50 protein-coding genes and 1 pseudogene (1 of these 51 cut by a window edge) are annotated in these 57671 nt (G+C 61.6%); 38 read left to right on the forward strand and 13 right to left on the reverse strand.

Annotation, left to right across the window (positions count from 1 at the left end; all coding sequences use genetic code 11):
- Window positions 1-796: the 5' portion of a 2,3,4,5-tetrahydropyridine-2,6-dicarboxylate N-succinyltransferase gene (locus N008_RS18210; RefSeq protein ID WP_044017762.1), read on the reverse strand. The gene continues 29 nt to the left of window position 1, outside the view; only the first 796 of its 825 coding nucleotides appear in the window; the start codon lies at window positions 794-796; its stop codon lies off the left edge, out of view.
- Window positions 797-937: 141 nt separating this feature from the next.
- Here N008_RS18210 and N008_RS18215 point away from each other — a divergent pair, with 141 nt between their 5' ends.
- The 6 genes and pseudogenes from N008_RS18215 to N008_RS22475 all read left to right on the forward strand — a co-directional run bounded on the left by N008_RS18215 (window position 938) and on the right by N008_RS22475 (window position 7903).
- Complete coding sequence (locus N008_RS18215; RefSeq protein WP_044017763.1) at window positions 938-2083, forward strand: hypothetical protein; 1146 nt, start codon at window positions 938-940, stop codon at window positions 2081-2083.
- Between the two features lie 94 nt (window positions 2084-2177).
- Window positions 2178-3188, forward strand: a complete 1011-nt coding sequence (locus N008_RS18220) for a 3-oxoacyl-ACP synthase III family protein (RefSeq protein WP_044017764.1) — start codon at window positions 2178-2180, stop codon at window positions 3186-3188.
- Between the two features lie 121 nt (window positions 3189-3309).
- Window positions 3310-3969: a metal-dependent transcriptional regulator gene (locus N008_RS18225; protein ID WP_044017765.1), complete on the forward strand. Its 660-nt coding sequence runs from the start codon at window positions 3310-3312 to the stop codon at window positions 3967-3969.
- A 92-nt stretch (window positions 3970-4061) separates the two neighbouring features.
- The gene (gene mnmE, locus N008_RS18230; protein ID WP_044017766.1) at window positions 4062-5453 is read left to right on the forward strand and encodes a tRNA uridine-5-carboxymethylaminomethyl(34) synthesis GTPase MnmE; all 1392 of its coding nucleotides are present in this window, start codon (window positions 4062-4064) and stop codon (window positions 5451-5453) included.
- Window positions 5454-5685: 232 nt separating this feature from the next.
- A complete protein-coding gene (locus N008_RS18235) occupies window positions 5686-6975 on the forward strand; it encodes a citrate synthase (protein ID WP_044017767.1) in 1290 nt (429 codons plus the stop codon).
- A gap of 176 nt (window positions 6976-7151) precedes the next feature.
- Window positions 7152-7903: pseudogene (locus N008_RS22475) on the forward strand (IS5 family transposase).
- Window positions 7904-7916: 13 nt separating this feature from the next.
- Here the strand turns inward: N008_RS22475 and N008_RS18245 are convergent.
- From N008_RS18245 to lepA, 7 genes are all read right to left on the reverse strand, one after another.
- Window positions 7917-8276, reverse strand: coding sequence for a hypothetical protein (locus tag N008_RS18245; protein WP_044017768.1), 360 nt, complete (start codon window positions 8274-8276; stop codon window positions 7917-7919).
- A gap of 304 nt (window positions 8277-8580) precedes the next feature.
- Window positions 8581-8943: a hypothetical protein gene (locus N008_RS18250; RefSeq protein ID WP_156109396.1), complete on the reverse strand. Its 363-nt coding sequence runs from the start codon at window positions 8941-8943 to the stop codon at window positions 8581-8583.
- 303 nt (window positions 8944-9246) lie between these two features.
- Window positions 9247-11187 carry an OmpA family protein gene (locus tag N008_RS18255; protein ID WP_044017770.1) on the reverse strand — a complete coding sequence of 647 codons (1941 nt, stop codon included), beginning with the start codon at window positions 11185-11187 and terminating at the stop codon, window positions 9247-9249.
- A gap of 11 nt (window positions 11188-11198) precedes the next feature.
- Window positions 11199-11780 carry a 7-carboxy-7-deazaguanine synthase QueE gene (locus tag N008_RS18260; protein WP_081910963.1) on the reverse strand — a complete coding sequence of 194 codons (582 nt, stop codon included), beginning with the start codon at window positions 11778-11780 and terminating at the stop codon, window positions 11199-11201.
- Between the two features lie 313 nt (window positions 11781-12093).
- Window positions 12094-13005: a bifunctional 5,10-methylenetetrahydrofolate dehydrogenase/5,10-methenyltetrahydrofolate cyclohydrolase gene (locus N008_RS18265; protein WP_044017773.1), complete on the reverse strand. Its 912-nt coding sequence runs from the start codon at window positions 13003-13005 to the stop codon at window positions 12094-12096.
- A 13-nt stretch (window positions 13006-13018) separates the two neighbouring features.
- Window positions 13019-13210 carry a hypothetical protein gene (locus N008_RS18270; protein ID WP_044017775.1) on the reverse strand — a complete coding sequence of 64 codons (192 nt, stop codon included), beginning with the start codon at window positions 13208-13210 and terminating at the stop codon, window positions 13019-13021.
- 112 nt (window positions 13211-13322) lie between these two features.
- Window positions 13323-15110 (reverse strand): translation elongation factor 4, encoded by a 1788-nt coding sequence (gene lepA / locus N008_RS18275; RefSeq protein ID WP_044017776.1) that lies wholly within the window; start codon window positions 15108-15110, stop codon window positions 13323-13325.
- 278 nt (window positions 15111-15388) lie between these two features.
- On the opposite strand from lepA, the gene N008_RS18280 reads away from it, so the two are divergent.
- The 9 genes from N008_RS18280 to N008_RS23330 all read left to right on the forward strand — a co-directional run bounded on the left by N008_RS18280 (window position 15389) and on the right by N008_RS23330 (window position 24938).
- Window positions 15389-15796: a GlcG/HbpS family heme-binding protein gene (locus N008_RS18280; RefSeq protein ID WP_044017777.1), complete on the forward strand. Its 408-nt coding sequence runs from the start codon at window positions 15389-15391 to the stop codon at window positions 15794-15796.
- A gap of 69 nt (window positions 15797-15865) precedes the next feature.
- Entirely contained in the window at window positions 15866-17098 is a 1233-nt protein-coding gene (gene fdhA, locus N008_RS18285) for a formaldehyde dehydrogenase, glutathione-independent (protein ID WP_044017778.1), read from the forward strand.
- Window positions 17099-17228: 130 nt separating this feature from the next.
- On the forward strand, window positions 17229-18080 hold the full coding sequence (locus N008_RS18290) for a hypothetical protein (protein ID WP_044017779.1): 852 nt from the start codon (window positions 17229-17231) through the stop codon (window positions 18078-18080).
- Between the two features lie 142 nt (window positions 18081-18222).
- Window positions 18223-19032, forward strand: coding sequence for a carboxypeptidase-like regulatory domain-containing protein (locus N008_RS18295; protein WP_197062895.1), 810 nt, complete (start codon window positions 18223-18225; stop codon window positions 19030-19032).
- 52 nt (window positions 19033-19084) lie between these two features.
- The gene (locus N008_RS18300; RefSeq protein ID WP_197062896.1) at window positions 19085-19687 is read left to right on the forward strand and encodes a Uma2 family endonuclease; all 603 of its coding nucleotides are present in this window, start codon (window positions 19085-19087) and stop codon (window positions 19685-19687) included.
- Between the two features lie 428 nt (window positions 19688-20115).
- A complete protein-coding gene (locus N008_RS23320; RefSeq protein WP_156109397.1) occupies window positions 20116-20379 on the forward strand; it encodes a hypothetical protein in 264 nt (87 codons plus the stop codon).
- Between the two features lie 92 nt (window positions 20380-20471).
- On the forward strand, window positions 20472-23945 hold the full coding sequence (locus N008_RS18305) for a methylmalonyl-CoA mutase family protein (RefSeq protein ID WP_044017781.1): 3474 nt from the start codon (window positions 20472-20474) through the stop codon (window positions 23943-23945).
- Between the two features lie 32 nt (window positions 23946-23977).
- Complete coding sequence (locus N008_RS23325; protein WP_156109398.1) at window positions 23978-24571, forward strand: hypothetical protein; 594 nt, start codon at window positions 23978-23980, stop codon at window positions 24569-24571.
- Window positions 24561-24938 carry a hypothetical protein gene (locus N008_RS23330; protein ID WP_156109399.1) on the forward strand — a complete coding sequence of 126 codons (378 nt, stop codon included), beginning with the start codon at window positions 24561-24563 and terminating at the stop codon, window positions 24936-24938. Before N008_RS23325 ends, N008_RS23330 begins: the two co-directional genes overlap by 11 nt.
- Window positions 24939-25147: 209 nt before the next feature.
- Here the strand turns inward: N008_RS23330 and N008_RS18310 are convergent, their stop codons facing one another.
- Window positions 25148-25822 carry a hypothetical protein gene (locus tag N008_RS18310; protein ID WP_156109400.1) on the reverse strand — a complete coding sequence of 225 codons (675 nt, stop codon included), beginning with the start codon at window positions 25820-25822 and terminating at the stop codon, window positions 25148-25150.
- Window positions 25823-26321: 499 nt separating this feature from the next.
- On the opposite strand from N008_RS18310, the gene N008_RS18315 reads away from it, so the two are divergent.
- From N008_RS18315 to N008_RS21910, 7 genes are all read left to right on the forward strand, one after another.
- Entirely contained in the window at window positions 26322-26507 is a 186-nt protein-coding gene (locus tag N008_RS18315; protein ID WP_044017783.1) for a hypothetical protein, read from the forward strand.
- Between the two features lie 99 nt (window positions 26508-26606).
- A complete protein-coding gene (locus N008_RS18320) occupies window positions 26607-27386 on the forward strand; it encodes an MBL fold metallo-hydrolase (protein ID WP_044017784.1) in 780 nt (259 codons plus the stop codon).
- Between the two features lie 353 nt (window positions 27387-27739).
- Entirely contained in the window at window positions 27740-28375 is a 636-nt protein-coding gene (locus tag N008_RS18325; protein WP_044017785.1) for an ATP-binding cassette domain-containing protein, read from the forward strand.
- On the forward strand, window positions 28372-29493 hold the full coding sequence (locus tag N008_RS18330; RefSeq protein ID WP_044017786.1) for a hypothetical protein: 1122 nt from the start codon (window positions 28372-28374) through the stop codon (window positions 29491-29493). Before N008_RS18325 ends, N008_RS18330 begins: the two co-directional genes overlap by 4 nt.
- A gap of 125 nt (window positions 29494-29618) precedes the next feature.
- Entirely contained in the window at window positions 29619-31442 is a 1824-nt protein-coding gene (locus N008_RS18335; protein WP_052381718.1) for a peptidoglycan D,D-transpeptidase FtsI family protein, read from the forward strand.
- Between the two features lie 68 nt (window positions 31443-31510).
- Entirely contained in the window at window positions 31511-32098 is a 588-nt protein-coding gene (locus N008_RS18340; protein ID WP_156109401.1) for a hypothetical protein, read from the forward strand.
- Between the two features lie 141 nt (window positions 32099-32239).
- Complete coding sequence (locus N008_RS21910; protein ID WP_052381719.1) at window positions 32240-34579, forward strand: amylo-alpha-1,6-glucosidase; 2340 nt, start codon at window positions 32240-32242, stop codon at window positions 34577-34579.
- 233 nt (window positions 34580-34812) lie between these two features.
- On the opposite strand, the gene N008_RS23335 is transcribed toward N008_RS21910, so the two are convergent.
- Window positions 34813-35691 (reverse strand): DoxX family protein, encoded by an 879-nt coding sequence (locus N008_RS23335; RefSeq protein ID WP_071884567.1) that lies wholly within the window; start codon window positions 35689-35691, stop codon window positions 34813-34815.
- 246 nt (window positions 35692-35937) lie between these two features.
- Between N008_RS23335 and N008_RS18355 the strand changes: the two genes are divergently transcribed.
- The 5 genes from N008_RS18355 (at window position 35938) to N008_RS21920 (ending at window position 41121) form a co-directional block, all read left to right on the forward strand.
- Entirely contained in the window at window positions 35938-37008 is a 1071-nt protein-coding gene (locus N008_RS18355) for a serine hydrolase domain-containing protein (RefSeq protein WP_081910881.1), read from the forward strand.
- A 105-nt stretch (window positions 37009-37113) separates the two neighbouring features.
- Window positions 37114-37896, forward strand: coding sequence for an isocitrate lyase/phosphoenolpyruvate mutase family protein (locus tag N008_RS18360; protein WP_052381720.1), 783 nt, complete (start codon window positions 37114-37116; stop codon window positions 37894-37896).
- On the forward strand, window positions 37896-38969 hold the full coding sequence (locus N008_RS18365; RefSeq protein ID WP_052381721.1) for a bifunctional transcriptional activator/DNA repair enzyme AdaA: 1074 nt from the start codon (window positions 37896-37898) through the stop codon (window positions 38967-38969). Before N008_RS18360 ends, N008_RS18365 begins: the two co-directional genes overlap by 1 nt.
- A gap of 145 nt (window positions 38970-39114) precedes the next feature.
- Window positions 39115-39984, forward strand: a complete 870-nt coding sequence (locus N008_RS18370; protein WP_044017789.1) for an aldo/keto reductase — start codon at window positions 39115-39117, stop codon at window positions 39982-39984.
- Window positions 39985-40059: 75 nt separating this feature from the next.
- A complete protein-coding gene (locus tag N008_RS21920; protein ID WP_052381722.1) occupies window positions 40060-41121 on the forward strand; it encodes an OmpA family protein in 1062 nt (353 codons plus the stop codon).
- A gap of 115 nt (window positions 41122-41236) precedes the next feature.
- Here the strand turns inward: N008_RS21920 and N008_RS18380 are convergent, their stop codons facing one another.
- Window positions 41237-41734, reverse strand: coding sequence for a hypothetical protein (locus tag N008_RS18380; RefSeq protein ID WP_044017790.1), 498 nt, complete (start codon window positions 41732-41734; stop codon window positions 41237-41239).
- Window positions 41735-42560: 826 nt separating this feature from the next.
- Here N008_RS18380 and N008_RS24080 point away from each other — a divergent pair.
- The 6 genes from N008_RS24080 to N008_RS18400 all read left to right on the forward strand — a co-directional run bounded on the left by N008_RS24080 (window position 42561) and on the right by N008_RS18400 (window position 48045).
- A complete protein-coding gene (locus tag N008_RS24080; RefSeq protein ID WP_262489697.1) occupies window positions 42561-42695 on the forward strand; it encodes a hypothetical protein in 135 nt (44 codons plus the stop codon).
- 255 nt (window positions 42696-42950) lie between these two features.
- Window positions 42951-43583 (forward strand): FKBP-type peptidyl-prolyl cis-trans isomerase, encoded by a 633-nt coding sequence (locus N008_RS18385; protein WP_044017791.1) that lies wholly within the window; start codon window positions 42951-42953, stop codon window positions 43581-43583.
- 96 nt (window positions 43584-43679) lie between these two features.
- Window positions 43680-44234 (forward strand): hypothetical protein, encoded by a 555-nt coding sequence (locus N008_RS18390; protein WP_052381723.1) that lies wholly within the window; start codon window positions 43680-43682, stop codon window positions 44232-44234.
- 122 nt (window positions 44235-44356) lie between these two features.
- Complete coding sequence (locus N008_RS18395; protein ID WP_044017793.1) at window positions 44357-46291, forward strand: KUP/HAK/KT family potassium transporter; 1935 nt, start codon at window positions 44357-44359, stop codon at window positions 46289-46291.
- A 188-nt stretch (window positions 46292-46479) separates the two neighbouring features.
- Window positions 46480-46788, forward strand: a complete 309-nt coding sequence (locus N008_RS23340; protein ID WP_156109402.1) for a hypothetical protein — start codon at window positions 46480-46482, stop codon at window positions 46786-46788.
- Window positions 46789-46803: 15 nt separating this feature from the next.
- Window positions 46804-48045 carry a S8 family peptidase gene (locus N008_RS18400; protein WP_156109403.1) on the forward strand — a complete coding sequence of 414 codons (1242 nt, stop codon included), beginning with the start codon at window positions 46804-46806 and terminating at the stop codon, window positions 48043-48045.
- Window positions 48046-48197: 152 nt separating this feature from the next.
- Here N008_RS18400 and N008_RS18405 read toward each other — a convergent pair whose 3' ends face one another.
- Complete coding sequence (locus N008_RS18405) at window positions 48198-50000, reverse strand: M61 family metallopeptidase (protein WP_231569745.1); 1803 nt, start codon at window positions 49998-50000, stop codon at window positions 48198-48200.
- 139 nt (window positions 50001-50139) lie between these two features.
- Between N008_RS18405 and N008_RS18410 the strand changes: the two genes are divergently transcribed.
- From N008_RS18410 to N008_RS18430, 4 genes are all read left to right on the forward strand, one after another.
- Entirely contained in the window at window positions 50140-50691 is a 552-nt protein-coding gene (locus N008_RS18410) for a C40 family peptidase (protein WP_052381724.1), read from the forward strand.
- Window positions 50692-51367: 676 nt separating this feature from the next.
- Window positions 51368-51808 (forward strand): DUF2147 domain-containing protein, encoded by a 441-nt coding sequence (locus N008_RS18420; protein ID WP_044017795.1) that lies wholly within the window; start codon window positions 51368-51370, stop codon window positions 51806-51808.
- 135 nt (window positions 51809-51943) lie between these two features.
- Window positions 51944-52378, forward strand: coding sequence for a DUF2147 domain-containing protein (locus N008_RS18425; RefSeq protein ID WP_044017796.1), 435 nt, complete (start codon window positions 51944-51946; stop codon window positions 52376-52378).
- A gap of 156 nt (window positions 52379-52534) precedes the next feature.
- Window positions 52535-53167, forward strand: coding sequence for a hypothetical protein (locus N008_RS18430; protein ID WP_156109404.1), 633 nt, complete (start codon window positions 52535-52537; stop codon window positions 53165-53167).
- 81 nt (window positions 53168-53248) lie between these two features.
- Here the strand turns inward: N008_RS18430 and N008_RS21925 are convergent, their stop codons facing one another.
- Window positions 53249-55246, reverse strand: a complete 1998-nt coding sequence (locus N008_RS21925) for a M1 family aminopeptidase (protein ID WP_052381725.1) — start codon at window positions 55244-55246, stop codon at window positions 53249-53251.
- 150 nt (window positions 55247-55396) lie between these two features.
- On the opposite strand from N008_RS21925, the gene N008_RS21930 reads away from it, so the two are divergent.
- Entirely contained in the window at window positions 55397-57664 is a 2268-nt protein-coding gene (locus tag N008_RS21930) for a gliding motility-associated C-terminal domain-containing protein (RefSeq protein ID WP_052381726.1), read from the forward strand.
- The last annotated feature ends 7 nt before the right edge of the window (window positions 57665-57671 follow it).

Here is a 57671-nt window from a genome sequence, read left to right on the forward strand (position 1 = left end):
CGTCGTTAAGGCTGGTTTTGAGGTCGGTGCTGGGCTTGCGCTGCCCGATGATGAGGGCGCAGGGCACCTGGTAGTCGCCGGCGGCGAAGTGCTTGGTGTAGGAGCCGGGGATAACTACCGAGCGGGCCGGCACCGTGCCTTTGTACTCAACCGGCTCCGGGCCCGTCACGTCGATGATTTTGGTGCTGCCCGTGATAGTCACGCCGGCCCCGATAACGGCCTCGCGGCCCACAAAGCAGCCTTCCACCAGAATGCTGCGCGAGCCCACGAAGGCGCCGTCCTCGATGATAACCGGCGCCGCCTGCACCGGCTCCAGCACCCCACCAATGCCCACACCCCCGCTCAGGTGCACGCCGGCCCCAATCTGGGCGCAGGAGCCCACCGTGGCCCAGGTATCCACCATGGTGCCCTCGCCTACCCAGGCGCCAATGTTCACGTAGCTCGGCATCATGATAACGCCGGGGGCCAGGTAGGCGCCGTAGCGGGCTACGGCCGGCGGCACTACGCGCACGCCCTGCTGCTCGTAGTTGGTTTTGAGGCGCATCTTGTCGCGGAACTCAAACGGGCCCACCTCGATGGTTTCCATCTGGCGGATGGGGAAGTACAGGATGACGGCTTTCTTCACCCAGTCGTTTACCAGCCAGCCGCCTTCCTGGTCGGCGGCGGGCTGCGCTACGCGCAGGCGGCCCTTGTCGAGCTCCTCGATTACGTGCTGGATGGCCTCGGTGGTAGTGGCATTCGTGAGCAGGCTGCGGTCGTTCCAGGCTGCTTCGATGGTTTGCTGCAGGTCGGTCATTCTTACTGAATGGTTGAATGGGTTAATGGTCGAATGGCTGTTTGTTCAGGAAGTGTGTAGCGCGCCCAACAGAACGACCAGCCAGTTACCCATCAAACAATTCAACCACTCAGCCGCAAACTTACCATCTTCGCTGCCACAATGCCGCATCTGCCGCCCCCAACCGTCATATTACTGGCCTCGGTGCTCAAGCCCCTGGACGATACCCGCATGTTCGGGAAGTTCGGACGCACCCTGGCTAGGCGGCCGGACACGGTGGTGCACGTAGCCGGGCGGGCGGCGCCCCACCCGGCCGATGCTCCGGCCAACCTGCACACGCACACGCTGCTACGCGGCACCCGCCTGAGCCTGGACCGGCTGCGGGCCCAGCTCCGCTACGGGCAGCTGCTGCGGCAGCTGCAGCCCGGGCTGGTGGTGGTGCACGCCCCAGAGCTGCTGCCGCTCACGCTGCTGTGGAAGGCGCTGGGCCGCGGCCGCCACTTCCTCTACGATGTGCGCGAAAACTACGCCCTCAACATCCGGACGCAGCGTGTGTACCCGGAGTGGCTGCGCGGGCTGCTGGCCGGCGCGGTGCGGGCCCTGGAAACCCTGGCCGCCCGCCGCGCCGCCCGCGTGCTGCTGGCCGAACGCAGCTATGCGGCCGAGCTGCCCTTTGCCCAGCCCGAAAACACCGTAGTGCTGGAAAACAAGTACCAACCCCAACCCGGCGAGACACTGCCAGCCCAGACTGGCCCGATGCCGGCACCAGGCCAGCCCTTGCGGCTGCTGTATTCGGGCACCATTTCCGAGCTGAACGGCGTGTTTGAAGCCGTGGCGTTTGCGCAGAACCTGCGGCAGTATTGGCCTGAGGCGCAGCTTACCATTATCGGGTTCTGCCAGCAGCCGGCGGTCCTGGCCCGGTTGCGGCAGCTGGTAGCCGCAGAGCCGGGCGTTGTGCTCATCGGCGGCGACGTGCCGGTGCCGCACGCCCGCATCGTGGCCGAAATCCAACGTAGCCACCTGGGCCTGCTGCCCTATCGGCCGCATCCCAGCTCGGCGCAGTGCGTGCCCACCAAGCTCTATGAGTACCTAGCCCATGCCTTGCCCCTGCTGCTGCCGCCCAATCCGCTGTGGCAGCAGGTGGCCGCGCCCTACGCAGCGGCCGTAACCGTCAATTTCCCTCACGTTTCCAGCGAGTTTGTGGCGGAACTGATCAGCCACCGGTTTTACCCGGAAGGCCCGCCGGCCGCGGCCCTGTGGGCTGCCGAAGCCATAAAATTAGGCGCCGTGGTGGATTCTATCCGGTAACTGCCGACCTTTGCCGGCCGTTAGAGAGCGGATAGCCTGTTTTTTCTTACTTTCGGCACCTCCTGCCCCGTTTCTCTGCCTAATTCCCTTCCTCATGTCTACTCTCCGACATTCTGAAATTGCCGGCGTTGGCCACTACGTTCCCGAGCGGGTCGTAACCAACGCCGACCTCACCGAACTCATGGAAACCACCGACGAGTGGATTCAGGAACGCACCGGCATTCGGGAGCGACGCTGGTTTGAGGAGGGCAAAGACACCACGGCCAACATGGGCGCCAACGCGGCCCGCAAGGCCCTGGAAATGGCGGGCCTCACGCCCGACGACGTGCAGATGATTGTGTTTGCCACCCTGTCGCCCGACTATTTCTTCCCGGGCTCGGGCGTGCTGCTACAGCGCGAGCTGGGCATCGTGGCCCCCATTCCGGCCTTCGACGTGCGCAACCAGTGCTCCGGCTTCGTGTACGCGCTGAGCATGGCCGACCAGTTCATCAAAACCGGCATGTACGATACGGTGCTGGTAGTCGGCTCTGAGATTCATTCGTCAGGCCTCGACATCAGCACCCGCGGCCGGGGCGTGTCGGTTATCTTCGGGGACGGCGCCGGCGCGGTGGTCCTGCGGCCCAGCACCCGCGAAGGCCACGGCATCCTCAGCACCCACCTGCACTCCCAGGGCGAGCACGCCGAGGAGCTGATTGTGAAAGAGCCCGGCTCCAATCGCAACAACCGGGTGGACTACGTCATGGCCAACGAGCTCGACATGTACCCCTACATGAACGGCCAGAACGTGTTCAAGCACGCCGTGGTGCGCTTCCCGCAGGTCATCAAGGAAGCCCTCGACCAGAACGGCTACGAGTCCAAGGACATCGACATGCTGATTCCGCACCAGGCCAACCTGCGCATCACGCAGTTCGTGCAGCAGAAGATGGGCCTCACCGACGACAAGATTTTCAGCAACATCCAGCGCTACGGCAACACCACCGCCGCCAGCGTGCCCATCGCACTGAGCGAAGCCGTGCAGGAAGGCCGCATCAAGCGCGGCGACCTGGTGTGCCTGGCCGCCTTTGGCTCCGGTTTCACCTGGGCCTCGGCGCTCATCAAATGGTAAAGAAGACGATTGAAAATTGAGAGTTAAGAATTGAAAAATGGCCGCTTCCTGACGCTACCACAGCTCAGAAGCGGCCGTTCTTACTTCCTGATTCTCAATTTTTAATTTTTAATTCAGACAGATGCCCAGCTTCACCGAGGAGAACTACCTGAAAGCCGTGTACAAGCTGGCCGAAGCGGCGCCGGGCTCGGACGTGAGCACCAACAGCATTGCCGAGGTGCTGCAGACCCGCCCGGCCTCCGTCACGGACATGCTGCGCCGCCTCGGCGAAAAAGGCCTGCTGCACTACCAGCGCTACCGCGGCGTGTCGCTCACGGCCGAGGGCCGGCAGCTGGCGCTGCTCACCATCCGAAAGCACCGCCTATGGGAAGTGTTTCTGGTGCAGAAGCTGGGCTTCAACTGGGATGAGGTGCACGAAGTGGCCGAGCAGATGGAGCACATCGACTCGCCGCTGCTCGTGCGCCGCCTCGACGAGTTCCTGGGCTTCCCGCGCCTCGACCCGCACGGCGACCCTATCCCGAACGAGGACGGCGCCATGCTGCGCCCCAGCCACCGCCTCGTAGCCGACCTGCTGCCCGGCGAGCAGGGCCCGGTGGTAGCCGTCAAGAACACGTCGGTGGCCTTCCTGCAGTACCTCGATAAAGCCGGCCTCAAGCTGGGTTCCTATATTGAAGTGTTGGACAAAGTGGAGTTTGATAACTCTCTGGAAGTCAGAATAAACAACTCCGTCACCACCATGCTTTCGGCGGAAGTAAGCCGCAACCTGTTCGTGGCCGGCTAGGAGTCCGGGCTGCTGGTAGCGGGCTGGTTTGCCGGAGGATTTATGCCCGGCCAGGGTTGCGTACCTTTGCGCCCGAACCAGCTGTTTTGCCTGTGGCCCTAGCCCATCCTCCCGCGCTTTCCGACACCATCATTGCCCTGTCTACCCCGCCCGGCGCGGGGGCTATTGCGGTGCTGCGCCTTTCCGGCCCCGAGGCCATTGCCCTCACCGACGGCGCCTTTGCCGGCAAGCGCCTGCGCGACCAGCCGGGCCACACCCTGCACTACGGCACCATCCGCGACGCCGACCGGATTCTGGACGAGGTAGTAGTGTCGCTGTTCCGGGCCCCGCACTCCTACACCCGCGAGGACGTGGTGGAAATCAGCTGCCACGGCTCCGACTACATCGTGCAGGAGGTGCTGCGCCTCTTCACGCGGCGCGGCGCCCGGCTGGCCGAGGCCGGCGAGTTCACCAAGCGCGCCTTCCTGCACGGCGCCTTCGACCTGGCCCAGGCCGAGGCCGTAGCCGACCTGATTGCCGCCGACTCGCAGCTTTCGCACCAGGTAGCCATGCAGCAGATGCGCGGCGGCTTCTCGCGCGAGCTGAAAGACCTGCGGGGCCGCCTCGTGCAGTTCGCCGCTTTGCTGGAGCTGGAGTTGGACTTCGGCGAGGAAGACGTAGAGTTTGCCGACCGCACCGGGCTGGTGACGCTGCTGCAGGAAGTGCAGGCGCTGGTTCGCCGGCTGCTCCGCTCCTTTGAGCTCGGCAACGTCATCAAGAACGGCGTCACCACCGTCATTGCCGGGCGGCCCAACGCCGGCAAAAGCACCCTGCTCAACGCCCTGCTCCACGAAGAGCGCGCCATCGTCTCGGCCATTGCCGGCACCACCCGCGACCTGATCGAAGACGAGGTCAGCATCGACGGCATCCGGTTCCGGTTTGTGGACACGGCCGGCCTGCGCGATACCACCGACGTGGTGGAGTCTATGGGCGTGGAGCGTACCATGAAGCGGGTATTGCAAGCTGCTTTGGTGGTATATCTGTTTGATATTACGACCACTACCCCCACCGAGCTTCAAGCGGAGATTCAGGCCCTGGGACTGGCCCCCGGCGTACCGGTGCTGGCCGTCGGCAACAAGCTCGACACCGCCTCCGACCCCGAGCTGGACGCCTTCCGCAGCCGCCCCGGCACCGTGCTCATTGCCGCCAGCCGCGGCGACGGCCTCGACGAGCTGCAGCAGGCGCTGCTGCAGCTGGTGCGCGGCGAAGGCCTCGACCGGCTGGGCAGCAGCACCATCGTCACGAACCTGCGCCACGCCCGCAGCCTGGAAGCCGCCGCGCTGGCGCTTAACGCCGTGCTGACGGGCCTGGCGACGGGTGCCGGCACCGAGTTGCTGGCCGCCGACCTGCGCCACGCCCTGGCGGCGCTGGGCGAAATCACCGGCGAAATTTCTTCCGACGATTTGCTGACCAGTATTTTCACCCAGTTCTGCATCGGTAAATAAGGCGGAGCCAGTATCTTGCAGGCGAATTTTCGCTGGTAGCCACATTTAATCTGCATTAAATTGCCGCTTAGCGTACTACCCGTACGGCCGGACTGCTTTTCTTTGCGGATACATTCATTCTCAAACAACCCAGGGGCACGGTTTGTAGTAGCAGTACTCAAACAAGCTCAGGCTTTCCGGCTACCCGGTAATTCTTTAGCTTCGCCCCCGAACCACCCTCTAATCCTCCTTTATGGCAGAGTCTGCTGAATTGATCCTCGACGGGAAATCCTATTCCCTTCCCGTCATCGAAGGCACCGAACACGAAAAGGCATTCGACATTGGTAAGCTGCGCGACCAGACCGGCTACGTAACCCTCGACTCGGGCTACAAGAACACCGGAGCCACCAAAAGCGCCATCACGTTTCTGGATGGTGAGGAAGGCATTCTGCGCTACCGGGGCTATCCGATTGAGCAGCTCGCCGAGAAGTCCAGCTTTCTGGAAGTAGCCTACCTGCTGATCTACGGCGCGCTGCCCACCCAGGCCCAGCTCGACGACTTCCAGCACCAGATTACCAAGCACACGCTCGTGCACGAAGACGTGCGCAAGATTTTCGACGGCTTCCCGTCGGCGGCCCACCCGATGGCCATTCTGAGCAGCCTGATCTGCTCGCTCACAGCGTTCTACCCCGAGAGCGTGTCGCCGGACCTGAGCAAAGAAGAAATCGACCTCAACGTCATCCGTTTGATGGCCAAGATTTCGACCATTGCGGCCTGGACGTACAAAAACAACATGGGTCACCCGCTGAACTATCCGCGCAACGACCTCGACTACTGCTCGAACTTCCTGTACATGATGTTCAGCTTCCCTACGGAGAAGTATGAAATCAACCCTGTGGTAGTTAGCGCCCTCAACAAGCTGCTCATCCTGCACGCCGACCACGAGCAGAACTGCTCTACTTCGACGGTACGCCTAGTAGGCTCGGCCAACGCTAGCCTGTACGGCTCGGTTTCGGCCGGTATCAACGCACTGTGGGGCCCGCTGCACGGCGGTGCCAACCAGGAAGTGCTGGAGATGCTGCAGGCCATCCAGAAGGACGGCGGCGACACCAGCAAGTTCATTGCTAAGGCCAAAGACAAGAACGACTCGTTCCGCCTGATGGGCTTCGGCCACCGCGTGTACAAGAACTTCGACCCGCGCGCCAAGATTATCAAGAAGGCCGCCGACGAAGTGCTGACCGCCCTGGGCATCGACGACCCACTGCTGAAGATTGCGCAGGAACTGGAGCAAGCCGCCCTCACCGATCCATATTTCGTTGAGCGTAAGCTGTATCCGAACGTTGACTTCTACTCCGGCATTATCTACCGCGCTATCGGTATTCCTACCGAGATGTTCACGGTGATGTTTGCCCTGGGCCGCCTGCCCGGCTGGATTGCCCAGTGGAAAGAGATGCGCGAAAACAAGGAGCCTATCGGCCGCCCACGCCAGATCTATACCGGCGAGCTGGAGCGCGACTATCAGCCCATCGCGCAGCGTAGCTAGCAGCAAACTGCACTAGAACAAGAAGAAGGCCCACTCTCGGTTGAGAGTGGGCCTTCTTCTTGTTCTACTAGACTGTGTCTGAAAAGGGGTGTTATGTATCTTAGGGTATGGCAGCACGGTATGAGTTAACAGATGCCCAATGGGCCGCGGTGGAAAGCGAATTGCCCCCACAACGTCTGGGGCGCCCCCGGCGCGATGACCGCCAGCAATGGAATGCCTTACTCTGGATCCTATGCACCGGAGCGCCCTGGCGGGATTTACCAGCACGCTACGGCCCCTGGCAAACGGCGTACGAACGATTTCGCCGGTGGGCCGCTGATGGCACCTTCGAGCGGGTGTTGCACCGCTTACGCCTGCGCCTGGATGCGGCCGGCTTGTTAGACCTGGACACGTGGCTGGTGGATTCGACCACGGTGCGGGCCACCAAAAGTGCGGCGGGCGGCACGAAAAAAAAGCCCAGTGCCTCGGGCGCAGCCGCGGCGGGCTGACCAGCAAGCTGCATGTAGTCTGTGATGGCGCGGGTACGCCGCTGGCCCTGCATCTGTCGGCCGGCCAGCGGCATGATGGGCCCCAGTTTGAACCGCTTTGTGAACAGGTGCGGGTGCGTCGACGCCCACGTCAACTCCTGGCCGACCGCGGCTACGACGCGGTCCACATTCGCCACTGGCTCCGTCGTCGTCGCATCCGGGCCGTCATTCCACGTCGGCAACCAGCCGCAGGCCGTCGCTGTCGGCGGCGAGGACGGCCACCCCGAATCGAGCCAACTCGCTATGCGCGGCGCAATGTGGTGGAACGCTTCTTTGGCTCGCTCAAAGAACATCGCCGCGTGGCCACGCGCTATGAGAAACACGACGCCCATTTCCTCAGCATGGCCTCGCTGGCCTGTATCCGCCGTATTTTGCAGCATCACTTTTCAGACACAGCCTAATCCGGAAAGCAGTTTAGCGGCTACCAAAGGCCATGAGGTCGGCTTTGGCCTGGGTGTAGGCCACCATCTGGCGGGGCCACAGAATCGTGGCGAGGTCCCACTCGTAGCGGGCCTGCACTTCGGCCATCTGCTGGTCGAGGGTGGCGGCGTCGTTGGCAAAGCGGGTCTGCAGGGCCTGCACTTCGCCAAGTAGGCGCAGGTTCAACTGCCGGACTTTCACGTACTGGCCTTCGTTGAGGGGCGTTACGCGGGCCATTTGCCGGGTAAGCGCGGTAGCCCGCGAAGTGAGCTTCTGCTGATCACCAGGGCCAGCTTTTGCTAAGCCAACAGTCATCAGGAGCACAAGCAGGAGAAATGCGGAGAGGTTTTTCATGATGGTTGGGATTTTGGTGGAGGTTGAACGGTAACAATCAGGGATGCTGCCACCCCACGCACCCAAGGCGGCTGGCTGCGGTAAGGCACTATTGAATATACAACTTATTAAATGAATATCCACATATTTTAACGATTTATTTACAAAAACGCCTTTATAGCACTATCCCGGCTTGCCCGCTGTGCCTAAACAACAAGGCTACCCGCCAAACGATCCAACTAACAGGCTCTATGGCCGACAGCCTCTTTCCAATAGAAAAGCCCGCATATACGGGCTTTTCTATGTGGGGAAAACTACCAGCGGGCTAGCGCGGGGCCGGCGTGCTTAGCGCCGTCATGGTGGTGCGTGACTGCTGGAATACGGCCAGCTGCGCCGGGCGCATCAGGGCGGTCAGCGCCATTTCGTAGCGGGCCTGGGCTACGGCCAGCCGCTCGTCCATAATGGCCGGGTCGGCAGCGAAGCGGGTTTTCAGGTCCTCCATTTCCGAGAACATACGGATGTTGAGCTGCTTCACCCGCAGGTACTGTCCTTCATCGAGATGGGCCTTTTCAGCCTGGATGCGGGTCAGCGCCGTGGCGCGGGCCACCAGGGCGGCGTCGCCATTCGATTTGGCCTGTGCTACGAAGAACAGGGCCACTGCCACACCAGTGAGAAAAACGTGTTTCATACTACTAGGGGTTTGGAAGGTGAAAGATGTGAATGCTGATTTTGATACCCGGGGCCCGGCAGTAGGGGGGAGGAGCTAGGCCCTCAGGATAACCAAATGTACAATCAAAATTTAATAATACAAATTATTTTTATAACTATTCTAATTTTTAGCTTTTTCAGGCCCCTCTCCTGCTTCTGATTATCAGCCACTTAAAGTCCTAGCAGAAAGAGATAATACAAACAAAAAAGTCCGACAGCCTAGGCTGTCGGACTTTTACCGGGCCGTTTTAGGGCCGGCCCCTCTCCTGTTTTTGGCCTGCTGCTACAGGATTTTAAGCTCGATACGACGGTTTTGCTGGCGGTGGCTTTCTGTGTCGTTCGCTACCAACGGCTTGCTCTCGCCATAGCCTTTAAAGCGCAGGCGGTTCACCTTCACTCCCTGGCTGATGAGGTAGCTGTACACCGACTTGGCGCGGTTCTGCGAAAGCACCAGATTGTCGTCGTCGGAGCCCACGTCGTCGGTGTGGCCGATGATTTCCACCTGCACTTCCGGGTATTGCTTCATGAAGCCCACCAGCCGGTTCAGCTCGGTGCGCGACTTCGGCTTGAGGGCGTACTCGCGGGTGTCGAAGAATAGGTTGTTGAGCACGATGCTGCGGCCGGAGCGCACCGGCTCCAGGTAGATGTCCAGCACCAGCGGATCGAAGCTGCGCTTGTCGCTGTAGTCGAAGCTGAGGCTGCTCATCAGGTATTTGTCGGCGGCCGCGTACATGGCGTACTGGCGGCCTTCGTTTAGCACCACCGTGTAGTCGCCGTTTTCGGAGTCGGACGTGACGTACTGGGTCAGCTCGTCGGTGTTCAGGTCGTAGAGCTGCACGTCGGCCTTAATGGGCTTTTTGGTGACGGCATCGAAGACGCGGCCCTGAGTGTAGGTGCTGGTTTCGCGGGCCCGCACCTGCTGGGGCACCTCAAAGCTGAACAGCTCTACCGGGCGGTCCTGCTCTTTGCGCACGCCCGGCTCAGCAGCGCGGGAGCGGGAACAGAAGCCCCGACGGTTATCGGAGGAGATGAACAGAGAGGCCTCATTCTCGTGTGTATTAAGCGGATATCCCAGATTCATGGGCTCACTCCAGGTGGTGGAGCTCTGCTGCTCGCAGCGGTACACGTCCAGCCCGCCCATGCCTACCAGCCCGTCCGTCACGTAGTAGAGCGTGCTGCTGCTGGCGTGGATGAAGGGGGCCATGTCTTTGCCGGGCGTATTCACGGGGCGGCCCAGGTTGCGGGCCGGCGTCCAGTTGCCGTTGGCGTCGAGGGTAGTCACGTAGATATCCTCCTGCCCCTGGCCGCCCCGCCGCGTGGAGGTGAAGTACAGCGTGCGCCCATCGGCCGACAGCGTGGGCTGCGAGTCCCACTCCACCGAGTTGACGGTGCGACCTAGGTTCTGCGGCTTGCTCCAGTTGTTGCCGGTGCGGCGCGAGATATACAGGTCGCAGTTGCCAACTGAGTTGGGCCGGTCGCAGGAGGCAAACACCAGCGTCTTGCCGTCGCCGGAAATCGTGCCGGCGCCTTCGTTGTAGGGTGTGTTGATGAAGGGCGAGATGGAAGCCGGGTCGCCGATGCTGCCATCCTTGTTCATCTTCGATACGAACAGGTCCTCGCCGCTTTCGGAAGTAGGCCGGCCCGTATAGAGCAGAAACCGGCTGTCGGCGGTGAGGGCCGGGAAGTACTGAAACCGGAACGTGTTGAGCGGGGCCCCGAGGCGCTCGGGCTGCACGCCAACGGGGCTGGCCATGGCCTTAACTGCGAATTCGCAGTTGAGCAGCTGGCGCTGGGCCCGCGGGGCGAAGCGCTGGGCCTTGGGCCCCGACTTCAGCAGGCGGCGGTAGCTTTCGGCGGCCGTCTGGTACTCACCGAAGCTCATGGCCAGCTCGCCCAGCGTGTAGTAGTCGTTGGCGCGGTTGGCGTCGGCGGGCAGCTTGGCCAGCCCGTCGCGGTAGGCCTCGAAGGCTGGACGATTTTCGCCCATGGCCTTCAGCAGCGAGCCCCGCAGCACGTAGGGCTCGCCCAGCGACGGAAACTTCTGGTTGAGCACCGTCAGGGTTTCGATGGCCTTGGCGAAGTTGCGCTCCTTGGCCTGGGTCTGCGCCTTGTCCCAGAGGCTGCGGGCTTTGGTATTGGCGGTAGCCAGGGTGGCTTGCGCCGCCGCCCCCAGCGGGAGCAGCATACAGGCCAGCAGCGGCACAGCAGACAGGGATAGGCGCATAGAGCGGGATACTACGGGATATCGAGGAATTTATGGGTCTGCAACGACACCTGCCACCGCGGATTGTCTTTCACATAGTCCACAATCAGCGGCATCATCTGCGAGGCCTTGCTCCACTCCGGCTGCAGGTACAGCCGGCAGTCGGGGCCTACCTGCGCGGCGTGCTCTTCGGCCCAGGCAAAGTCCGACTTATTGAAAATGATAATCTTAAGCTCGTGCGCTTCCCGCAGAGTTTCGGGTAGCGGGGCCTTGAATTTCTTGGGCGACACGCAGATCCAGTCCCACTCGCCGCTGAGCGGGTAGGCGCCGGAGGTTTCAATCCAGTTCTGGCAGCCGGCGGCGTGCAGGGCCTGCGTCAGCGGCCCCAGTTCGTACATGAGCGGCTCGCCACCGGTAATCACGACGTTGCGGCCAGCGTGGGCGGTGGCAGCAGCCACCATATCCGCAATGGCAACGCGCGGGTGCTTGTCGGCATCCCACGACTCTTTCACGTCGCACCAGACGCAGCCCACGTCGCAGCCGCCCAGACGCAGGAAATAGGCGGCGCGGCCCGTGTTGTAGCCCTCGCCCTGAATGGTATAAAACTGCTCCATGAGGGGCAGCGCAGCGGCCGGAACCTCAGAGTTGCTTGAGGCCGCCGACACAAGAGGAAGTTCGTGCAGCAAAATGGGTAGAAAACAGGTAAAGCCGGGCCACCGGCAGGCACGCCGAATCTCAACCGATTCGGCCCCTTCTCCGTCGGCCCGACTTTAAAAGTAGTACAACGCCCCGAAATTCAAAAGCCCGGGGCAGGTTTTATTGGATTTTACAGTTGAGTGCTGGGAGTGAGTTGTCGGTTGGTAGTTGTCCGTTGTCAGTATCTGATGAGGTGCTCTTGCAACCAAACCAGCAACGGACAACTATCAACTATTTCGGGTACACCTCCCCTTTGGCGGCTTTCAGCGTGTTGAGCAGTAGCATGGCAATGGTCATCGGCCCCACGCCACCCGGTACGGGTGTGATGTAGGACGTGAGCGGCGCCACCTCGGCGAAGTTCACGTCGCCCTTCAGCGCCCAGCCCGACTTCTTGTCGGCGTCCTCCACGCGGGTGGTGCCCACGTCGATGACCACCGCGCCGGGCTTCACCATATCGGCCGTCACGAACTCCGGGCGGCCCAAAGCGGCTACCAGGATGTCGGCAGTGCGGGTGATGTCGGCCAGGTTCTGGGTGCGTGAGTGGCATAAAGTCACGGTGCAGTTACCGGGCTCTAAGTTCTTGGCCAGCAGTATGCTAACCGGTGTGCCCACAATGTTACTGCGCCCGATTACCACGCAGTGCTTGCCGTCCGTCGGCAGCTCGTAGCGGCGCAGCAGCTCCACGATGCCCGAGGGCGTGGCGGGCAGCAGCGCCTGCAGGCCGGCCACCATCCGCCCGATGTTCATCGGGTGAAAACCATCCACGTCCTTCTCCGGCCGCACCGCCTCAATCACCTTGTTGGTGTCGATGTGGCGCGGCAGCGGCAACTGCACAATGAATCCGTCGATGCTGTCGTCCTCGTTCAGCTCCTGCACCTTGGCCAGCAGCTCAGCCTCCGTGATGGTGTCTTCGTAGCGCAGCAGCGTGCTCTCGAAGCCGACCCGCTCGCAGGCCAGCACTTTGTTGCGCACGTAAGTTTCCGAGCCGCCGTCGTGGCCCACCAGAATGGCGGCCAGGTGCGGCGTCTTCTGGCCGGCGGCTTTGCGCTGGGCTACTTCGGCAGCAATTTCTTCCTTGATGGCCTCGGCGGTTTGCTTGCCGTCGATGAGGCGGTAGGTGGTGGCGTCGGGGGCAGTGGTCATGAGGTAGTTGGTATTAAGCAGGGTCCTGGGGTTGGTCGGAGGTTTTCTTGCTTTCGTGGGCGGCAATGGCGGCGGTGCCGGCGGCTTGCAGGGCGGCTTCCATCGTGGGCCAGTCATCTCTCCACCGGAACTTGCGCTCCTGGCCTTTGATGATCTTTTCCAGCTGTTCCTGGCTCGTACAGTTCTTGAGAAGGGTTGAGGACATGTCTTAGAATGAGTAAATCATAGCACGCCGTGTCAAGAAGTGTATGAGGTGGAAAATGCGTTTTCGGTGTGAGCACAAAAAAACGCGCCCCGATGGGGCGCGTTCCACTTCGTTAGTCGATTTTGAGGACGGCCAGGAAGGCCTCCTGCGGAATTTCTACGGAACCGACCTGACGCATCCGCTTCTTGCCTTCTTTCTGCTTTTCGAGCAGCTTGCGCTTGCGGCTGATGTCGCCGCCGTAGCACTTGGCAATTACGTTTTTGCGCAGGGCCTTCACAGTTTCCCGCGAAATGATTTTCTGCCCGATGCTGGCCTGGATGGCAATTTCGAACTGCTGGCGAGGGAGCAGCTCACGGAGCTTTTCGCAGAGGCGGCGGCCCCACTCGTAGCTCTTGGAGCGGTGCACGATGGCCGACAGCGCATCGACCTTCTCCCCGTTCAGCATAATATCGAGCTTCACCATGTCCGACTCGCGGAAGCCGATCAGCTCGTAGTCGAGCGAGGCATAGCCGCGCGAAATGGTTTTGAGCTTGTCGAAGAAGTCGAACACGATTTCCGACAGCGGCAGCTCGAAGCTCAGTTCCACCCGCTCGGAAGTCAGGTAGCTCTGGCCTTTGATGATGCCGCGCTTCTCCATGCACAGCGTGATGATGGGCCCCACGTAATCGGAAGCCGTGATGATCTGGGCCTTGATGTAAGGTTCCTCAATCAGCTTGATCATGTTCGGCTCGGGCATTTCGCTCGGCGCGTTGATGGTCAGGCGCTGGTCTTTGGTGCCGGTGGCGTGAAACTGCACCGAAGGCACGGTGGTAATCACCGTCATATTGAACTCACGCTCCAGACGCTCCTGCACGATTTCCATATGCAGCATGCCCAGGAAGCCGCAGCGGAAGCCGAAGCCCAGGGCCACCGAGGTTTCGGGCTCCCACACCAACGAGGCGTCGTTGAGCTGAAGCTTCTCCATGCACGAGCGCAGCTCCTCATACTCGGTAGTATCCACGGGGTAGATACCGGCGAATACCATCGGCTTCACGTCGGCAAAGCCCTGGATGGCTTCGGAAGTGGGCCGGGCCACGTGCGTGATGGTGTCGCCGACTTTCACTTCGCGGGCTTCCTTGATGCCCGAAATGAGGTAGCCCACGTTACCGGCCCCGATTTCAAGGCGTGGCTCCTGGTTGAGGCCCAGGATACCGATTTCGTCGGCACCGTATTCCTTGCCGGTAGCCATGAAGCGGAGCTTGTCGCCCTTTTTCATGGTGCCGTTCTTGATGCGGAACAGAACCTCGATGCCGCGGTAAGAGTTGAAAACGGAGTCGAAAATCAGGGCCTGCAGCGGCGCGTCCGGGTCGCCTTTGGGGGCGGGCACCCGCTCGCAGATGGCGTTCAGGATGGCTTCAATGCCAATGCCCGACTTGCCCGAGGCGGGGATAATTTCGTCCCGGTCGCAGCCGATGAGGTCCACGATTTCGTCGGACACCTCCTCCGGCATGGAGTGGGGCAGGTCGATTTTATTGAGGACCGGGATGATGGTCAGGTCGGAGCCGATGGCCAGGTATAGGTTGGAAATCGTCTGAGCCTCGATGCCCTGCGACGAGTCCACGATCAGCAAAGCGCCTTCGCAGGCGGCAATGGAGCGGGATACTTCGTAGCTGAAATCGACGTGACCGGGGGTGTCAATCAGGTTGAGCGTGTACATTTCCCCTTTGTAGGGGTACTGCATCTGGATGGCGTGGCTCTTGATGGTGATGCCCCGCTCCCGCTCCAGGTCCATGTTGTCGAGCAGCTGCGCTTGCATATCGCGCTTGGAGACGGTGCTGGTAAATTCCAGCAGGCGGTCGGCCAGGGTGCTCTTGCCGTGGTCGATGTGGGCGATGATGCAGAAATTGCGGATGTTCTTCACTAGAGGCGGTTTTTTGCAGTGGCGAAGATACGGGAAAGGCCCGGGAAAAGCTAAAATGGCCAACCCTCTATGCATGCCGGCCGCCCTCCCCGGCCCGGTTCCGGTTGGATTGCGCCCAGCCCGGCAGCTAACAGCAGTGGCAAACTTGGCGAAACGGTACAATATCGTCGCAAAAAGCACATGGATCGTCGCAACCGCGGGGATAGGGCCGAACAAGGCGGCCAAATCCACGTTGTAACGAGAACTGTTCTTTCACCTAACCCTCCCAACCAAGCATTATGGGTATCACCCTCGAACAAGCCCAGGCCGCCGTGAAGGCCGCTCACGAAAAGTCCCTGGAAATGGGCGTGAAGATGAACATTGCCGTGGTAGATGCCGGCGCCAACCTGACGGCCTTCGCCCGCATGGACGACGCCTGGCTCGGCTCGCTGGACATTTCCATCAAGAAAGCCAAAACGGCCCGCTACTTCGATATGCCCACCGGTACCATCGGGGGCCTCTCCCAGCCCGGCGGCTCGCTCTTCGGCATCGAGCACTCCAACCTGGGCCTCATCACCTTCCCCGGCGGCATTCCGATTAAGAACGCCGAGGGCAAAGTCATCGGCGCCATCGGCGTGTCAGGCGACTCGGTAGAGAACGACCACACCGTAGCCGAAGCCGGCGTACAGGCCGTGGAAGGCCGCTAACGCCTACCCGCCCGCTCCCAGCTCTGGGGGCGGGCTTTTTTTATCTCTCCACCTAAAATTCCTACTCAGATGGCTGATAACAGAGGTGTAGTTTATACCGGCCCCGGCAAAGTAGAAGTGCAGAACATTGCATTTCCGGAGCTGAAGAACCCAAAAGGCAAGAAAATCACGCACGGCGTGGTACTGAAGGTGGTTTCCACCAACATCTGCGGCTCCGACCAGCACATGGTGCGCGGCCGGACCACGGCCCCGTCGGGCCTGGTGCTGGGCCACGAAATCACGGGTGAGGTGATTGAAATGGGGGCCGACGTGGAGTTCCTTAAGAAGGGCGACCTAGTGTCGGTGCCGTTCAATGTGGCCTGTGGCCGCTGCCGCACCTGCCGCGAGATGAAAACCGGCATCTGCCTGACCGTGAACGAAGGCCGCGCCGGTGGTGCCTACGGCTACGTAGACATGGGCGGCTGGATTGGCGGCCAGGCCGAGTACGTGATGGTACCTTACGCTGACTTCAACCTGCTGCGCTTCCCCGATAAAGACCAGGCGATGGAGAAAATCCGGGACCTGACCATGCTCAGCGACATTTTCCCGACTGGTTTCCACGGGGCTGTGAAGGCCGGCGTGGGCCCGGGCGCGACGGTGTACGTGGCCGGCGCCGGCCCCGTAGGCCTGGCCGCTGCCGCTTCGGCGCAGCTGCTGGGTGCCGCCGTGGTGATTGTGGGCGACATGAACAAGGCCCGTCTGGCCCATGCCCGTTCCTTCGGCTGCGAAACCGTGGACCTGACGCTAGACGCGACCCTCACCGAGCAGATCACCCAGATTCTGGGCGTACCGGAAATCGACTGCGCCATCGACTGTGTGGGCTTTGAGGCCAGCGGCCACGGCACCGATTCCAAGACGGAAGTGCCGGCCGCCGTGCTCAACTCGCTCATGGAAATCACTCGCGCAGGCGGTTCCATCGGCATCCCCGGCCTGTACGTGACAGAGGACCCGGGCTCCAAGGATGAAGCCGCGCAGAAAGGCAGCCTGTCCATCCGCTTCGGTCTGGGCTGGGCCAAAAGCCACTCGCTGCACACCGGCCAGACACCGGTGCTCAGCTACAACCGCCAGTTGATGCAGGCCATTCTCTACGACAAGGTACAGATTGCCAAAGCCGTAAACGTGGAAGTCATCAGCCTCGACGACGCTCCGAAAGGCTACGCCGAGTTCGACAGCGGGGTGGCCAAGAAGTTCGTCATCAACCCCCACAACCTTATTCCGGACGTGAAGCCCAAGGCCAAGAAGAAAGAGAAGGAAAAGGCATAACGCCGGGTTCCTTCTAACTACCAGAAACAGCCGAGCAGCCTGATGGCAGTTCGGCTGTTTCTGTTTTAGGGGCTTTCCAACGCACTGCATCTGGCGGCAAGTTTCTACTTTTAGTGCTTGCTGCTGCCATATGGATATCCAGTCTTCTACCCATCAACCCCTCGCCCAGTCGGATACCGGCAAGGCTACGCTGGCGGCGGCCAACGCCACTATTCTTTACCTGCTGGCCTATCTGCTGATGCAGGGCCTGTACCAGCTGGCCACCATTGGCATGGCGGCGCGGCTGGGTATCCGGGGCGTGTGGCAGCTGGGCCGGGTGCAGTTTCAGCTGTCCGATGCGGAATGGTGGCAGTCGGCCGTGCTGGCGGTGTACGGCATCGGGCCGGTGGTGTGCGGCGGGGTGGTGCTGGCGGCACTGGCGTGGTTCTGGAAACGGGCGCGGCTGCGGCGGGGCCTGCTCAAGCAGTTTCTGCTGTGGGTGATGCTGCACGGCTGCAACCTCTCGCTGGGTGTGCTGGCCGCTGATACGCTTACGCAGTCGGGGGCGTGGTACGTGCCGAGCTGGCTGTTCCGGGCCGGCAACGGCCTGAACGTAGTGGTAGCCATCCTGGCCGCCGCGGCGCAGATTGGCCTGGGGTTTCTGGCGGCGCGGGTGTTTCTGCAAAGCCACGACTCCATCACGCTGATGCAGCACCACAACCGCCGACGCCTGCTGCTGGCTACCGTGGTGGCGCCGTGGGTGGTGGGCTCCCTCCTGCTGGCCGCCTTCTACTTCCCCGCCCAAACCCTCACCGAGCAGCTCCACGCCGTGCTGCTGCTCCTGCTGCTGGGCCCGATGGGTATGGCCAGCAGCACCGAATTTTTCGAGGGCACCATTGCGCAGCCCAGCCGGCCTCGGCTGGCGCTGGGGCTGCTGCTGCTGCTGGCCGGGGCGCTGGTAGTGGGCCGGCTGGTGCTGACCCGCGGCGTACCTTTCGGCTGAAACGCGGCAGGCCGTTACCAGCGGCACTTTCTTTTACTTCATTGCTTACCGGAGCCTGCCAGCGGCGGGCCCATTTCGTATGATTAGGTTATTACTAGCTATAGTGTGCTCGGCAGTGCTGGGCATGGCCCCTTATTTCGCGATGGCACAGACTACTCCGGTGCAGGTGGTGGAAGGCCAGGTGCTGAACGCCCGCACCAATGAGCCGGTACCCTTCGCCACGCTGGGCTTTCCGGGCCGCGGCCTCGGCACCGTGGCCGATGAGCAGGGCCGCTACCTGCTCCGCCTCCCTCCCAACCTCTCCGATACGCTGGTGGTAACCAGCGTGGGCTTTGCACGCACCGCCGTGGCGCCGGCCGCTTTGGCCCGTGGGCAGCGGGTGTTTCAGGTGGCCCCGCTGGCGGTGGCGCTGGCCGGCGCCGTGGCCGAGCACGCCCGGATGCACCCGGCGCAGCTGGGCCGCAGCACCGCCACCGGCGACCTGCCCTGGACCGGCGGCTCCAGCGGCAAGGAAACCGTAGACGATGAGTGGGGCTGGGAGCTGGGCGCCATCCTGCGGCCCGCGCACCGCACCTACCTGGAGGAATTCCACGTGTTCCTGTCGGCCAACACCTACGAGCAGCTGCGCTTTCGCCTGAACCTGTATGCCCTGGAAAACGGCCGGCCGGGCCGGCCGCTGCTCACCAAAGACATCCAGCTTACCTGCGCGAACAAGGCCCGCGGCTGGCACACCATCGACCTGCGCCCTTATGCCCTGGAACTGGCCGCCCAGCCGGTAGTGGCCACCATCCAGTGGCTGCAAAGCGAAAAGACCGCTCCGGAGGACAAGTACTTTTCCATCCCGGTCACGCGCCAGCGCCAGCCAGTAATGGTGGAGCGCGAGAACAGCGAGGCTGCCTGGACGCTACACCCGCTGCAGCCCAGCCTGTATTTTACGGTGCTGGAGGAGTAGGCTACCGGCAGGTCATTTTACGTATCTTCGGAAAGACAACTGCTCTATGAATATGCGCCCCACCATCACCGAAGACGTTATTACGCTCCGTAGCCCGGTGCTGGCGAATATGTCGGATGACGAGTTCTTCGACTTCTGCCAGCTGAATGCCGACCTGCGCATTGAGCGGACAGCGCACCATGAAATCCTGCTTATGTCGCCCACCGGCAGCCGCTCCGGTAAACGCAACGCCCGCCTGACCGGGCAGCTTTACGCCTGGTTTTCCACTCATGGAGAGTTGGGCGAAGTAATCAATTCCAACACGGGCTTCACTCTCCTCGACGGCTCCGTACTGTCGCCGGATGCGTCCTGGGTTTCGGCCGCCAAGTGGAACGCCCTGACGCCCGCGCAGCAGGACAAGTTTGCGCCCGTCTGCCCCGAATTTGTGGTGGAGCTGAAATCAGATACCGACTCGCTGCGCACCCTGCAGGCCAAAATGCTGGAATACCTGCGCAACGGCGTGCAACTGGCTTGGCTACTCAACCCCGAAACCGAAACCGCCTACCTCTACCGCCCCAACCAGCCCGAGCCCGAAACCGTGCAGGGCTTCGACAACGAGTTGTCTGGCGAAGCAGTGCTGCCGGGTCTTCGGCTGCGGCTGTCGGAACTGCGGTAATTGACGCCGTACAGGAACGCCACTTGTCAACTGGTCAGCGGCTGTTGCGCGCAAGTCACTATGCCTTGTCGCTCCTTTAGTGGCTCTTGCCACAAGGCCAGCACGCATTGCCACGCGGGCAGCGGCCATTGTCACCCCCTCACTGCTCAACGTCGCCAGGTCAGGGGCTCTTGCCACCCCGTCAATCCCCCTTGTCACCAGGTCAGCACGCATTGTCACCCCGTCAAGGCGCAATGTCACGCGCTCATACCGCATTGCCACCCGGTCACCAGCCCTTGCCACCCCGGTAGCAGCTGATGACACTTGTGCAGCCAGTCCCAGCGGGACGACACTACCGTAGCAAGGATTCGTTTTGCTCTGCTGAGGTATTACACATTCCCCTCATTATTAGCTGCCCTTCTTAGGCTGACCCATACACACAAGCATTCGTGAGACAGCAACAGCAACAATACTGGGCACTATTATCCGCCGCTATGGCCTTGGGTTTACCGCCACGAGATGGTGCAAATGCAAAGGATATGTTCGACCATGCCGAGTGGGAAGTCGGATTTGACATCATCGTAGTGCAGCTTTACGAGTTTGATATCAAGATTACCGAAAGCTTTTTTCAGCAGGCAGAAGCAGTAGCCAGTGGAATCAATCTCCCCCCTGAGAGCTACAATTTTCTGAAGGTCCTTATTCAGCCGTTCTGATATGTGTAACCAACAAGAAGCCCCCGACGCTACCGCGCCGGGGCTTTTTGCGTACCTTCGCTACCCCAAATTCCACCCAACATCTCCGCGCTATGCAAGCTGCTCCTGCTGCTCCTTATAAGCCCCAGAACCACATCCGCATCGTCACGGCCGCCGCGCTGTTCGACGGGCACGACGCTGCTATCAACATCATGCGCCGCATCATCCAGAGCAGCGGCGCCGAAGTGATTCACTTGGGCCACAACCGCTCGGTGCAGGAAATCGTGGACTGCGCCATTCAGGAAGATGCCCAGGCCATTGCCATTACCAGCTACCAGGGCGGCCACAACGAGTACTTCAAGTACATGCACGACCTGCTCAAGGAGCGGGGTGCGGGCCACATCCGCCTGTTTGGCGGCGGTGGCGGCGTGATTCTGCCCACCGAAATCGAGGACCTGCACGCCTACGGCATCGAACAGATCTACTCCCCCGACGCCGGCCGCGCCATGGGCCTGCAGGGCATGATCAACGACTTGCTCCAGCGCTGCGACTTCCCCACCGGCCAGAACCTGAACGGCGAAGTAAAGCACCTCAAGGAGAAAGACGCCCGCAGCATCGGCCGCCTGATCTCCGCCGCCGAAAACTTCCCCGAGGAGTTCGAGAAGGTGCGTCAGCAGCTTGTTGCTGACTTCCAGAAGACGGACAGCAGCCAGAACGACATAAGCACGAAGCCCCAGGCCCCAGGCACTAAACCAACCCCCATTCTCGGCATCACCGGCACCGGCGGCGCTGGTAAATCTTCCCTTGTGGATGAGCTGGTGCGGCGCTTCCTGATGGACTTCCCCGAGAAGACCATTGCCATCATCTCCGTCGACCCCAGCAAGCGCAAGACTGGCGGGGCCCTCCTGGGTGACCGGATCCGGATGAACTCCATCAACTCGCCGCGCGTGTACATGCGCAGCCTGGCCACGCGCCAGAGCAACCTGGCCCTGAGCAAGTACGTGCAGGACGCCGTGGACGTGGTGCGCGCCGCCGAGTTCGACCTCATCATCCTCGAAACCTCCGGCATCGGGCAGTCTGACACCGAAATCATCGAGCACTCCGACGCCAGCCTCTATGTGATGACGCCCGAGTACGGCGCTGCCACCCAGCTGGAGAAGATCGACATGCTCGACTTCGCCGACGTCATTGCCCTCAACAAGTTCGACAAGCGCGGCGCCCTCGACGCCCTGCGCGACGTGCGCAAGCAGTACCAGCGCAACCACGGCCACTGGGACAAACCGCTCGACGATATGCCGGTGTTCGGCACCATCGCCTCGCAGTTCAACGACCCGGGCATGAACCGCCTGTACCGCGCCATCCTGAGCACCGTAGAAGCCAAGACAGGCGTGCCCTTCGCCTCGCAGCTGGCCACCAGCAAGGAGGACTCCGAGAAGATTTACATCATCCCGCCGCACCGCACGCGTTACCTTTCTGAAATCGCCGAAACCAACCGCCAATATGACCAGTGGGTTCAAAAACAAGCTGACGTTGCTCAACAGCTCTATGGCATCCGACAAGCCGTCGGAGCCGTCCAAAGTCTCGCAGGAAACCCCGCTGGCGGACCTGGCAGCGGGAACGGCAGCCACCAACCCGAGCCCGGAACACTCGTGGCCGGCCTGGAGAGCACCTTCGAGGAGGTCAAACTCCGGCTGGACGGGCAGAACTGGAAACTCCTGGAAACCTGGCCGGCAAAAGTAGCCGCCTACAAGGCCCCGGAGTTCGTGTTCAAGGTGCGCGATAAGGAAATCCGCATCCAGACCCACACCACCAGCCTCTCCAACCAGCAGATTCCCAAAGTCAGCCTGCCGCGCTACACCGCCTGGGGCGACTTGCTGCGCTGGCAGCTGCAGGAAAACGTGCCCGGCGAGTTCCCGTACACCGCCGGCGTGTTTCCGTTTAAGCGCGAGGGCGAAGACCCGACGCGTATGTTTGCCGGCGAAGGCGGCCCCGAGCGCACCAACCGCCGCTTCCACTACGTGAGCATGGGCCTGCCTGCCAAGCGCCTGAGCACGGCCTTCGACTCGGTGACGCTCTACGGCGAAGACCCCGACGTGCGGCCCGACATCTACGGCAAAATCGGCAACGCCGGCGTGAGCATCGCCTGCCTCGACGACGCCAAGAAGCTCTACTCGGGCTTCAACCTGGCCAACCCCAGCACCTCGGTGTCGATGACCATCAACGGCCCCGCCGCCACGCTGGCCGCCTTCTTCATGAACGCCGCCATCGACCAGCAGTGCGAGCTGTACATCAAGGAGCAGGGCCTGGAAGACGAGGTAAACCAGAAAATCGACGCTCTCTACCAGGGCCAGACCCGCCCCCGCTACCAGGGCGAGCTGCCCGCCGGCAACGACGGCCTGGGCCTCATGCTGCTCGGCGTCACCGGCGACCAGGTGCTGCCCGCCGACGTGTACGAAACCATCAAGAAGCGCACCCTGAGCCAGGTGCGCGGCACCGTGCAGGCCGACATCCTCAAGGAAGACCAGGCCCAGAACACCTGCATCTTCAGCACCGAGTTTGCCCTGCGCCTGATGGGCGACGTGCAGGAATACTTCATCAAGGAGAAGGTTCGCAACTTCTACTCGGTGTCGATTTCCGGCTACCACATTGCTGAGGCCGGCGCCAACCCGCTCACCCAGCTGGCCCTCACCCTCAGTAACGGCTTCACCTTCGTGGAATACTATGTGAGCCGGGGCATGAGCGTGAACGACTTCGCTCCCAACCTCTCGTTCTTCTTCTCCAACGGCATCGACCCCGAGTACGCCGTGATTGGCCGCGTGGCGCGCCGCATCTGGGCCAAGGCCATGAAGCTGAAGTACGGTGCCGACGCCCGGAGCCAGATGCTCAAGTATCACATCCAGACCAGCGGCCGCAGCCTGCACGCCCAGGAAATCGACTTCAACGATATCCGCACCACCCTGCAGGCCCTCTACGCCATCTACGACAACTGCAACTCCCTGCACACCAACGCCTACGACGAGGCCATCACGACGCCCACCGAGGAATCGGTGCGCCGGGCCATGGCCATCCAGCTCATCATCAACCGGGAGCTGGGCTTAGCCAAAAACGAAAACCCGCTGCAAGGCTCCTTCATCATCGAGGAGCTCACCGACCTGGTGGAAGAGGCCGTATTGCTGGAGTTTGACCGCATCACGGAGCGCGGCGGCGTGCTGGGCGCCATGGAAACCATGTACCAGCGCGGCAAGATTCAGGAGGAAAGCATGCACTACGAGATGCTCAAGCACACGGGCGAGTACCCCATCATCGGCGTGAACACCTTCCTCTCCTCCAAAGGCTCGCCCACGGTGGTGCCCGCGGAGGTCATCCGCGCCACCGACGAGGAAAAGCAGTACCAGATTGAGATGCTCAACCTCCTGCACACCCGCAACGCCGACCAGACCGAAGCGCGCCTCAAGCAGCTTCAGCAAGTTGCCATTGCCAACGGTAACCTCTTCGCCGAACTGATGGAAACGGTGAAGTTCTGCTCACTCGGGCAGATTACGAATGCCCTGTTCGAGGTTGGCGGGCAGTATCGTCGAAATATGTAAATACTATCCACTTTCTACTCGATTACTTTTCAATGAAAATTAGCCTCAAATCATTGTCAACATTAAGTTTCGTAATTGGGTTTTTCATTCACATAGCTTATTTCTTTTTCATTGAACAAACAATTAATAGAACTCTATATAATTTTTATACTTTTATTGGTGGATATATATCAGTAGTCGGTATAATTTTCGCACTTGTACAAATAAAATCCGTTAGAGAAGAGGCTGAGTCTATTAGAAATTCAGTTTCTAAATACAATAATATTTTGACACTAGTAGAGATTACAAATTTGTCAAATTACTTATTAGAAGCGCGTAATTATATTCTAATGAAAGATTTTAAGACAGTACATCAAAAGCTTACATATGTAAAACCAGGTGTAAACACTTTATTAAACAGGGTTAATAAACAGAAAATCATTATTGAACAGGAGGAAGACGCACCTGAATTAAAAGATTTGATTTTTAATTTTAAACAGGATCTACAGAACATAGAAGTAAGTATCTTAAACAATGACAACTTTGAAAGTATAGATTTTGGCATTGTCTTACGTCATACAGACGAAATGGCAACTTACTTTTCCAACTTAACAGAACATCTAAAGTCTTTTGAGCATGAATCTTGACAATGTGATTACGATTCTGGATCAACTCGTCCGGAAAACTAGGGAAGAGAAAATAACTTGGGAGAAAACTAGTAAGGCAAAATCGTATAAAGCTTCATTATTAAAGGGGATTTTTATAGTTGAACGAAATCCTCTGCCTCTGCCCACAATGTCTAGTGTAGGAATGCCGGTTAAAGTTTCATACACTTTTCAGATTTTTGACACCAATGGCGAGAAAATATATAGCAAATCCACAGGCAATAATGGACTAGCTCCTTCACCATCTTCGTTAAATATAAATAAAATGGTATTAAGTTTATTCGATGCTATCGAAGATGCGAATGGCAACAGTTTAAAAGACATCATGAATGAATTAATTAATTTATAACCCTTATCTGGCGCGGGTTTAGGCGTAGCCGTAACTCGTGACCAACCTTGAGGTAGAGGTTATGCCTCCACTGCCGCAATGCGGCAAATACGAACCGCGCCGCTTGGAGAAATTCGGGCGGCGCGGTGCATTTGTATCGAATCATATCAGCACCCACAAAAAAACCGGCCCGCTCTTACGAGTGGGCCGGTTTTCATTTCAATCAACCTCTACGCCTCCGTGGCTTTGTCTTTTCCGCCCGTCGTTACCAGCTTGCGGGCCTGGGTGTAGCCTTTATACAGCTCCCGGTCCAGCAGTTTAAAGGCTTTCATGTCGGCGTCCAGCTGGCGCACCTCGTCCATCAGGGCATCCACCAGCTCTTCCAGCGCGGCCCCGGCCACCACCCGCTCGTTGATGGTTTTGCGCGTGGCAGGCTGGGCCGTTTTGAAGGTGGCCAGCGCGTCGCGCAGCGGCTGCAGGGCTTTGGCCGTAAGGCCCTGTTTGGCTAGCTCCGGCACCACGTCGGGGCGGGCGGCACTGGCCAGCACTGCCTCTGCCACCGCCGCGAAGGCCAGGGGCCGCAACTTCCGCAGCTGCTTGCTGCTAAGCGTGGCCGAGGCCAACAGGTCATTGTCCTGGAGGCGGGTGGCAATGCGGCTGAGCGGGCCCAGCAGAGCCGGCAGCAGTTCCAGCAGCGTCTTTTTGGCTGTTTTGGCGTCCTCCGTCAGATTTTTTGTGCGCTTGGTGGTACCGGCCCGGGCGCCATCCACCTGCGCGTAGTGCTCGGCTACCTCGTCGGCCTGCTCGGCTGCCACCTCGCTGGCCGCCAGCGCTTCCTTGTTTTCCGTTACAAAATCCACCACCTGCCCACACATCACTAACTGGTCTTCTCTTGCCTTATCCATAGAACTATATACATAGCAGAACCGCTCTGCCTGGCGTGATAAGCCCTTGCTTACCGAAACCAATGTATCCGAATTACCCAACAATACCAACCACCCAAAACCACTCCTATCCTTCCGAAAACACCTTCTAAGCAAAGCAAAACACCCTCTGACTAAGACGAAACACCTCCCGACCAAAGCGAAACACTCTCTGCCTAATCGAAAACACCTCCCGAGCGATACAAAACACCTCCTGACTAGAGCGCAACACCCTCTGAGTGAAGCAAAACACGTCCTGACTACCCGTAAACACCTCCCATCAAACGCGTAACACGTCCCAACTAAAGCAAAACACCTCCTGCCTAAGGCGCAACACCCTGTCTTCCTCTTGAACCTGCCCATAGGCAAGCAATGGCTTCCTACCATCTGATTACACGGTGTAGTAAGAAACTGAGGCCCGCCCGCCCGAACTTTCACCCCGGCCCCGGGTTAGCAGCCTGAAACTTCTCCTTGCTGCTTCATGGCCCGGCGCAACTCTCCCAACGATATCCGGCAGTTCGCCGACCTGAACCAACTCAGCGAAATTGTGGTGGATAAGCGGCTGGGCAAGCGGGCCGAGGCCAAAAAGAGCCGACGCAACCGGCACTACGAAAAGCAGTTCATCAAAAATGCGCTTACGGCCCGCCTCAGCAGCGACGAAAGCTGAGCCGTCGACGTACTGACCAGCAATGAGTCTGGCTCGAATCCGCTGGTCTTCCCCACTTACGTACCCTCTCCTGTTCCCTTTCACCCAACAACAAACCCGATGAAATCCACCCTTATCCTTGCGGCTGCTCTGGCGGCGGTTACTACGCTGGCGCAGGCCCAAACCGCCCCCGCGCCGCGGGCGGCCGCCGACCAGATTGCCACCAAGAAAGGCCCGCTCACGGTGCAGCCTATCACCCACGGCAGCGTGGTATTTACCTGGAACGGCAAGACCATTTACGTGGACCCCTACGGCGGAGCCGCCGCCTACGCCGGCCTGGCCGCCCCCGATGTTATCCTCATCACCGACATTCACGGCGACCACCTCGACCCCAAGACGCTGGCGGGTCTCTCCGTGGGCAAGGCCCTGATGATCGTGCCCCAGGCCGTGGCCGATAAGCTGCCCGCCGAGTACAAAGCCCAGGTCCGCGTGCTGGGCAATGGGCAGCGGCTCGATACGCTGGGCATGAGTGTTTCGGCCATTCCGATGTACAACCTGCCCGAAGCAGCCGACGCGCCGCACACCAAAGGCCGGGGCAACGGCTACGTGCTGAACCTGGGCGGCAAGAACGTGTACCTGTCCGGCGACACCGAAGACATTGCCGAAATGCGCGCCCTCAAGAGCATCGACGTGGCTTTTGTGTGCATGAACCTGCCCTATACGATGGATGTACAGCAGGCTGCGCAGGGGGTATTAGCCTTCAAGCCCGGCATTGTGTATCCGTATCACTACCGGGGCCAAAACGGCCTGAGCGACGTGGCCGGGTTCAAGAAAACCGTAAATACGGCCAACAAAAAAATTGACGTCCGGCTGCGCAACTGGTATCCGGCGGCCCAGTAAATCAACTCCGAACTGGCGCGCGCTTAAGTGCAGCCATAACTCGTGCCGACCATAACGTGTAGGCTGCGCCTCCACTGCCGCGCCAGCGGCAAACCCGGAACCGCGCCATCTGGAGAAGTCCGGGTGGCGCGGTTCTGGTTTTCAGCGGATTCGAATAGCGGTTGGGAGCAGTTGTTCGAGCGGAGCAGGCGCAGTCTTCCGGCAGGGCTGGTCAGGAGGTACTGCTGCGCCTAAATGCGCGCCAGTACGCAACCGGTTGGACACAACAAGTAAGCAGTAGCGGCGTTGCTGGCGGAAAAAGCGCAACCAATACTTTAGTAGTACCCTGCATCCTGCGTTTTTCCAGCCTGCTCATGCTCACTATCCGCAACTACCACAAAGCCTATAATGGCCACACTATTCTGGATATTCCTGCTTTCACCATCGACTCCGATATTCACTGGCTACGCGGCCACAACGGTTCCGGCAAAAGCACCTTCCTGAAAACGATAGCCGGCATTATTTCCTTCGAGGGAGATATCAGCCTACACAACACGCTATCCATCAAAAAGCACCCAACGGACTACCGCAGCGCGGTGAATTTCGCCGAGGCCGAACCCGTATTTCCCGATTTCCTGACCGGCACCGAGCTGATCCAGCTGTTCAAGTCGGCCAAGAAGGGGCCGCTGCGGCAGGAGGAACAGTACGTGGAAAGCATGGGCATGAGCGCCTACCTCTCCGACCGGATCAGCACCTATTCCAGCGGGATGCTCAAGAAACTGTCGCTGGTGCTGGCCTTCCTGGGGCGGCCGGCCTGCATCCTGCTCGACGAGCCCCTCACCACCCTGGACGTGGAGTCGCTGCCGGTGCTCTACGCCTGGATTGCCAACCAGCACCGGCAGGCAGGCACCACGTTTGTGCTGTCGTCGCACCAGGCGTTTGAGGGGGAGCTGCTGCCCGATGTGCGGGAAATTGTGGTGGACCGCCAGACGCTGCGGCACGCCCTATGAACAGTGCCCACACCCGCGTGCTGACCAGGCTTCTGGCCAAAGGATTTTACCAGGCGCACACCGGCCTGCTGCTCTCGCTGTTCATCCTTGTCTTTAGCAACTTCTTCTACACCAACGTCCTCAACCAAAGCCATCTGACGCCCGCGCAACTCCTCGAAACGGCGCTGAAACTGGTCCTATCTACTGTCAGTGAGCCGCTGGGCGTTTTGCTGTTTGCTGCTGTGCTGTTCCTCTACAGCGTCAAAACCTGGCAGTATGTTGGCGCGCGCCTCCAGGCCCCGGACACTACGTTTCTGTACTACAGCCTCAATGCCCTGAGCCGGGCCCGGCAGTTGCGGGCGTGGGCGGTGGTGCAGCTTGCTATGTCGCTGCCGCTAGTGGTGCTGGGCGGATATGCCATGGTGGTGGGTTTGGCCTACGGGTATTGGCTGGTGCCGCTGCTCATTCCGGGGTATCTGCTGGCCCTCACCGCGTACAGCGCCTCGCGCTACGTAGGCCTGACCAACGACCTGACCACCACTCCCGCCGGGGCGGCCAGGTTTACGTGGCTGAGTACCTGGCCTAAGCCGCTATTCAGCGTTTTTCTGTATGAAGTGCTTCTGCGCAAACGGATTCCCTACGCCGTTACCAAAGCCGCTTCGTTCATCAGTATTGCACTTATTCTCACCGTATTTCCCGCTTCCCACGCCGACCAGCGGCTCATCGGGCTGCTGGGCTTGTGCGTGGCGCTAAGTCACGCGGTGCTGGTGTATCAGGCCAGCGAGTTCGAGCTGACGTACCTGCGCTTTGCCCGCAACTTTCCCTACGGCAAAATGCGGCAATATGGCCAGCAGGTCGCTTTGTACGGCATCCTGCTGCTGCCTGAGGCGCTGTGCTTTTTCTGCGTTACCACCGCGTCCAAGGCGCTTATCGGCACCCTGCTGATGCTCGGCGTTACGCTGCTGTTCCGGGCCGTGCTATATGGGCTGGGGCTGCGCATGAAGCCGTATTTACGGATGGTATTCGGCGTGTTTATCGGGTTTCTGCTGCTTGATTTGTTTGGCCTGACCGGGCTGCTGGCCGCCGGCAGCTTCCTGGCCGCCTGGGGTATGCTGTACTTACACCGCTACGCCGAGTAGGCTCTGCTGAGGCGGTCACGGCTTTCGCGTGGGCTGTTCCGGCCCATGGCCCTGTTCGGGTGGCCCCAGCCCCCGTTCACCGAAAGCCACGCCGCCAAAGCCCGACAATTGGCTAGCTTTACCGCATGCGCACTGCCCTTATCAGCTGGCGGATAAGCCTGCTGGCACTGCTGGCCAGCCTGGCCGCCTGCTCCTCTCCCGACCAGCCAAACCACCCTCCCACCGCCCCCGACGTGCGCGTGCGCTACACAGCCCGCCGCGTGGTGCTGCCCCAGGTGCCGGAGCGCGGCCGCATCCTCGACCGCCACGACTCGGTGCTGGTGGCTACCCGCCCGCAGTTTCTGCTGCAACTGCCGCGCCGCTACCCGCTCGATACCCTGGCCCTGGGTGAGCTGCTGGGCTGGGACTCCACCACCGTACGGCGGCGCATCCAAGACGCCCTGCCCTACCCGGGCGCCGGCCCCGCCAGCTACCCCGGCCTGCTGCGCCTGACCGCCGCCGAAGTGGCGCGCGTGCGCCAGGACAGCGCTGCCTGGCCCCAGCTGAAGCTGGTGGAGCAGCGCCGCCGGGTGTACACCTCCCCGGCCGCCGCCCATGCCTTGGGCTACCTCAGCGCCGAGGCCCAGAGCTTTTACCGCCAGGCCCGCCGCACCGGGCGGGGCCGCTTCTACCGCCTGCGCAACGGCGGGGTGGAAAGCTACTACAACGGCCTGCTGCGCGGGCACCGCGGCTACCAGCACCCGCTGCTCGATAAGCAGGGCCGGCAGCACGGCAGTTGGGCCCCCGACACGGCCTTCCAGCAGGGCCAGGATCTGCACCTCACCCTGGATGTGAAGCTTCAGACCTACGCCGAGAAGCTGCTGGGCGGCCGCAAGGGCTACCTCGTGGCCCTCGACCCGCGCACCGGCGAAATCCTGGCCTATGTTTCGGGGCCGGTGTACCCAGCCAGCGCCCTCACGGCCCCCGACCAGGCTGGGGTGCGGGCCGAGTTGCTGACCCACGAGGACATGCCCCTGCTGAACCGACCCGCCATGCTGGCCAACCCGCCCGGCTCGGTGTTCAAGCTGGTGAATGCAGCCGTGGCTCTGCAGCTGGGCGCCATCAGCCCCGGCACCGCCTTTCGCTGCGACCAGAGCCTGGTGAGCTGCGTGCACCACCACCGACCGGCCACCAGCCTCACGCTGGGCCTCAAGTACAGCTGCAACCCCTACTTCTACCAGGTGATGCAGGGCGTCATCAACCATGTGCCCGACTCGCTGGTGCAGGACACCGTAGCGGCCCGCCACGTCAACCTGACGCAGTGGCGGCGCTACGTGCGCTCCTTCGGTCTCGATTCGGTGCTGGGCGTGGATTTGCCCCGCGAGGCCCCCGGCTTCCTGCCCACGGCCGCCTACTACGACAAAACCCGGGGCAGCCGCCGCTGGACCTACCGCTCCATCTACTCGCTCAGCATCGGCCAGGGCGAAATCAACCTGACAGGCCTTCAGATGGCCAACATGGCGGCCATTGTGGCCAACCGGGGCTGGTACTACCCGCCCCACCTGGTGCGCGGCGTGGGCGCGGGCGGCCCGCTGCCCCGCTTCCGCCAGAAGCGCCACACCCTCATCGACAGCGCCCACTTTGCGGCCCTGGTGCCCGGCATGGTGGCCGTAATGGAGCGCGGCGGCACCGCCGACGCCTCCAGCCTCGCCGACGTGGGCATCACAGTAGCGGGCAAGACCGGAACCGTCGAGAACGACGAGGGCGACGACCACGCCGCCTTCGTCGGCTTCGCCCCGGCCGATAACCCCAAAATTGCGGTGGCCGTGTACCTGGAAAACGGCGGTTTCGGGGCCACCGCCGCCGCGCCCTGTGCCGTGATGGTGATGGAAAAATACCTACGCGGCTCCATTGCGGCCAAGCGCAAGAACTGGGAACGGCGCATCATGAGCCGGGCGAGGCGGGAGTAGTGGATGTGATATGCTCTCAGATCTGATATGGCCTTATTTCAACCTCGCCTGAATTCAAAACCAGCTTTATGGCAATCTGGCAATATCGTTTGACAGCCGTTCCGGAAGACGCCGTGCGCCGCCGCTACGACCACCTCCCCACCCAGCTTTTCATCGACCACGAAGGCCGACGCAAGGCGTGGCAGCACCGGAGCTTCACGGATGAGGACGATGAGCCCACGTTCAACGATGCGTACTCGACAGCCTGGTGGGACGGGCTGCATATTCCTGCCACTCCGGTGGCTACCCAACTCGATGCGCTGTTACCCCGCACGACCTGGGGTAAGCCCAGCCCAGATTATTACAGCTGGAAAAGTGACAACGAGAACGGGCCCGACCACGACTGCTATCTGCACCGCAACGAAACGACCGACGCGCTGGAGTGGCTGGAATTTCGAACCGACCTGCGCCCGCATCCGCAAAATACCGGCTTTCTGGCGGCCATGCTCACCCTCTGCCGGGAGCAGCACCTGCTGGTATTTGATGACAAAGGCTGGTTGATGAAGCCCGAAGTGCCGGCCGTTTGGGCGGCCATTGAGCAATCCAGCGCCGTGCGCTTTCTAACCAAACCGCAGGAGTTTTTGGATGAAATACGCCGTAAGCTGGCGGAGGAATAGCCCGGGCTACTGATCAACAGCTTCGGAACAACAGCTAGTAGTGGACCGCTGCTGTCTGTGCGTTACAGGCCGGGGCGAGTAAGCTCAGCCGTTACCCGCTCGTGGTCGGCTGACTACCTTTACCGCCCCAGTCTATTGCCTATGTCTTCCTCCCTGGTTCGCCGGGCCGCGCCGCTGCTGCTGCTGGCCGTGGCCGCCTGCACCGCTGGCCGCCCTGGCCGCCCCACTGCCATGTCCCATCCCTCCGCCCCCGATTTGCTGGCGCAGATGCGCATGGTGGTGCCCCGCGCGGCCAACCGCCCGGTGTCGTTTACCAACAAAGCCGCCGCCTACTACTTCACCCAGACGCACCGCACCGACCACCCCGAGTGGAGCTGGTTTGAGGGTCTGAACGTGGCCAAAAACCGCGTATTCGGCGGCTACAAGCTGTGGGTGAACGGCCAGCCCCTCGACAACGCCGCCGCCACCGAAGTGGCCGTGTACCCGCACCAGCTGCAGCGCCGGCACGCCGGCGGCGCGGTGGAAACGCTGTGGCTGCTGGATGAGCGCAACGTGCTGGCCGTGGACCTCGACCAGACCCACAACACACCCCTGGCCCTGCACCTGAAGGGCGAAAAAGTAAATTTCCTGCGCCAGCAGGCCGACGTGGCGTTCTTCTCGGCGCGTGAGGGCAACTTCCTGATAGCCGTGGCCCCGCGCCAGGCCGAGCAGGCGCTGACGGTTGAAAACCAACGCGCCCAGACTACCGGCGGCACCGGCTTTCTGGTGGCGGTGGGCAAGGATGAGGCGGAGGCCACGGCCCTGATTCGGGAGGCGCAGCAGCGGGGCGAGGAGCTGAAGCAGGCCCGCCGCACGCGCATGGGCGAGTACCTGCGCGGCCCCGTGTACCTGCACAGCCCTCACGACTCGCTGACCCAGGCCCTGCGCTGGCTGCACGCCACCACCGACCAGCTTATCACCCACCAGCAGGGCGAGGGCATTTACGCCGGGCTGCCGTGGTTCAACGAGTACTGGGGCCGCGACGAGTTTATCTCCCTGCCCGGCACGGCCCTGGTGACGGGGCAGTTTGGCCCCGCCCGGCGCATTCTGCTGTCGTTTGCCCAGTACCAGCAGCTCGACCCCACCTCGCGCTACTATGGGCGGGTGCCCAACATCGTCAACCCCAGCAACATCGACTACCACACCACCGACGGTACCCCGCGCTTCGTGCTGGGGCTGCAGGACTACGTGCGCTACTCCGGCGACACGTCGCTGGTGCGGCAGCTCTATCCCAACGTGCGGGCCAGCATTGAGGGGGCACTGAAGTACTGGACCGACGACAAAGGCTACCTACTGCACGAGGACAACGAAACCTGGATGGACGCCCGCGACCAGAACCTGGTGGCCTACACGCCCCGCGGCACCCGCGCCAACGACATTCAGGCCCTGTGGGTGGAGCAGCTGCGGGCCGGCGCGGCCTTCGCCGCGTTGCTGCACGACGCCGGCCGCCAGCAGCAGTGGCAGCAGCTGGCCGACCGGGTGCAGGCCCACTTTGCCCGCGACTTCGCCCCCGACGCCCGACACCCCTATCTGGCCGACCGCCTCGACGCCCAGAACCGCCCCGACTTCACCCTGCGCCCCAACCAGCTCTACGCCCTCGACATGGTACCCGATGCTGCCCTGCGCCGCCAGGTGGTGCGCCAGTGCTGGCAGGAGCTGGTGTACCCCTGGGGCGTAGCCTCGCTCAACCGCCAGGACCCGGCCTTTCACCCCTACCACCTCGCCCCCGGCGTGTACCATAAGGATGCGGCCTACCACCGCGGGGCCGTGTGGCTCTGGAACAACGGCATTGCCATGCAGCGCATGCTGGAGGCCGGGCAGTCGGCCACGGCCTGGCAGCTGTTCGAGAACATGAACCGCCAAGCCCTGACCCGCGGCGTGGTGGGCGGCCTGAGCGAGAATATGGACGCTTACCCGCACCCCGGCCAAGCCTGGCCCCGCCTCACCGGCACTTATCTGCAGGCCTGGTCCAACGCCGAGCAGCTGCGCGTGTGGTACCAGTACTTTCTCGGCATCCGCCCCGACCTGGGCACCGGCCGCCTCACGCTGGCCCCGCGCCTGCCCCAGGCCTGCCCGGCCCTCAGCTACACCGTGCGCCTCGGCGCGGGCCAGCTCGATGCCCAGTACCAACCCGGCCCCACCGCCACCCACAGTTACACCCTGCACGGCCTCAGCACCACCGCCGTGGTGGACGTTGCGCCCTTCCCCACCCAGCAAGTGCAATTACCCGACGGGGCCACGCTGCACCTGCGCCAGTCGGCCCAGGAGCTACGGGTGCAGGTGCTGGATGCCCGGGGTCTCACCCTCGCCACCCACACCCTGCTGCCCGATGCGGCCCGCCAGGCTCAGCAGCAGCAGGACGATGCGGCCCTGGCCGGCGTACCCTTCGCCCAGCCCCTCGACCTCAGCCGCCACCCGGTGATGCAAGCCGGGAAGAAGTAATTAGAAACGGACTTCGTATGTACTACGTTTCCGTGCTGATAGATACCTCCCCGCGTCTCTCTGGTGGATAGTAGTGCGTTGTGGATGAAGTGGTCAGATGCCGGGGATTGAAGCGTCATGCCTAGATGCGTTGACGAGGGCGACGCCACGCGGGCAGCTGCCAGCTACTGAGAATAGCGTTGCTTGTAGCTTACGGCTCGTAGCTTGAGGCTTGCAGCTTTCTTCACAGCCTCCTATTGCGCCACGCCCAGCCGCGCCCGATACGTCACCGTGTCGCCGGGGCCGAACTCGATGCGGCGGTTATTGGCCCCAACCTGCTCAAACTCGCCGTTGAGGGTGAACTTGACTTCCGTGGCGCGGTAGCCGGTGTGGGTGGTTACGATGGCGCGGTAGAGACTGTCGGGTACCACGGGCGTGAGGGTCAGGTCCTGCTCCCAGCTCAGAGGTTTGTCGCGGCCGCGCAGGCCTACCTGCTGCACCGGGCCGTGGCCGCTCACGTCGAGCAGGTACACCACGGTTTTATCGTGGGCGGGCTGCACGCAGCCGGGGAGCAGCAGCGCCAGCATGGGCAGCAGCACCAGGGCCGCGGCGGGGCGCCCCGGGGCCGCAGCCTGGGCGGCCGGCTGGCGGCGGAGCCAGCGGGCCAGCAGGTAATCGAGCCCGAAGCGGCCCGAGCCGAGCACCAGCGCCATCAGGCTCACCCACAAAAAGCCGGCGGCGGGCAGCATGTTCCACATGCCCTGCGGCAGCTGCTGCATAAAAATAGCCACCAGCATGGTGCAGGCAATCAGGAAGGCCGACACCCGGGTGCCCAGGCCCAGTAGCAGCAGCAGTCCGCCCACGGCCTCGCTGGCGGCGCCCATCCAGGCGAAGAAAGCCGGAAACAGCGCGAAGATGCCGCCGTACTCGGCCACGTCGCCGGGGAACCAGAAGGCCACTTCGAACAGCCCCAGGTTGTTGTCGGCCGGCGACCAGGGCAACCCGAATTTGTCAGACCCGAACTCGGCGGTCAGCAGGTAGCCGCACACCACGCGGGGCAGCAGCAGCAGGGCATCCTGCCACCAATGCGGCAGCACAAGGGGTTCGAGAAGGGGGCGTAGAATGCGGAGCATGTCAGTGGGGGTTGGGAGTGAATGGAAAAACGCGTCGGAGTTTCCCGGACCAAATCAGCCGGGAAGTGAGACAAAGCACGGCAACTCCCCGGTGCCCGGTGCCCCAATTCATATATTGACACCCCAACCGGGCCGATATAGGACCTTTTTCGTGGATTTGCGCCAGTTGGGGCCAATTCTACCCCGGCATTGGGCATCGTCAGCCACCCGAAATTCGGGCTATACTTATCGTATCTACTCCTGATTATGACTGTTGTATTCTGGTATCGGGTGCTGATGGTGAGGTTGCTGCTGCTGCCTGTCGGGGGCTACGCCCAACGCTCCATCACGCGGCTGCTGCGGGCCGAATACGAGGCCGGCCACTTCAGCGGGACGGTATTGGTGGCCCACGAAGGCCGGCCCGTCACCCGCCTCAGCTACGGCCTAGCCAACCGACAGTTCGCCGTTCCCATCGGCCCCGACACCCGCTTTCCTATTGCGTCGCTGTCGAAGACGTTCACGGCCATTCTGGTGCTGCAGCTGGTCGAGCAGAACCGGCTCCGCCTCACCGATAAGGTGGCCGCGTACCTGCCGGAGCTGCCGGCCAGCTGCCGGGATATCACCCTGCTGGACCTGCTCACCCACCACTCGAGCCTGCAGAATGAACCCAAGAATGCCTACGCGGCCCCGTACTCACCGGCCCAGTACGTCAGCCGCTTTGTGCGCCGCGACGAAGCCCGCCGGCCCGGTACGTTCCATTACAACAACGTGGATTACGTGGTGCTGACGCGGGTGCTGGAGGTAGTGACGCAGCTGCCGTTTGCCCGCCTGCTGCAGGCCCGCATCCTCACGCCGCTTGGGATGCACGACTCGGGCGTAGTGCAGGAGGAGCGGGTGAACCCGCGCCTGGCCTACGGCTATCACAACTACACCTTCGGGGCCGGCACCGCCCGCGACACGCTCCGCAACGACGCGCCCCGCTACCTCTCCAACTACGCCGGAGCCGGGGCCCTCTACTCCACCGCCGCCGACCTGCTGCGCCTGACGGAAGCCCTGCGCCACCACACACTGCTGTCTGCCGCTACCACGGCCGCGCTGGTGCGGCAGCCGCAGCAGTCGGCCTTCATCGACTACGCCCGGGGCTACCCCACCATCGGCTTTTACTACAACGACAAAACCCTGCCCCAGCCCGTGCTGGAACGGCGCGGCAGCATCGAGGGCTTCAACTCCGTCCTGCTCGCCGACCCGGAATTCCGCCACGTCGTACTTGTACTGACCAACACCGATGCCGCCGACCTGGAAGTATTGGCCGACAAGATCTATAAGGCAGCTCAGTAGCACCAGACGCCAAGCTGAGTTTTAAGGGTACGGAGCACAAAAAAATGCCTGTCGATTTAGCGGTTGCGGGCCCTGCTAGCGGCAGCGTCCTTTGCTGAAAAAACAATGGATCGTTCCTTATACACCCGCTTCCACCAGCTGCATTACCACGACACACCCCTGCTGCTTGCCACCATCTGGGACGCCCGGAGCGCCGCTGCCAGCCAGGCGCTGGGCTTTGCGGCGGTGGGCACCTCCAGCGCGGCCATAGCCAGCATGCTGGGCTACCCCGACGGCGAGCAGCTGCCCTTCGCCGAGCTGCAGTACATCGTGGAGCGGATCTGCGCCAGCACGACGCTACCTGTTTCCGTGGATCTGGAAGGCGGCTACAGTCGGCAGCCAGTCCAGATTGCCCAGCACATGGCGCAACTGGCGGCGTTGGGCGTGGTGGGCTTCAACCTAGAAGACTCGGTGCCAACCGCCGACGGCACCCGGCGCCTGCTGCCGGCCGCCGAATTTGCCGCCACGCTGCAAGCCGTGCGCGCCGCTCTGGCCGGGCAGCAGGTACGCGCCTTTCTCAACATCCGCACCGATACCTACCTATTGAGCCACCCCACGCCGCTGGCTGAGACACTACACCGCACGCACCTCTACGCCGCCGCCGGAGCCGATGGTATCTTCGTGCCGGGCCTCACCAACTTGGCGGCCATCCGCGAACTTTGCCAGGCGACGCCGCTTCCGGTGAACGTTATGGCCCTGCCTGACCTGCCGGATTTTGCGGCGCTGGCTGCGGCCGGGGTGCGGCGTATCAGTATGGGCAACTTCCTGTTCGATGCCCTCACGGCGCGGCAGCAGCAGCTTAGCCGGCAGATTGTTCAGGAGCAGGCCTTCACTACTTTATTTGTCTGATGCCGAACCCAGAATCGTTGGTACCCACGGCGGCCGAGTGCTACCAGGCGCTGGTGGCTAAAGATGGCACCTATGAAGGACGCTTTATTGCTGCCGTGAAAACCACCGGCATCTTTTGCCGCCCTACGTGTTCGGCCCGCAAGCCCAAGCCGCAGAACGTCGAGTTTTTTGCCACCACTAAAGAAGCGCTGCTGCATGGCTACCGGGCCTGCAAGGTGTGCACGCCCCTGGCCGCCCCGGACGCTGCGCCAGACTTTATCCAAACGTTGCTGCACCAGTTGAGCCAGCAACCATCTGTGAAGATAACCGACGCCGACCTGCGCCAGTTGGGGCTGGAGCCGGCCACGGTGCGGCGTTGGTTTCAGCGGCAGCATGGCATCACGTTTCAGGCCTACCAGCGCCTCAACCGAATCAATATGGCTTTCCAGAAACTACAGCGCGGCGAAACCGTCACGGCCGCCGCCTTCGACAGCGGCTACGAGTCGCTGAGCGGCTTCCAGGACTCGTTTAAGGCGGTATTTGGCGTGGCTCCAACCCACACCCGGCAGCAGCAGCTCCTCAACCTCACCCGCCTCGAAACGCCCCTGGGCACCATGCTGGCCTGCGGCACAACCCAGGGCATCTGCCTACTCGAATTCACGGATCGCCGCATGCTGGAAACCGAGCTCAAGGACCTGGCCCGCCGCCTCAACGCCACCATTGTGCAGAGCGACAATCCACACTTTGCGCTGCTCCGCACGCAGCTGGCCGAATACTTTGCCGGCACCCGCCAGGGGTTTTCGGTGCCGCTGTTCATGCCGGGCACCGCGTTTCAGCAGGCCGTTTGGCAGGAGCTGGGTCGGATTCCGTATGGCACCACCCGCTCCTACGGGCAGCAGGCCGCCGCCCTGGACCGCCCGACCGCCGTGCGGGCCGTAGCCACGGCCAACGGCATGAACCGGATTGCCATTCTGGTTCCCTGCCACCGCGTCATCGGGGCCGATGGCCACCTGACGGGCTACGCCGGCGGGCTGTGGCGTAAAAAGCGGCTGCTGGAACTGGAGCAGCAGGGCATTGATACGGTTAGCGTGTAGCTACTGAGCATAAACTCCATCGAGCCACAGCCATCTATTGCGCGGGAAGCAGGGAAACAATAAATACAGCCGGCGCGGGGGCGGCGAAGAGCTTGCCGCCCCCGTATCAGCGGTGGGCACCGTTGCTCCTATTCTACATCCAGCTATGACCATCACCATTGCCCCGCATTCCGCCCACCCGCTTACCGTGGCGCGGCTGGGCTACGGCACCATGCGCCTCACCGGGCCCGACATCTGGGGCGAGCCGGCCAACCGCCCCGAGGCCCTGCAGATTCTGCGCGAAGCCGTGGACGCGGGCGTCACCTTCCTCGACACGGCCGACTACTACGGCGAGGACGTAACCAACCGCCTCATCCGCGAGGCCCTACACCCCTACCCGGCCGAGCTGCTTATCTGCACCAAAGTGGGCGCCACCCGCCGCCCCGATAAAAGCTGGGTGCCCTACAACCGCCCCGAGCAGCTGCGGGCCAGCATCGACAACAACCTGCGCACCCTGGGCCAGGAGCAGATTCAGCTGGTACACCTGCGGCTGATGGGCGCGGGCCCGGTGCCGCTTGACGAGCAGTTGGACGCCATGTTTGAGCTGCAGCGCGAGGGCAAGGTGCTGCACGTGGGTCTGAGCAACGTCACGCGGGCCGAACTGGAAGCGGGGCTGCAGCAGGGGCCCATTGCCACCGTCGAGAACATGTACGGCCACGCCCAGCGCACCACCCTGGTGCACGCCCACGGCGCCAACCCCGGCGGCGCGGAAGTATTGGACTTGTGCGAACAGCACGGCATCCCGCTCATTCCGTTTTTCTCGCTGCTGCACGCGTTGCCCCAGGCCGATACCCGCGTGGCCGAGGTTGCCCGCCGCCACGGCGTCACGGAGGCCCAGCTCAACATTGCCTGGCTGCTACACAAGTCGCACTGGCTGCTACCGATTCCGGGCACCTCCCGGCTGGCTCACCTGCGCGAAAACCTGGCCGCCGCCACTATCCGGTTGAGCGCCGAGGAAATGGCGTATCTGGAGTAGCGGTCCGGCGGGCCGATTGCAACCTCCCGCCGCTTGGCCCGACTCTTTTCGGCAAATCCGATTTTACTTCGTGGCATGAAACGCAGCTTTTGGTTGGTGGTGCTGGCTCTGCTGAGCCTGGCTCCCACGCAGGCCCAATCCCTGACGGGCGAATGGCAGGGCGTAGAAACTGACACCGGGGAGCCCGGGGCCGTGTGGCCGGCGGTGCTTCGGCTTCAGAAAAGCTCCGGCACCAATGTATTTGGGGTGCTGTATCAGGAAGTGGGCGGCGAGCCGGGCGTGTCGGCCACGTTTCAGATGGCCGGCACGCGCACGGCCGCCGGCCTGCGGCTGGAGCACGTGCGCAAGCTCACCGAAACCGGCCGCACACCATTCTCCTACTGGTGCGAAGGCTCTATCACCTTCACCTACGACCCGGCCCTGGAAAAGCTGACCGGCCGGGCCACCTACAACCCACTCAACGACTGCGACAAAGGCACCCTTACGTTTTATCGGGTCCGCTTGAAATCGGCGGCCACCGTGCCAGCCGGCGTCGAAACCACGTTGCGCGTATCGGGCCGCAACGTGCTATGGTACACCGACGCCAGTTTGAAACAGCCTGTAGCTACCGGCAACACATACCGCACCAAGCTTAGCAAAACCACCACTTTCTACCTGCGCCAAAGCTACTACCCCACCCGCCAGAGCACGGCCGTGCCCATCACCATCCGGGTGAGTGGCACGCCTCCCGCCGCCACCTCGGCCCCGACGCCGCCCACGCCAACCGCCCCTCCTGACACCACCCGCCTGGCCCCGCTGGTAGCCGATCGGCCAGTAGTGCTGCCCACGGTGCTGTTCCGGCTGGGCACAGCCGAGCTGCTGCCCGAAGCGCAGCCGGCCCTGCAGCAGCTGGCGGCCGAGCTCAAAGCCCGCCCCAGCTTGCGCCTGCGCGTAGCCGGCCACACCGACCGCATAGGGGAGCCTCAGAAAAACCAGATCCTGAGTGAGCAGCGGGCCGAGGCCGTGAAGCAGCGCCTAGTACAGCTGGGAGTAAACGAAGCCCGCATCAGTACCATCGGCTACGGCGACGCCCGCCCCCTGCACCCCTCACCCGACGCCCGCAACCGCCGCGTAGAAGTATCAGCCGAGACAGAGTGACGCTGCTGAGCGCAAGAACGGCAGCTGGGTATGGCCAGCTTAGAAAGGAAAAGTGGCCGCCTCTGAGCTCAGGGGCGGCCACTTATCATTCAGGAAGACTCCTGACGAAGGCGCTTTATTTAGCTGGCACTGGCTGAGCGGCCGGCTGACGGCGCTCCTCTTCCTTCTGGTAGAAAGCCAGCTCCTGCTGGTAGGGAGCGTAGTTCCAGTCGGGACGGGCGGTGGCGGCGGTGCGGGCGGCCGTGGTGAGGGCCGTCAGCTGCTCCGGGGTTAGCACCGAGGCAGTGGAGTCGGCCAGCAGGGCCTGATGGCGCTGCTCCAGCAGGGCTTCGAGGGCCTGAATTTCGGGGCCGCCTTTGCCTTTGAAGGTTTCGGGGGCCGTGCGTTTGCGCTGGACACTCTGCCCGCGGTAGCTGAACAGCGTAACGCCCCGGCCCAGTGCTGGCGTGGCGGCAACTCCTTCGGCTTTAGGGGCAGCGGCTTTCGCCTTTTTCTGGCGGGCGGCCAGCGTAGCCACCGAAACCGCAGCCCGGGTTCCGCCCATGATCAGTCCGATCTGGGCTTGCGCCTGCTGAATAGTGAGCACTGCCACAAGGGTAAAGATGTACTTCATAATAAAAGGTAAAAAGTAACAGAAGAAGGGCGCAAGCTACAGAAGAATTTGCCACCGCATGCCCCTACCCGCCCGCCTTAACACGGCGAATCCATCCGTGCCGAAACAGCAACTCATTAGCGGCCGCTGACCCATTTCAACTAAAATGTAGGTATAGCGTCGGCAACGGTTGTTTCCTGCATTTTCTGGTTGTTGGCTGCCTGATTATGCATTTGTACACGGACGTATCCCGTGTGGGGCTGCTCGGCGAGCGGCCAGTTGTCAACTCTTTCGTTCATATCTCTTCCAACGACCCACTTTAAAACGCCGGCTTCTGCTTCCGCAGCTACTCCAGAAGCGTGCAGGCCATTCTGGCCCTGCTGCACCCAGTCACAGGCGAGGGCGACAACTCCAGAAGCCTTTCACCCGCTACTCAGTGGTTTCGCAGCAAGAGACTTACCCGCCCCAAGCCGTAGCAGCAGCACTCTGCCCTATTCATCGGCGGTGGCGTAGCGCGCATGCATACAGGCCACGAGGGCAGAATTCGCCAAATCATGCGGATTAATGTCTACACAGAGCTTCATTATTTTTCGGAAGCGCCACATTCATTTCCGCTTTTTTCATCTCTGGTTCACACCTACGCCGGAGCAAATAGTCAGTTCCCGGAATAAGGTCTTTCCGTAGCCCTGAACGCCGGATCACTTTCAGCTGACATCCTGTTGGCAAGCGGGCTGTACAGGTAGCAGAAACCCAACAAAAATATGATGCTTGCATAACAAATTATCGGGCAGGCCGTAGTATCTTTGCAGCCATCAAGCTGATCTGCATCTACATACACTCTTTTGTTATGAACAAGCGCAACGCCGCCCTTTCTTCGCTGCTGGTACTCGGAAGCCTTAGCTCGCTGAGCTATCTGGCCGCGCAGGTTCTGGATCTGAACCTGTTTTTTGACCTCCGCGATGAGGAGGAGCTGCATTTCTAGGCAGCTGCCTTTTCCGCCTTTTTGCCCGAACCCTGCCCCCCAGCAGGGTTCGTTTGGTTTCGGCCCGCAAACAAAGCCCGATTCAGAATCAGGGTCTTAGCAGATTAGCGGCAAAAAACCACATCTATTCTCAGCTGTTTTCGGTACTTCACAGTCCGGAAGCCCGTGGTGGGCCCCGGGTATCTCTCATCGGCTACCTTCCGGCCGGGTGGCGCAGTGCCACAGCGGGCCGGAAACAGCCAAAACCACTGATTTATGAACCTGAGTAGCCTCAAAGAGCAGATCAGCTACATCATCGGGCGCGACATGGCCCGCAATTTCTCCCAGCAGGGCCTGGACCTAGATATCGACATTCTGGCTGGCAGCATGAAGGAGGCCCTGAGCGGCGAGCCCAGCCGCCTCAGCCAGGAGCAGGTACAGGAAGCCATGATGCAACTGCAGCAGCAGATGGGCGGCCCCGACGAAGACGACGACACCACCAACGACGCAGCCATGAACAACAACAAAGCAGAAGGCGAGGCATTCCTGGCCGAAAACAAAAGCAAGCCCGGCATCACGACGCTGCCCAGCGGCCTGCAGTACGAAGTCCTGACCGAAGGCAGCGGCCGCAAGCCCGGCCCTACCTCGCAGGTAACCACCCACTACCACGGCACGCTGCTCAACGGAAACGTATTCGACAGCTCCTACCAGCGCGGCCAGCCAGCTACGTTTGGTGTAAACCAGGTAATTGCGGGCTGGACAGAAGCTCTGCAGCTGATGCCCGAAGGCTCGAAGTGGCGCCTCTACATCCCGTCGGATATGGCCTACGGCAAGCGTGGCGCCGGCCGCGACATCGGCCCCGACTCGACGCTCATTTTCGACGTTGAGCTGCTGAAAGTCAACAACTAGTGTAACCAGTCCTTCGCCCGGCTACTGTGGAAGCGGTGCCGCCCTATTGGGGCGGTCGGCTCCGGGGTAGCCGGGCGAACCTGTTATAGCCCTGCCGTGTCTGCCTTCCCTGCCGAAGAACTTTCTCCTGACCCCGCCGCGCCGCAGCAGCCGGCCTACTCGCCGGCAATACCCCTGCCGCCGCCCCCGCCCCTGCCCACCCTCCGCAGCGACGATGGCCGCCTGATGCTCTCCGACGACTCGCTGCAGGTGAACGGGCAGCGCTATGCGCTGCTGGAGCTGGAAGCCGTGGAGGTGCACCACGTGCGGTGGCTGCTGTGGGTTCTGCTGGGCGGCTTCACGCTGGCCGGCTTCCTGCTGGGGCTGCTGCAGAACTGGCTGCGCACCATGCCGGCCGCTTTGGGCCTCACGGTGGGCGCCCTGCTGCTGGCCTGGGGGCAGCGCGGCACCAACCGCCTGCGCCTGCACCGCCTGGGCCGCGAAACGGCCAACTTTGCGCTACCCGGCGAGCTGCCCGGCTGGCAGAAGCTGGTATCAGAGGCAAACCGCCGCATCCAGCGGCGCCACGACGAGGCCGCCCGCGCGGCCGCCGAGGCACTGTGGGCAGCCCAGGCAACTTTGCCGCCACCCGAGCTACCAGCTCTGGAATAGACGCTGCTGATTTCCTGTTTCGGCCCGGCTTTCTTTTCGCGTATTGCGTAAGGGCACGTTTGCGCGCCTTCCCCTACCTTTGGGCGCTTTTTCCGGCACCATTTCCTCCTCTTATTCCACACATGGACGCCAAACACTCGCACACGGCCATTTCTACGGCGGGCCTGCTCATTGCCCTCGGCATTATTTACGGGGATATCGGCACGTCGCCGCTCTACGTGATGAAGGCCATTGTTCCGGAGCAGATTACGCCCATGCTGGTTTACGGCGGCATTTCCTGCGTATTCTGGACCCTCACGCTGCAAACCACCATCAAGTATGTGATGCTCACCCTTAACGCCGACAACAACGGTGAGGGCGGCATTTTCTCGCTGTATGCGCTGGTGCGGCGGCGCGGGGCCTGGCTGTCGGCAGTGGCCATTATCGGGGGGTCGGCTCTGCTGGCCGATGGCGTGATTACGCCGCCCATTTCGGTTTCTTCGGCTATTGAAGGCTTGGAAGCCGTGTACCCAAATATTCCAACGGTGCCCATTGTTATCGGCATCATTGCGGCGCTGTTTCTGCTGCAGAGCTTCGGGACTCAGATTGTAGGTAAGGCGTTCGGTCCGATTATGTTCGTCTGGTTCTCGATGCTGGCCACGCTGGGCGTAAGCGGCGTTATGCAGCACCCCGAGATTCTGAAAGCGCTTAACCCCTACTACGCGTATGATCTGTTGGTAAATTACCCCGGTGGCTTCTGGCTGCTGGGGGCCGTATTCTTGTGCACCACCGGAGCCGAAGCTCTTTACTCCGACCTGGGCCACTGTGGCAAGGGCAACATCCGCATCAGCTGGATATTTGTTAAGACCTGTCTGGTGCTCAACTATATGGGCCAGGGCGGCTGGCTGCTGGCGCACCAGGGCGAGATGCTCAACAAGCGCAACCCGTTCTATGAGTTGATGCCGGAGTGGTTCTTGCTCATCGGCATCGGCATTGCCACCATTGCGGCCATCATTGCCTCGCAGGCTCTGATTACGGGCTCGTTTACGCTTGTGGCCGAGGCCATCCGCCTCAACATGTGGCCCAAGGTGAAGCTCAATTACCCCACCGACGTGAAGGGCCAGCTCTACGTGCCCAGCATGAACCGGCTGCTGCTGCTGGGCTGCATTGCTGTGGTGCTCTACTTCCGCAAGTCCGAAAACATGGAAGCCGCCTACGGCTTGGCCATCACGCTGACCATGCTCATGACCACCATTCTGCTCACCATCTGGCTGCGCACCAAGCGGGTGCCGCTGCCGGCCATTGCGCTGTTTGTGCTGGTGTATGGCGCCATCGAGGGTTCTTTCCTGATTGCCAACCTCATCAAGTTCCCGCACGGGGGCTGGGTGTCGCTGGCCATTGGTGCCACGCTGATGGGCGTGATGTACGTGTGGCTGCGGGCCTTCTACATCAAGCGCCGCCTCACGGAGTTTGTGAAGATTGAGCCCTACGTGGACGCTCTCAAGGAGCTCAGCAACGACGAAACCGTATCGAAATACGCTACGCACCTCGTGTTCATGTCGTCGGCAGAGCGGCAGTCGGAAATCGAGAGCAAAATCATCTATTCCATTTTCCAGAAGCGTCCTAAGCGCGCCGACATCTATTGGTTTGTGCACGTAGACACCACCGACGAGCCGTATACCATGGAGTACAAGGTGACGGAGCTGGCCAAAGACGACGTGTTCCGCATCACGTTCCGCCTAGGCTTCCGGGTAGAGCAGCGCATCAACCTGTACTTCCGCAAGGTGGTAGAAGACCTGGTGCGCAATAAGGAAGTGGACATTACCTCGCGCTACGAATCTTTGAGCAAGCAGCACGTTACCGGCGACTTCCGCTTTGTGGTGCTGGAGAAGTTCCTGTCGGTGGAAAACGAGTTTCCGTGGGTGGAGAAGCTGGTGATGCAGGCGTATTTCTACATCAAGCAGTTCATTGCCTCCGAAGACAAATACTTCGGCCTCGACACCAGCTCGGTGAAGGTGGAAAAGGTACCGCTCGTCATCACGCCGGTGCGCGACGTGGCTCTGAAGCGGGTTCAATAACGCCTGCCAGATACATCAGCCATCCTTATCAAAAGCGCCTCACTGTCAGTCAGTGAGGCGCTTTTGCATTTCCACCACCTGGCACAGTCTCTCCCGAAAATTAGGCAAGCCGAATACTTGCATTTTGCGCAGATTTTCCTTCTCTTCAGGGCTCGCACTTTTTCCACAACCCAAACTCCCACAAGCGTATGCGTACTTATACCCTATCCGGCGCGGTGCTGGCGGCCTTGCTACTGGCGGCCTGCCAGCGCCAGCCCGACGAACAACCCACTCCCCAGCTGGAAGCCGAGCCCACCGAGGCCCTCACCACCCAGCAGCTCGACGACCAGATCATGGCGCGGCTGCGTGAAACAGGTAAGTTCGACTGGAACCAAGCCAGCGCCCACACCGTGTGGAGCGCCCTGCGCCGCTCCGACTATGTGCTGTCGGTGGGCTACCAGCCGGCGCGCTTCTCGGGGCAGCTGCCCGCTGATGCAGCCGGCAGCCCGGCCTGGTAGCAAGCCCGCGCACAGGTGCTGGCCCTGATTCTGGCTGAAGAGCAGAAAACCCACCCCGGCCTCACGGCCGCCGACTTGGTGGCCTACGATGAAAGCGTGCTGCCCGTGCTGGACGTGACCGTGCGCGAGCTGAGCACGATTAAGGCGCTACGGGCCTCCGGGCTGGTGCGCTACGCCGAGCCCATGGGCTACGAGCCCAACCGCCCCGAGGCCAGCCGCACCGAGTCGGTGCTGAGCAGCAGCGGCTGCGGCAGCAACACGGCCACCGCCGGCCTCGTAGCCGGCGCCGACTTCACAGTACTCAGCAATGGCAGCAAGTCGTCGTGGAACCAAGCCGACCAGTACCACGGCGTGCGCACGGCCTGGAACCAGAGCACCGGCCGGGGCGTGAAGGTGGTCATCATCGACTCGGGCTCGTCGGATGCGCAGGAAAACCTGGGCTCGGCCTTCAACCAGGGCCTGAGCTCGGGCCGCACCATTGAGCGCCTCGTGACTATGCCCCGCAACACCATTTTCGGCATCCCGTACGGCGACGCCGAAACGCCCAACGACGGCTGCGGCCACGGCACCAGCATGGCTGGCGCCTGCGCCGCCCCCCGCGGCACCGACGGCGCCGCCGTGGGTATGGCCTACAATGCCAGCCTGATTACGGTGCGCGCCGCCGAGGACGTGTTTCTGGACGCCAGCCGCGAAGTGAAGGGCGTTTCCGACGCCTTCATTCTGGCCGGCAACCGCGCCGACGTGCGCATCATCAGCATGAGCATGGGCCGCCTGACCAGCTCCTCGCAGATGACCGACGCCATCCGCTACGCCTATGGCCGCGGCAAGCTCATCTTCTGCGCCGCCGGCACGTCCTTCGACTGGAGCGCGGGGCTGGTAGGCGTCATCTACCCGGCCTCCCTGCCCGAAGCCGTGGCCGTAACGGGCGTGAAAGACAACCTCACCACCCGCTGCGACGAGTGCCACGTGGGCTCCGACGTGGAGTTTACGGTAGTGATGCAGCGCACCAGCGTCGACCGGCGGCCGCTCACGCTGGCCATGTCCGGCGACGCGCCCAGCACCGTAGGTGGCTCTAGCGTAGCCACGGCCAGCATGGCCGGCCTCACGGCCCTGGTGTGGGCCCGCTACCCCACAGAAACCCGCGCCCAGATCATGAGCCGGCTGGTGGCAGCCAGCTCCAACCGCAGCGCCCGCAGCAGCAGCTTCGGCTGGGGCCGCGTAAACGTGGCTACGGCCGTGGGCGGGTTAGTCAATTAGTAATTAAGAATTAGTAATTAAAAATGGGCCGTTCAACGACTTCACAACGAAGCGTTGAACGGCCTATTATCTTACTCAAAAATGGGCTGTTCAACGACTTCATGACGAAGCGTTGAACAGCCCATTTTTAATTACTAATTCTTAATTACTAATTAATTCTTCACTGTCAGCCACTTGGCCAGCACGGTTTTCTGCTCGGCGGTGGGGTTTTCCATCCGCTCGATGCGGTAGCGCTGCATGGTGCCGGCCAGCAGCGGGAAGCTCAATTCCTTCAGCTGCCCGTCGCGCGACACCAGCATCTTCACCTCCGAGCCGGCGGCGCGGCTGCTGAGCTGCTGGGTGGGGTCGGCGGTGAGGCGGGCGCCGTCTAGGGCCAGGATTTCGTCGTTCACGTTCAGGCCACCCTGCCAGGCGCTGCCGTCGCGGGCGGTGCTGCTGACGGTGTACTTGCCGTTGACGCTGCTGATGCTGGCGCCCAGGGCCGGCTCGCCGGTAGCTGGCGTTACGGTCAGCTTTAGGCCAGCGTAGCCGAGGGCGGTGGCGTAGGGCAGGGTTTCGGTGCCGTACACGTAGCGGCGGAAGAAGTCGTCGAAGCGGCGACCGGCTACTTTGGCCACGGCGGCCTGATATTCCTCGTCGGTGAAGCCACGCTTTTTCTGCACGTAGTATTCGTCGTAGAGGTAGCGCATCACGTCGTCGAGATGCTTCTGGCCCTTGGTCTCCTGGATAATCATCAAGTCCAGCACGGCCCCGATAAGCTCGCCCTTGTCGTAGTAGCTGATGCCGGTGTTGCTGGAGTTTTCGTTGGGCCGGTAGCCCTTAATCCAGGCGTCGAAGCTGCTCTCGGCGGCCGACTGCTGCTTGTTGCCGGGCGTGTTTTCCACGCGGGTGATGCCGTTGCTGGTGCTGGCAAGGTAGTCGTCCACGCTCACGAAGCCGGCGCGCTGCACAATCAGGTCGCCGAAGTAGCTGGTGCCGCCTTCGCTCACCCACAGCATATGCGTGTAGTTTTCGTTGTCGTAGTCGAACGGGCCGAGGGCCACGGGGCGAATGCGCTTCACGTTCCAGAGGTGGAAGTACTCGTGCGCCACCAAGCCCAGGAAGCCCTTGTAGCCGGCATCAGAAGCATACGCGTTGCGCGACACCGACAGCGTAGTGGAATACAGGTGCTCCAGGCCGCCCGTGCCCCGGTCGATGTTGTGCACGATGAACACGTAGCGGTCAAGCGGATTTTTGCCCACCACGCGGTGCGCTTCCTCGCACACCTTTTTCATGTCGGCCAGCAGTTTGGCTTCTTCCATTTTCGCGGCGCCGAACAGGGCCACCGTGTGCGGCGTGCCGTTGGCCTCGAAGCTCAGCACCTTCTGGTTACCGATTTCAATGGGCGAATCGGCCAGTTCGTCGTAGCTCTCCGAACGGAAGGTATTGGGCGCGCCGGCTGGCTTGAGGCTGGTCGAAACCTGGGTCCAGCCGGTGGCGGGCTTCACTTCCAGCGTGCTGGCCAGCTGCTTGGCCTCGGCGGGGTACATAAACACGCTGGTGCCGTTCACGTAGCCGTGGGCGGCATCCAGGAAGCTGGTGCGCACGCTCAGCTCGTAGGCGTACACCTTGTAGCGCACCGTGAAACTGCTGGCTTTGGGGTGAAATACGCGCCAGGTGTTTTTCGTGATTTTCTCGGTGCGCAGCGTTTCGCTGCCGGCCTGGGCCGTGAAGCCTTCTACGTGGCGGGCAAACTCGCGCACCAGGTACGAACCGGGTGCCCACACCGGCATTTTCAGGTCGGTATAGGGCTTGCCGAAGCCGCTGAGGCTGGTTTCGACCTCGAAATAATGGGTTTGGGGCGCCGGCATAGCCAGCGTGTAGCGCAGCACAGGAGCCGCCATAGCCGGGCCAAACTGGCTCAGCAGCAGCCCTAACACCAGCGCCAGCAGCACTCGGGTACGAGAATGGGTCATGAAAAAAGGAAGTGAGTGAGATGGTATCGTTGGGGCAAAGAACGGCGAAAAGTGCGCAGGGCTGCAAACCGGAGGTGCTGCCACGGAAACTACGGGCCTAGCTCCACCGTTAGGGAAGCCACCATTCCTACTATTAACTATGCGCTACGTCTGGATTTCCTTTGTTGCGCTGGCGGCCTTGCTGGTCGGCTACTTTGCCTGGCCTTCGCGCCCAGCCTCTGCTCCCGACTCTAACGGTCAATCGGCGCTGCCCACCCACCAAGTGGCGCTGGTTTCCAGCACCCGCCCCGTCCCCTCCGCCGACAGCGTCGTGACCTTTGCCATGCGTCAGCTGGGCACCAATTACTGCTACGCCGGCAACACTCCCGCTACCGGCTTCGACTGCTCGGGCTTTGTGCAGTATGTGTTTCAGGAATTTCGGGTGGCCATGCCGCATTCCACAGCCCTGCTCATCGCCGTAGGTCGGCCCGTGGCGCGGGAGCAGGCCCGCCGCGGCGACATTGTAGTGTTTACGGGTACTGCGTCCGGCTCTGCTACACCTGGGCACGCTGGCATCGTGATATCCGGGCCAGGCCAGCCGCTGCGGTTCATCCACTCTTCGTCGGCGCGGCGCGAGTCAGGCGTCAAAATCAGTCAGGTGGAAGGCACCGACTATGAACGGCGCTTCATGCAGGTGCGCCGGGTGCTGTAGAGTACGTGAGCAGGTGAGTACCTGGATAATCGTTCTGTTCCATCGAGCACAGCTACTCCGGTAATCACCTGCTTAGGCACTCTGTAAAAGAGCGATGCCCGGCCGCCTATGCAGTCCTCAGTTGAGAGGCTGCTGGGCGGACCGGGCATCTAATCCTTCAAATCTTACCAAGCGACGAGTCTGGGGTACAGCCCCGCCATCCGTTGTGTAAGACCTTGCCAGAATGCGGGAAAAAGCCAAATGGGGCGTTTTTCCGCGCGAAAGCTGTTGTTAAGCGCGTTCGGCGGTGAGGCGAACTACATTCGACAGGCTTGGCAGGATTTGTTTGGGACTACTAGACATTTTGTACCTCCTTTCTTTACGTTCGACATAACCCCGGCCGCGCCTCCCAGCACCTTAGGGCTGCTTGGGCGGGGCTGTAGCACTCACTACGGTAGGTAAAGTTATAAGCCTGCCGGATGGTTCAAAATAAAAACCCCTTTTTTTAGCCCCCCACTAGGGTTTCGGGGCCATTACCCTGATGATCAGCGGCTTTCTTTTGCGCAGCCAGTCGATTAAAAGCCTGGCCTCAAACTTGCCATTCACCAGACCAGCGTTTTCGCGTCGGCTGGATGCTGCTATGTAGGAGTTTTCTCCTATCTTTTCCCACCCATACCCCAATTTCTCACTTTTCACCATGAAAAAATTCCTGTTCCTCTCTCTCGCCTTCCTCTTCGGTGCTATCGGATTGGCCTCGGCGCAAACCCTTTCTCCATTGGGCACATGGACCAATGCAGAGAAAAAAGCCACGTTTGAAATCTACAAGTGTGGTGATAAGCTTTGCGGCAAAATCGTAACGCTGACCGTACCGAACGACCCCGCCACCGGCAAGCCCAAAACCGATTCGCAGAACCCCAACCCAAAGCTGCGCACGCGCCCGCGCCTGGGCATGGTGTTTATGCAGGGCTTTGAGTACGATGACGACAACAAGTGGGACGATGGCAAAATCTACGACCCTGAGAGCGGCAAAACGTACTCTTGCTACATGAAGATGCTCAACGCCAATTCCATGGAAGTGAAAGGCTACATTGGCTTCTCCATGATCGGCAAGTCGCAGACCTGGACCCGCGTGAAATAGGCCCATCTGCCATTGATTGCGTATACTTGGCGACGCTTCCGCACTGCGGAGGCGTCGCTTTTTTTGTAGCCCGCTCCTGCATCAGATGTTTGGCTGTGGGCCACAGACATCCTTTTCATCTAGCATTCCCGACGTTTGAAATATCTGCTGCTGAGTGCTCTACTGTTGTTGCTGGCAGTGCGGCCCGCCACGGCCCAAACGCCCCCGCTGGGCGTGTGGGCCGACGATTCCGGCGACTCGCATATAGAGCTGTACCGCTGCGGCGAGCAGCTCTGCGGGCGGCTGGTGTGGCTGCGCAACCCCGCCGATGCCAACGGCAAGCCCCGCCTCGATGTGAAGCACCCCAGCCCCGAACGGCACACCCAACCCCTACTCAGTCTGACAGTGCTGCAGAACCTGCGCTATAACGCCGAAACCGACCGTTGGGAAGACGGTGAAATCTATGACCCCGAAAACGGCCGCACCTACTCCTGCTACGTGGCCGCAGCCGGCAAAGACCGGCTGGAGGTGAAGGGATACATCGGGTTTTCGCTGATTGGCAAAGCGCATTACTGGCAGCGGGTGAAATAGCGGCGGCCCTGGTTGGCAGGCTGAAGGGTGAACTCCTGGCAGGGTTTGCCCTTTATTTTTTGGACTGAAATTCGCTTTTAGTTGGCCGCTAAAGCGCCACGCTCCTCAAAACCATTTGCGGCGGCGGGTGTTCTTCCCTCATACACCGCTACCATTTTGCTCGATTTTCTTAAACAGTTGTTTTCGCCGGAAGCCGCTTCCAAAACCACGGACTGGCAGCCGCTGCACCGCACCCCGGCGCAGGAGCGCAAACGTGCCCAGTGGTTAGCGCAACAGGTGTATCTGAACTGGGCAGGCCCTTACTTCAAAGCATACCACTATAGCAAAGCCGGCATCACGGGCCAGCAGTTTCGGGTGCAATTGCTGGAAGAAGCGGGCCGGCAGGGAGCAGTGCTTCTGTATGACCCCAGCATGGGGCCCGGCAATTTCCAGCACTTCTTTGATCTGCTGCGCGACCGGGTACAGGCGCTGGGCTATAACGTGTCGGCGGCCGACCAGCGCACCCTGCACCATGAGCGCTACTCAGAAACCGTAGAAAAGTACTTCCTGAAGCCCCTGCCCAACGACTGCACCGCCACAGGCCGCTGCAACCAGCGCTATGGCAACGTTACGGTGGACCTGGTGCGCGTAAACAATCAGCCGGGATTTATCCGCTTCGTCAGCAACCCCTACCAGGACACCATTTTCACCCCAGCTCATAGCTTCGATGAACTGATGGCCGCTGTATTGGACATGCCGCCCGCCCCAGCCGAAGTGCAGGCTCTTATCAAGGAATATTGGAAAGATTAGACGTTCCTTCCTGGCTTCATTGACACAAAAAAGCGGCTCACCTAATCAGGCGAGCCGCTTTTTTTGAGGAAGCAACTGTGGTTACTCGCGCACAAAGCGGGCTATGGATACGGTACCGGCACTTGAGGTGAGGCGCAGATGATAGAGCCCGGCCGCCAGGGTGCGGGTATCCAGCTGAGCGTGCTGGGGGTCGACGGTTTGGCGCAGGAGCACGCGGCCGGTGGCATCGGTTACTTCGGCCGTGGCGCGGGTCGTCAGGTCTGGCAGGCGCAGCGTTTCACGGCAGGGGTTCGGGAACACGCTTAGGCGGGCAGCGCGGGCAGCGGCCGTAGCCAGCACCAGCGTGTTGTCGCGGGTGGTGGTGCCGGGGCCTTTCAGCAGCCAGCCTTCCACGTCAACATCCACAGAGGACACAACCTTGCTGACCGGCACGGAAAACGACGATACAGGCTGCCCCTGGCGCAGGCGGGACACCTGCTCGGTGCCATCGGAGAAGCGGATGGTATAATTCACCTCGGTATCGAAAAACGGCGTTGCCGAGGCCATCGAAACGGTTTCGGTGGTGCTCAGGTAGAGGCTTTGGCCCACTTGGTTCCAGCGCACATTGAAGGTAGGATAGCCCTGACCGGCATACCACTGGTCGAAGAAATATTGCAGCGGCCGGCCGGCTTCGGCCTCAAAGATGCGCTGCAAATCGATGGTGCGGGCCGTACTGCCGCTGTAGGTGCTCTGATAGGTGCGCAGGGCCCGGAAAAACTTCACATCATCGTTGAGCAGATAGCGCAACATATGAATCACGGCGCCGCCCTTCTTGTAGCTCAGGCGCGAGCTGAAAATGCGGCCTACGTTGGTGGTATCGGCTACTTTGATGCTGCCGCCAGGCTGCTGCCGGGCCGTAGCCTGCGCGCTGTTCATCCAGCTGCGGGCATTGGCTTCGGTGGAAAACCGCTGCAACGACAGGTACTCGCCGTAGGAAGCAAAGCCCTCGTTCAGCCAGATATCTTCCCATGAGGCGCAGGTTACGTTGTCGCCGAACCACTGGTGAAACAGCTCGTGGGCCGTCAGGGTGAAGCTGAAACCGTCCTGGGTGGTCATGGTCTGGTGCTCCATCCCGCCGCCGATGGGTGCCATGCTGTGGCCGTACTTCTCGCTGGCAAACGGATAGAGGCCTACCAGACTGGAGAAGTTTTCGATGAAGCCCGGCGTACGGTCGATTTCAGCGCGGAAGACGTTCAGTGCCGCCTGGTTGTAGACGTAGTTGACGATGGGAATGCGCGGACCGCCTACGGGATTGGCATAGTTCACGTACTCGATGTAAGGCGCCACAGCCACCGACACGAGGTAGTAGTCGATGGGCTTGGCACGGTGCTTCCACTCGTAGCGACTCTTGCCGGTGGGCAGCGCCGTTACGCGCTCCAGCACGCCGTTGGAACCCACTTTGTTGATGTTGCTGGTGGTCACCCATACGTCCAGCGAGTCAGCCTTGTCGGTCAGTACCTGCTTGCAGGGCCACCATTCGTGGGCCGAAAACGGCTCCGACAGGCTCCACGTCACGTTCACACCGTAGGTACCCTGAAACTGCGTGTTCAGGGCGTTGCCGATGGCGGCGCTGTTGCCATTGGGGGCCGTGCCGCGGTAATATACCAAGGTGTTGAAAAGCGTATTGGCCGGCACGGCCTGGGGCAGGAGTACCGTCACGTCGGAGCCGGCCCGGCGGATTCCGTTGGCCCGGCGCCCGTTTACCACCACCGAGTCGATGGTGAAGGTCTGGTACAGCTCAAACGCCACCGAGTCGAGCGGCTGGGCGAGGGTACGGGCCAGCATGCGCACGTTGCCCCCGACGTTGCGTGAGTTGTTTTCCAGGGCAATATCGAGCTTGTAATACTTCACATCGTAGCGGTCCATCTTGCGGCGGTGCGTTACGGTGGTGGCGGGGCCGCGCAAGGCCGTGCGGGTGTGGGCCTGGCTGCACAGCAGGGCGGCATCGTCGGGGGCTAGCCGGGCGGCCTCCGGGGATTGGGCCTGCAGACTCGGAGCCAGCAAAAGCAGCCCCGTCAGGAAAGAGTAGAAACGCAGCATGAAAACCTAAGTGAGTGAAAAAAGAAGAGTGGAGAATATAGCTCCCAAGATACATAGCCTGACCCAGACAACTGTAGCCGTCCCGGTGGAGGTTCCGGCGCAAGGTCGTATCTTCGAAAAGGTATCTGTGTTATTCATCCGGCCTTCTTTATGCACCCTCGTCTACCCTCCTTTTTCGGGCCCGCCGGCCCAATCTACCGCCTGCTGCTGGCCCTGCTGCTGCTGCTAGGGCTGCCGGCCCGCGCCACGCACATAGTAGGCGGCGAGATGGACTTGCAATACCTGCAGAATGCCACCTACCAGCTCACGCTCAACCTGTATTTCGATGCCATAAATGGCAGCTCCGGCGCCCTCGACAACGATCTGACCGTCAGCATTTTTGAAAAGGGCACTGACCGACGCATGCAGAACCTGACGCTGCCGCTGGGCGCCAACACCCTAGTCAACTACACCAGCCCGGCTTGCGCGCTGCCAACCTCCCTGGTGACGCGCAAACTTGTGTATTCGGGACGACTGGAGCTGCCGGCCAACATCTACACCAACCCCGCCGGTTACTACGCGGCCGTGGAGCGCTGCTGCCGCAACAGCGGCATCCGCAACATCCAGGATCCGGCCGATGCCGGCCAGACCTTCTATCTGGAGTTTCCGCCGGTGGTGCGCAACGGCCAGCCCTTCCGCGACTCCACCCCCCGTATCTTCCCGCCACTGGGTGATTATGCCTGCCTCGGCGAGCTGTTCTACTACGACTTCGGGGGGCAGGATGCCGACAACGACTCGCTGGTATATGAGCTGGCCACGCCCCTGAACGGGCACTCCACCCCCGGCCTGCCCAAGCCGCCCGCAGCCGATCCGCAACCCTACCAGCCGGTGCGCTGGAGCCCCGGCCTGAGCGCGCTCAACCAGATTCCCGGCACTCCTACCCTCACCATCAACCGCCAGACCGGACGCCTGCAGGTGCGCCCCACCGATGAGGGCCTGTTTGTGTTCGGCATCCGGTGCTCGGAATACCGGCGGGGCGTGAAGATTGGCGAGGCCCGCCGCGACTTTCAGCTCAAAGTTATCCGGTGCTCCCAAAATGCCGCTCCCACCATGCGCGTGACGATGCCCAGCGGCACGGGCACCTTCCGGCCGGGCCGCGACACACTACGCCTGCGCCCGGGCTTCAGCCGCTGCCTAACCCTGAAGGTATCCGACCCCGATTCGCCGTCGCGCCTCACCATGTCGTTGCGGCCCGTGAACTTCACGGCCGGGCAGCTGCCCACCATCAGCACCACCCAGGGCACGGTACGCAGCCCCGGCGCGCCCGACACGCTGGTGTCGCAGCTGTGCTTTCCGGCCTGCTTCAACACGCGCGGCCAAGTGTATCTGTTGGATTTGGTGGTGGCCGACAACGGCTGCAGCCTGCCCAAACGAGACACTGTGCGGCTGGCCTTCACAGCCATTCCCGACCCCAACGCACCGCCCACAATCAGCAGCACGGCGGCCCTGCCGCTGCGCGCCCGCATCGGCGACCTGATAACCTTCGACGTGACAGGCCTGGACCCTGACAGCGACCCACTCACGCTCAGCATGGCTGGCCGCGGCTTTTCGCCTGCCGACCTGGGCATCACCTTTGTGCAGCAAGCCAGCGGCAACCGGCTGCAGGGCCGGTTTACGTGGCGCGTGGACTGCCGGGCCGCGGCCCGCACCTCTTATGAGTTTGACTTTACGGCCAGCGCTGGCCCCTGCTCCGAGCCTACGGCTGTCGGGCTGCGTATTCCTATCCAGATAGACTATATCAATACGCCGCCGGTGCTGGTGTCCAGCCTGCCCGTTCCCGGCGCAACCGGCCCCATTGATGCGCCGGTGCGGGTGCGGCGCCTGATTGGGAATGCCTATGAGGCCACTTTCACGGGCACCGACGCCGACACCGACCCGCTGGTGCTGTCGGCCACCGGCAACGGGTTCGACTTGGCAGCAGCGGGTATGAGCTTCCGGCCGCAGAACGGCAACGGCCGCGCCACCGCCACCTTCCGCTGGGACCCCAACTGCACCGGCCTCAAGCTGCCCGACGGGGCGCTGGAAGTCACGTTCCGGCTACAGGAATCCACCTGCCACCCCGAGCCCCGCTCCCGCGTGGTACGCTTCGAGCTGATCAACCCGGACACTGTGGCCTTCACGCCGCCCAACATCTTCACGCCTAACAACGACCCCAACCACCTCAACGAGTTCTTTCAGCTGGAAAATCTGCCGCCCGACTTCTGTGACTCCCGCTTCGCCGATATCAAGATTTTCTCGCGCTGGGGCAACCTGGTCTACCGCAGCACCAACCGCAACTTCCGCTGGGACGGCGGCCAGCTGGCGCCCGGCACCTACTTCTACCTCATCGAATTCACCGACGGCCGCAAGTTCAAAGGCCCCGTCACGCTGGCGCGGTAAGTGTTTT

This window comes from Hymenobacter sp. APR13, assembly GCF_000737515.1.
Taxonomy (GTDB): domain Bacteria; phylum Bacteroidota; class Bacteroidia; order Cytophagales; family Hymenobacteraceae; genus Hymenobacter.

Excerpts from the sequence above, each read along its gene's own strand:
- N008_RS18310 (WP_156109400.1), bottom strand. The coding sequence starts at position 25,822 with ATGGATAAGGCAAGAGAAGACCAGTTAGTGATGTGTGGGCAGGTGGTG.
- N008_RS18420 (WP_044017795.1), top strand. The coding sequence starts at position 51,368 with ATGAAAAAATTCCTGTTCCTCTCTCTCGCCTTCCTCTTCGGTGCTATC.
- N008_RS23325 (WP_156109398.1), top strand. The coding sequence starts at position 23,978 with ATGAAAATTAGCCTCAAATCATTGTCAACATTAAGTTTCGTAATTGGG.
- N008_RS21910 (WP_052381719.1), top strand. The coding sequence starts at position 32,240 with ATGTCTTCCTCCCTGGTTCGCCGGGCCGCGCCGCTGCTGCTGCTGGCC.
- N008_RS18235 (WP_044017767.1), top strand. The coding sequence starts at position 5,686 with ATGGCAGAGTCTGCTGAATTGATCCTCGACGGGAAATCCTATTCCCTT.
- N008_RS18380 (WP_044017790.1), bottom strand. The coding sequence starts at position 41,734 with ATGAAGTACATCTTTACCCTTGTGGCAGTGCTCACTATTCAGCAGGCG.
- N008_RS18370 (WP_044017789.1), top strand. The coding sequence starts at position 39,115 with ATGACCATCACCATTGCCCCGCATTCCGCCCACCCGCTTACCGTGGCG.
- N008_RS24080 (WP_262489697.1), top strand. The coding sequence starts at position 42,561 with ATGAACAAGCGCAACGCCGCCCTTTCTTCGCTGCTGGTACTCGGAAGC.
- N008_RS18385 (WP_044017791.1), top strand. The coding sequence starts at position 42,951 with ATGAACCTGAGTAGCCTCAAAGAGCAGATCAGCTACATCATCGGGCGC.
- N008_RS18355 (WP_081910881.1), top strand. The coding sequence starts at position 35,938 with ATGACTGTTGTATTCTGGTATCGGGTGCTGATGGTGAGGTTGCTGCTG.
- N008_RS18335 (WP_052381718.1), top strand. The coding sequence starts at position 29,619 with ATGCGCACTGCCCTTATCAGCTGGCGGATAAGCCTGCTGGCACTGCTG.
- N008_RS18250 (WP_156109396.1), bottom strand. The coding sequence starts at position 8,943 with ATGAAACACGTTTTTCTCACTGGTGTGGCAGTGGCCCTGTTCTTCGTA.
- N008_RS18270 (WP_044017775.1), bottom strand. The coding sequence starts at position 13,210 with ATGTCCTCAACCCTTCTCAAGAACTGTACGAGCCAGGAACAGCTGGAA.
- N008_RS18245 (WP_044017768.1), bottom strand. The coding sequence starts at position 8,276 with ATGAAAAACCTCTCCGCATTTCTCCTGCTTGTGCTCCTGATGACTGTT.
- N008_RS18295 (WP_197062895.1), top strand. The coding sequence starts at position 18,223 with ATGGCACAGACTACTCCGGTGCAGGTGGTGGAAGGCCAGGTGCTGAAC.
- N008_RS21920 (WP_052381722.1), top strand. The coding sequence starts at position 40,060 with ATGAAACGCAGCTTTTGGTTGGTGGTGCTGGCTCTGCTGAGCCTGGCT.
- N008_RS18265 (WP_044017773.1), bottom strand. The coding sequence starts at position 13,005 with ATGACCACTGCCCCCGACGCCACCACCTACCGCCTCATCGACGGCAAG.
- N008_RS18280 (WP_044017777.1), top strand. The coding sequence starts at position 15,389 with ATGGGTATCACCCTCGAACAAGCCCAGGCCGCCGTGAAGGCCGCTCAC.
- N008_RS18255 (WP_044017770.1), bottom strand. The coding sequence starts at position 11,187 with ATGCGCCTATCCCTGTCTGCTGTGCCGCTGCTGGCCTGTATGCTGCTC.
- N008_RS18220 (WP_044017764.1), top strand. The coding sequence starts at position 2,178 with ATGTCTACTCTCCGACATTCTGAAATTGCCGGCGTTGGCCACTACGTT.
- N008_RS23330 (WP_156109399.1), top strand. The coding sequence starts at position 24,561 with ATGAATCTTGACAATGTGATTACGATTCTGGATCAACTCGTCCGGAAA.
- N008_RS18225 (WP_044017765.1), top strand. The coding sequence starts at position 3,310 with ATGCCCAGCTTCACCGAGGAGAACTACCTGAAAGCCGTGTACAAGCTG.
- N008_RS23340 (WP_156109402.1), top strand. The coding sequence starts at position 46,480 with ATGCGTACTTATACCCTATCCGGCGCGGTGCTGGCGGCCTTGCTACTG.
- N008_RS18315 (WP_044017783.1), top strand. The coding sequence starts at position 26,322 with ATGGCCCGGCGCAACTCTCCCAACGATATCCGGCAGTTCGCCGACCTG.
- fdhA (WP_044017778.1), top strand. The coding sequence starts at position 15,866 with ATGGCTGATAACAGAGGTGTAGTTTATACCGGCCCCGGCAAAGTAGAA.
- N008_RS18320 (WP_044017784.1), top strand. The coding sequence starts at position 26,607 with ATGAAATCCACCCTTATCCTTGCGGCTGCTCTGGCGGCGGTTACTACG.
- N008_RS18340 (WP_156109401.1), top strand. The coding sequence starts at position 31,511 with ATGGCAATCTGGCAATATCGTTTGACAGCCGTTCCGGAAGACGCCGTG.
- N008_RS18305 (WP_044017781.1), top strand. The coding sequence starts at position 20,472 with ATGCAAGCTGCTCCTGCTGCTCCTTATAAGCCCCAGAACCACATCCGC.
- N008_RS18300 (WP_197062896.1), top strand. The coding sequence starts at position 19,085 with ATGCGCCCCACCATCACCGAAGACGTTATTACGCTCCGTAGCCCGGTG.
- N008_RS18410 (WP_052381724.1), top strand. The coding sequence starts at position 50,140 with ATGCGCTACGTCTGGATTTCCTTTGTTGCGCTGGCGGCCTTGCTGGTC.
- N008_RS21930 (WP_052381726.1), top strand. The coding sequence starts at position 55,397 with ATGCACCCTCGTCTACCCTCCTTTTTCGGGCCCGCCGGCCCAATCTAC.
- N008_RS18365 (WP_052381721.1), top strand. The coding sequence starts at position 37,896 with ATGCCGAACCCAGAATCGTTGGTACCCACGGCGGCCGAGTGCTACCAG.
- N008_RS18395 (WP_044017793.1), top strand. The coding sequence starts at position 44,357 with ATGGACGCCAAACACTCGCACACGGCCATTTCTACGGCGGGCCTGCTC.
- N008_RS18405 (WP_231569745.1), bottom strand. The coding sequence starts at position 50,000 with ATGACCCATTCTCGTACCCGAGTGCTGCTGGCGCTGGTGTTAGGGCTG.
- N008_RS18360 (WP_052381720.1), top strand. The coding sequence starts at position 37,114 with ATGGATCGTTCCTTATACACCCGCTTCCACCAGCTGCATTACCACGAC.
- N008_RS18260 (WP_081910963.1), bottom strand. The coding sequence starts at position 11,780 with ATGGAGCAGTTTTATACCATTCAGGGCGAGGGCTACAACACGGGCCGC.
- N008_RS21925 (WP_052381725.1), bottom strand. The coding sequence starts at position 55,246 with ATGCTGCGTTTCTACTCTTTCCTGACGGGGCTGCTTTTGCTGGCTCCG.
- N008_RS18330 (WP_044017786.1), top strand. The coding sequence starts at position 28,372 with ATGAACAGTGCCCACACCCGCGTGCTGACCAGGCTTCTGGCCAAAGGA.
- N008_RS18215 (WP_044017763.1), top strand. The coding sequence starts at position 938 with ATGCCGCATCTGCCGCCCCCAACCGTCATATTACTGGCCTCGGTGCTC.
- N008_RS23335 (WP_071884567.1), bottom strand. The coding sequence starts at position 35,691 with ATGCTCCGCATTCTACGCCCCCTTCTCGAACCCCTTGTGCTGCCGCAT.
- N008_RS18290 (WP_044017779.1), top strand. The coding sequence starts at position 17,229 with ATGGATATCCAGTCTTCTACCCATCAACCCCTCGCCCAGTCGGATACC.
- N008_RS18325 (WP_044017785.1), top strand. The coding sequence starts at position 27,740 with ATGCTCACTATCCGCAACTACCACAAAGCCTATAATGGCCACACTATT.